Raw genomic sequence first — 57,671 nt, 5'->3', positions numbered from 1 at the left:
CGGAACGCCGCCCTCGCCGAGGCCGGACTGCGGGCGGGCGACCTCCTGCGCGCGGTCGCCGGCACCGCTCGCGGCACGCTGCCGGGCCCGCGGCGCCTGTCCGTCGTCGAGACACTGCGGGCGGCGCCCGGCCTGCGCGGGCACGGTCTGCGCGGCGGACTGTGCTCCTGGGACGGCCGGCTCGTCGACGACGCACGGCTCGTCACCGCGATAGCGCGTACCGCCGCCGGTCATGGCGCCCGCGTGCTGACCCGTACGCGCGCGCTGTCCGTCTCCGGCACCGGAGCCCTCGTACGCGACGAACTGACCGGGCAGGAAACCCGGATCCGGGCGCGGATGGTCATCAACGCCACCGGCGTCTGGGCCGGCCGGCTCGTCGAGGACATCCGGCTCCGCCCGTCCCGCGGCACCCATCTGGTGCTCCGCGCCGAGAGCCTGGCCGGTCTGCACACCGGCCTGCACATCCCCATCCCGGGAGAGACGAGCCGTTTCGTGCTGGTCGTCCCGCAGGACGACGACAGGGTGTACGTGGGGCTGACCGACGAACCGGTCGACGGCCCCGTGCCGGACGTGCCCGAGGTGCCGGAGTCCGACATCGGCTTCCTGCTCGACATCCTGGGGACCGTACTGGACACGCCGCTTCGCCGCCGTGACGTGGTGGGCGCGTTCGCGGGGCTGCGGCCTCTGCTGGACACGTCCCACGGGGTGGAGCCGGCCGGCCCACGGACCTCCGATCTCTCACGCCGGCATGCCGTGGTGACCTCCCGGGAAGGGGTGGTGACCGTCGTCGGCGGCAAGCTCACCACCTACCGCAGGATGGCCCAGGACGCCGTCGACGCCGCACTGGCCGCCTGTGGCCTGAACGCGCCGCCGGGCCGCGGAACCGCCCGTCTTCCCCTGGCCGGCGCCGCTTCACGGGCCAGCTTGGCGACTCTTTCCGCCCCCCGCCGGCTGATCGAACGTTACGGAACGGAGGCGACCGCGATCCACGCGCTGGGCGAGCGGGAGCCACACCTGCGGGCCCCGGTGGCCGAAGGACTGGACGTCACACGGGCCGAACTCGCCTGGGCGGTGCGGCACGAGGGCGCTCTCGACGTGTCCGACCTCCTGGACCGCCGCACACGCATCGGCCTCGTACCGGCCGACCGCGCCGCCGCGCTGGACGCCGCACATGAGGCGCTGGCCGCGGCGCCTTCCGCCACGGGGAGCTGAGCGGGCACCTGCCTTCCGGTGGAGCGCGAGCCGCTCGCACGCCCGCGGCGACGTCAGCGGTCCTCGCCGTCCCCGAAGAGCAGATCGAGGATGGTGCGGTGGTTGGCCCGTACGTGGGCCAGGGCGCGTGCGCGGGCCCGGTCGGGGTCTCCGGAGGCGATGGCCTCGTACAACGCGCGGTGTTCGTCCAGGAGTTCGGGCCACTTCTCGTTCTGCCGGGTGAGCAGACGCAGCCGTCCGGCGACCGGTTCCATCACGGAGATGAGCAGACCGTTGCCGGCCATGGCCAGTACCCGGTCATGGAAACGGGTGTTGATGTCGGTGATCCGCTCGGCGTCCCGCGCGCGGGTGGCGACCGCTGCCCGGTCGAGCAGTTCCTCCAGCTCCGCGAGGCTGTCGCGGCTCGCGCGTTCCGCCGCGAGCCCGGCGGCGTAGACCTCCAGGGCCTCGCGGAGTTCGAAGAGTTCGTCGACGTCGGCCTGGGTGAGCCGGCGCACCACCGTACGGCGCGGGGTCTCGAACAGGACGAAACCCTCCGCCACCAGCGCGCGGATGGCCTCCCGCACCGGGACGCGGGAGACCTCGAAGCGCTCGGCGAGTTCGCGTTCGACAAGCCGGTCGCCGGGGCGGAGCCGCCCGGCGATGATGTCCTGCCGCAGCGCGGTCAGTACGCGTTCGCGTACGGCCCCCAGGGGTTCGGCGGTGGTCATGGCCCCCATGATCCCCGACTCCACGGGTGTTTTACCGGGCCGTAACGGCCGGGACACGGCCGACGGTGTTCATGGCCGGACCATGACGGGGTGTTTGGTATACCAAACCGCGCCGTTCGTCCCGCCGTCGCCTCAGGGAGGCCCCGTGACCCTCACCGACCGTGCCGAAACCGCCGGCACCCCCGCGTTCGTCCCTGACCCCCGGCTCACCAACGAGGATCTGGCCCCGGCCGGCGAACGGAAGTGGAAGGTCTTCGACCTCTTCGCCCTGTGGATGTCGGATGTCCACAACCTCGGCAACTACACCTTCGCCGCCGGGCTCCTGGTGCTCGGTCTGAACGTCTGGCAGATCTTCACCTCGCTGCTCGTCGGCTTCGTCCTCATCTACGTCGGGATGAATCTGATGGGTCGCATAGGGCAGCGGCACGGCGTGCCGTTCCCGGTGGTCAGCCGCATCAGCTTCGGCATATGGGGAGCCAATGTCCCCGCCCTGATCCGCGCCGTGATCGCCATCATGTGGTACGGGATCCAGACCTATCTGGCCTCCGTCGCGGTCAACGTGATGCTGCTCGCGGCGGTACCGGATCTCGTCTCGTGGACCGAGCACTCCTTCCTCGGGCTCAACGCGCTGGGCTGGGTCTCGTTCCTCGCCCTCTGGGTCGCCCAGGCGCTGATCATCAGCCGCGGCATGGAGTCGGTGCGCAGGTTCCAGGACTTCTGCGGCCCGGCGATCTGGCTGGTGATGATCGTGCTCGCCGTCTGGATCCTCGCCGAGGCCGGCTGGACGATCCCGCTCACCTCCACGCCGAACCCCGTCTCCACCGGGGAGCAGTTCGGCCAGTGGTTCGGCGCGATCGGGCTGATCCTCGCGACCTACGGAACGCTCATGCTCAACTTCTGCGACTTCTCGCGTTTCGCCCCCGACTACCGCACCGTCAAGCGCGGCAACTTCTGGGGGCTGCCCATCAACTCGACGGCGTTCGTCATCGTCTCCGTCATCGTCACGGCCGGATCCATCGAGGTCTTCGGCGAGGCGATCACCGACCCCGCGCTGCTGGTCGCGAAGGCCGGCAACACCTGGGTCCTGGTGCTGGGCGCGCTCACCTTCGCCATCGCCACCATGGGCGTCAATATCGTCGCCAACTTCGTCTCACCCGCGTACGACCTGGCCAATGTCTGGCCACAGAAGATCACCTTCCGTACCGGCGGAATGATCAGCACCGTCGCCGCGCTGCTGGTCACACCGTGGAACCTCTACTCCAACCCCCATGTCGTGAACTACTTCCTCGGCGGACTCGGCGCCTTTCTCGGGCCGTTGTTCGGTGTGATCATGATCGACTACTACTGGGTCAAGCGCGGCCGTATCGATGTCGGCCAGCTCTTCGACGCGCGGCCGGAGTCCCGCTACTACTACCGCGGGGGCGTCAACCCGAAGGCGCTCTGGGCCTTCCTGCCCTCGGCCGCCGTCGCCGCCGTCTTCGCGCTCGTGCCGTACTTCGGTGACATCGCGCCGTACTCCTGGTTCATCGGTACGGCCGCGGGCGCCGCCCTCTACGCCCTGCTCTGCCGGGCCGAACGCGCCCGGTCCCTCGCCGCAGGGCCGACGGAGGGCTGACCGGCGTGCGGATCCTCGTCACCAACTGCAACACGACCCGGGCGATGACCGAGGAGATCGTGCGCGGAGCCCGGACAGCCGCCGGACCCGGCACCACGATCACCGGGCTCACCCCCGCCTGGGGACCGGAGTCCGCCGAGGGCTGGCTCGACAGCTATCTGTCGGCGGCGGCCGTCCTCGACACGCTGCGCGGGTACGAGGAGGAGCCGTACGACGCCGTCGTCATGGCCGGGTTCGGCGAGCACGGCCGCGAGGGCGCCCGCGAACTCCTCGACGTGCCCGTCGTCGACATCACGGAAGCCGCCGCCCATCTGGCCTGCCTGCTCGGACGGCGGTACGGCGTCATCACCACACTCGACCGGTCCCGCGGCCAGATCGAGGACAGCCTGCACACGGCCGGGGTCGCCGCGCACTGCGCCGCCGTCGTCGGCACCGGCCTCGGCGTCCTCGATCTCGGCGACGACCGGCGCACCACCGAGGCGTTCCTCGCCGCCGCCGAGCGCGCCAGGGACGCGGGCGCCGAGGTGCTGGTGCTCGGTTGCGCGGGGATGACCGGGCTCCGGCGCACGCTGGGGGACCGGCTGGGGATGCCCGTCGTCGACGGCGTCGGCGCGGCCGTCAGACTCGCCGAGTCACTGGTGGCGCTGGGCCTGCGGACAAGCCGTACGGGAGGGTACGCCCGGCCCCGGCCGAAGCGCCGCACCTGGTCCGCGCCGGGTCCCGGGGCCGGAGGCACGTCGGACCGTTGAGCTATCGAGCCGCTGAGCCGCTGAGCCGCTGAGCCGTTGGGCCGTTGGGCTGTTCGGCGGCGTGGGCGGGGCGGGTGCCGCCCCGGCCGGTGATGATGACGGGGGCGCCACCCCATCCGTCCCCGGGTGCCCGGGGAACAGCCGTCCCGTGTGCTCCAGGAGCCCCGGAAAGCCCCAGGAACCCGGGAAAGCCTCAGGAATAGGCCGCGCGGGACCCGGGTTGGCACGGTCATCACTGGATCCGAGTCCATGCGGGAGACAACACGATGGTGAATCTGCGGGAATCCGTGGGCCGTTACGGGATCTGGAGCGCGGAACTCCGCTCCGAGGACGCCGCCGTGCGCGCGGAGATTCCCGAGGCCGCCGCCGAACTGGAGCAGCTCGGCTTCGGCGCCGTCTGGCTGGGCGGCAGCAGCGGTGTCGAGCACGCGGTACCCCTCATCGAGGCCACCTCCCGGCTCACCGTCGCCACCGGCATCCTCAGCATCTGGCAGTACGAGGCCGCCGACGCGGCCGCCCGCTTCCACACGCTGGAATCCGGGCACCCGGGGCGGTTCCTGCTCGGGCTCGGCGCCAGCCACGCCAAGCTCGCCGCGCAGTACCGGCGCCCCTACTCGGCGATGGTCGGCTACCTCGACGCGCTGGACGCGGCAGGAGTGCCGGCCGGGCGGATCGTACTGGCCGCCCTCGGGCCGAAGATGCTCGAACTCTCCCGTGACCGCGCGGGCGGCGCGCACCCGTACCTCGTCACCCCCGAACACACCGCCCAGGCTCGTGAACTCCTCGGCCCCGGCCCGCTGCTCGCCCCCGAGCTGAAGGTCGTCCTGGACACCGATCCGGACACCGCCCGCGCCGCGGCCCGCGGCTATCTCGCGATGTATCTCGGCCTGCCCAACTACACCAACAGCTTCCTGCGGCTGGGGTTCACCGAGGACGATTTCACCGGCGGCGGCAGCGACCGGCTGATCGACGCCGTCTACGCCTGGGGCGACGCGGCCCGGATCCGGGACCGTATCGACGCCTTCCACGCGGCCGGCGCCGACCATGTCGCCCTCCAGATCGTCACGGGTGACAGCTCTCCCGGCGCGCCGGGAGCCCTGCCGCGCGCCGAGTGGCGTCGGCTCGCCGAGGTCCTGTCCTGACACGTGGCATCCGACGCGGCCGGACCGCCGGGGCCAACCCTCAGGTGGAGGGTGAGACAGGCGCCGTCCGGCCGCCGGAGGTCCGGGGCGCGCACGACCGCACCGTGGGCCGACGCGCGCACGCGGCCCGTCGTGGGGACAGGGGCACCGCCCCGGCGACGGGTGCCGGTCCCGTTGGCCGGTTGTCGCCATCCTCGGCGCCCGGGGTGTGAAGTCTGTCCCTTTGGATCAAGGTGAGGGAGACGGGCCGAACCGGCCCGCGTGGACAGTGACCGGGCCTGCCGATCGGAGGGAACCCCCGTGCCCCGTATGGACGCTGTGCGAAGACTCCTGATTCCGGTGGCCGCGGTTCTCGCGCTGGTGCTGCTGCCCACGAGCGCGGGAGCGAGCCCGGCACCCGTCTCGGCCGCCGCCGTCCAGGGCACGCGGCCGCTGGACCGTACCGTCTGGCTGTGCCGACCCGGTTTGGTGCACAACCCCTGCGGGCAGGACGCCAAGGGCATGCCCCAGTCGGCCGGCCCCGAGCTGGTCACCCACTACCCGAGCGGTGGGACCCGGCTCCTGGACGCCACCCGGTTCACGGCCGGCGCGAGCGGGAGGCGTGAGCCGTTCACCGTCACCGGGAAGCCGCCCGTGGACTGCTTCTACGCGTACCCGACGGTGGACCTGCTGCCCAATCCACCGCTCCAGACCGGCGGCCGGCCGCCGGTGCCACGGGACGTCCATCACGCCGTGACGCTCATGCAGAGCGCCCGCTTCGCCGGACTGTGCCGGATGTTCGTCCCGGTCTACCGCCAGGTGCCGCTGCCCGCTCTGCTCGCCGGGATCGTGGTGGGCTCGGGCGCCGACCTGACCACGGCCACCATGGACATCCGGGACGCCTGGGACGACTACTGGACCCATGACAACCGTGACCCGGAGACCGGCGAGCGGCGCGGCGTCGTCATCCTCGGCCACTCCCAGGGCACCGCCGTCGCCGCCGCGCTGATGCGGGAGCGCGTCGACGAACACCCGGGGGTGCGGCGGCAACTCGTCGTCGCCGCGCTGCTCGGCGGGAACATCGAGGTGCCCGAGGGCCGGGACGCGGGCGGTGGAGCCGACCCCGCGTCGACGTTCCAGCACATCCCCGCCTGCCGGCGACCCGGCGGCGCCCCGATGCCCACCGGCTGTGTGGTCTCGTACGCCACCTACTCCCTGCCCCGGGGCTCCCTGCCCGCCGTGATCGGCAGAACGGCGAGCCCCGGTCACCGCGTGGTCTGCGTCAACCCGGCGGCGCTGCTGCGCGGCGAGGCCGCCGGCGCCCGCGTACCGCTCGATCTGTATCTGCCCACGCGGCGGCTGATCGGCGGCAGCGCGCTGCTGCCGAACGGACCTCTGGCAGTGCCCCTGAACGGCTACCAGCTCCCGGACCTGCCCACGGGCTTCGCCCGCCACCCCGACGCGCTCACGGGGGAGTGCACCCATGCCACCGACGGAACGGCCAGCGCCGACTGGCTCCAGGTCGGCGGGGACCTCTCGCACTTCCCCGCCTCCGCGCCCGCGGGACTGACCGGTCTGCACGCCATGGACTTCAACGTGGCCCAGGGGGACCTCGTCGCCCTGGCGGCGGCGCAGACCCGCGCGTGGCTGGACCGCCGCCGCCCATGACCGTCCGGGCCTCACAACGTCCGGATCCCATATCGGTCCGGACCCATTACGGTCCGGACCGCTACTCGATGACCAGCTCGACCGGGATGTTGCCCCGAGTGGCGTTGGAGTACGGGCAGACCTGGTGGGCCTGGTCGACGAGTTCCTGGCCCAGTGGGCCTTCGAGGTGCTCGGGCAGCTCGACCCGCAGGACGACGGAGAGCCCGAAGCCCGAGGCCACATCGCCGCCGATGCCGACCTCGGCCGTCACGGACGCGTCCTTGGTGTCATGACCGCCCGCCCGGCCGACCGCGCCCAGAGCGCTGGCGAAACAGGCGGCGTAACCGGCGGCGAAGAGCTGCTCGGGGTTGGTGCCCTTGCCGCTGCCGCCCATTTCGCGCGGCGGCGCCAGCTGGACGTCCAGAAGGCCGTCGGAGCTGACGGCCCGGCCGTCGCGGCCGTTCGCGGTGGCGATGGCGGTGTAGTGCGTCGTGGTCATCGGATCTCCTCAAGAGTGGTGCGGCATGGCGGGGGACCGGTCGGCGACGGGGGCGCCGGCCGATCCCCGCAGAAATAGTGTAGCGCAATTCAATTGCACACAACCAAAGAGTACGATGGCTCTATGGATCGCTCAGCGGACACAGCCCTGGAAGGCGGGGCGGCACAATCCCTCCCGTCGGTACGCGGGGCGGCGGGCTCGGAGGAGCTGCTGCGCCTGGACCGGCAGGTGTGCTTCGCGCTGCACGCGGCCTCCCGCGCGTTCGACGCGCTCTACCGGCCGCTTCTGGGGGAGTTGGGCCTCACCTATCCGCAGTACCTGGCGATGCTCGCCCTCTGGGAGCACGACGTGCTGACCGTCAAGGAGCTGGGCCTCGCCCTCCGCCTCGACTCCGGGACCCTCTCGCCCCTGCTCAAGCGGCTGGAAGCGGCCGGGCTCGTGGTGCGCGAGCGCAGCCGCAGCGACGAGCGCTCGGTCAGCGTCCGTCCGACCGCCTCGGGGGCCGCGCTCAAGCGGCGCGCCCGCGTACTGCCCGAGACGATTCTCAGCTCGACCGGCTTCGACGAGGGTGAACTCACCGCGCTGCACCGGACGCTCGGCAGACTCACCGCCGCGCTGGACGGTGCCGCCGCGCGTCGTTCCTGACCCGTGTCCGCACGGCGTGCGCACGGGATGTGCGTACGGCGCCGGCGCCGAACGGCCGCTCCGCGAGATGTGCCGCACAGAGGTGTGCCACAGAGTGGGGGTGGGGGAGGGCGGTACCGAACCGAGAGGACGCGCGGACATGCTGGCAGTGGAGTACGCGGAGTACGGCGGCCCGTCGGTTCTCGGGGTGGCCACCATGCCGGAACCGCACGCCGGTCCAGGACAGGTCCGCATCGCGGTGTACGCCGCCGGGGTGAACCCTGTCGACTGGCGGACGCGGGCAGGGCAGCTCAAGGAACTGATGCCGCAGAAACTGCCCGCGATCCCCGGCAGGGAGGCGGCCGGTGTCGTCGACGAGGTCGGCGAGGGCGTCGACGCGGTCGCCGTGGGGGACGAGGTGTTCGGGCTCGGCGCCGCGACCTCCGCGCAGTTCGCCGTCCTGGACCACTTCGCCCCGAAGCCCGCCTCGCTGGACTGGTCCCAGGCGGGCGGGCTCGCGTTCGGCGCGGAGACCGCGGCGCGCGCCCTGGAGCTCCTCGGCCCGTCCCCCGGACAGACGCTGCTGATCGACGGCGCCGCGGGCGGGGTGGGCAGTGCCGCCGCGCAGTTCGCGCTGGCCGACGGGGTCGCCGTCATCGGCACGGCCGGTGAGTCCAACCACGCGTATCTGCGCTCCCTCGGCGCCGAGCCCACCACCTACGGCCCTGGCCTGCCCGAGCGCGTGGCCGCCCTGGCCCCGGACGGGGTCGACGCCGCGCTCGACACCGTCGGCAAGGGAGGGCTGCCGGACCTGGTCGCGATCACCGGTTCCCCCGACAGGGTGGTGAGCATCGCCGATCTCTCCGCCGCCGAGCACGGCGTACGGGTCACCACCACGGCGTCGGCGTTCGACGCCCTGGCCAAGGCCGCGCGCCTCGCCGACGAGGGAAAGTTCGGCGTCCGTATCGCCGCGGAGTTCACGCTCGCCGACGTGGCGAAGGCCCACGAGATCAGCCAGGGCGGCCACGCCATGGGCAAGGTCGTCCTGCGGCTGACCGGAGTCTGAGACGAGGGCGACGAGGGTGCGGTGCTCGGCCGGCCGCGCGGCACTGGCATGATCGGTGGCATGGCTGAACGCGTTATCGCCGCGTGTGACGGGGCGTCGAAAGGAAATCCCGGGCCCGCCGGCTGGGCCTGGGTCATCGCCGAGGGCGACGGGACCTCCGTACGGTGGGAGGCGGGCCCACTGGGCACGGCGACCAACAACGTCGCGGAACTCACCGCGCTGGAGCGCTTGCTGACGGCCGCCGACCCCGGCGTCCCGCTGGAGATCCGGATGGACTCCCAGTACGCCATGAAGGCGGTGACGACCTGGCTGCCCGGCTGGAAGCGCAAGGGCTGGAAGACGTCCGCGGGCAAGCCCGTGGCCAACCAGGAACTGGTCGTCCGTATCGACGCACTGCTCACGGGGCGCTCGGTGGAATTCCGGTACGTGCCCGCGCACCAGGTGAACGGCGACCGGTTCAACGACTTCGCCGACCGGGCGGCCAGCCAGGCGGCGATCGCCCAGGAAGCCGCGGGCAGCGCGTACGACTCCCCGGAGCCGCCGGCCGCGCCCGACACCGTACGCTCCGGCGGCGCCCGTGGTCGCGCCTCGGGAGCGGGAGCGGGCGGTGCGGCGAAGGCGGCCCCGTCGCGGCAGCGCAGCGCGGGGAACTCGAAGAGGACACTCAACGCCAAGTTCCCCGGCCGCTGCCGTTGTGGGCGCTCCTACGCCGCCGGCGAACCCATCGCCAAGAACCCGGACGGCTGGGGCCACCCGGCCTGCGCCACGGCGACGACGCCCGCCCAGGCGTAGCTGCGCCCGCCCCGGCGTGGCGTCGAGCTTCCAGGGCGCGCGGTCCCGGCGGATGGCGTCGGTGACCGCGCGGCGTCCCGGAGTGGCGGCCGGGAGAACCGGTCGGCCGTCAGCGGTCGTCCGCGCCGAACAGCCGCCGCGCCAGGGGGTCCCCGTCCAGGAACGCCGCCAGTTGCGCGCGGTCCGGCGCGGTGGCGGGGCCGCGGCGCCCCACCGCGTACGCCGCCGCCGCGTTGGCGCCGCGCGCGGCCGTCAGCGGGTCGTGGCCCTGGCCGAGCAGGGCCAGGAACGAGCCGACGTGCGCGTCCCCCGCCCCGTTGCTGTCGACGGCGTCGACCGGGAACCCCGGCACATGCCGCGGCGCCTCGCCGGGCGCCGCCAGCCAGCAGCCGTCCCTGTCGGCCCGTACGAGCACCCCGGCGCCCGGCGCCAGCCGTTCCCGCAGCGCCGCGGCCGCCGTGCGCGGATCCTCGTGGCCGGTCATCAGCCGGGCCTCGCGGGCATTCCCGCTGAGCCAGTCCGTACGGGCCAGGACTGGGGCGAGGACCGCCTCGGGGATGTCGGCCACCAGCGGTGCCGGGTCGAAACAGACCATGATGTCCGCCGGCAGCCCCGCCGCGAAGCGGGACAGCAGCGGGCCGTTGACCGGCATCACCAGCCCATAGCCGGAGAGCTGCACCACATCGCCGGGGAGGAGCCGCGCGGCGACCGCCTCGACATCCGCCCGCGTCAGTTCCGCGTCGACTCCGAAGCTGGTGACGAAGGTGCGTTCGCCGCCGCCGTCGACCAGGGCCACGGTGAAGCCGGTGTCGCCGTCGGTACGGGTGGGCAGCAGCGTTCCGATGTGTTCGGCGGCGAGCGCCTCGCGTACGAGATCGCCGTACGGCCCCGTGCCGTGCAGTCCGGCGAAGACCGCTGCCGTACCGAGACGGCGGGCCGCGACGAGGGTGTTGAAACCGCCGCCCGCGGTCAGTTCCGTGCGTGTGCCGATGACGTCGCCGCCGCGTTCGGGCAGCGCGGGGATCTCGATCACCAGATCGGCGATGACATTCCCGGCGAGGACGAGACGGCCGCTCATCGTCCGGCCTCCTGGAGCCCGGGGGCGACGGGCTCGTCCCCGGTGCCGGCCGCGGCGCCGGTACGGCGGCCGGACAGCGCGTACACCGCCGCGCCGACGGCCATCGAGATCGCCCAGCCCAGCCCGTTCACTCCGAACCAGGTGTCGGAGAGCGGGCCCGCGAACCAGACGTCGGTCTCGCTCGTCGACGCCTCGGTGAAGAGCAGACCGGCCACGATGGCGACGGCCCAGCCGAGGACGGCGGGACGGTGGAAGCCGCCCGCGTACCAGTACCGGCTGGTGCGGGTGGTGTCCATCAGCGCCTCGGAGTCGTACGTACGCCCGCGCAGCGAGTCCACCGCGATGACCCCGATCCAGGCCGAGATGGGTACGGCCAGCAGGGTCAGGAAGGTGGAGAAGGGGCCGTAGAAGTCGTCGGCGATCAGCATGAAGTAGATACCGCCGGCGAACATCAGCACCACATCGAGGGCGACGGCCACCGGGCGCGGCACCCGCAGCCCCAGGGTGATCATCGTCAGTCCGGCGGAGTAGGTGGAGAGATGGTTCGACATCAGCAGTCCGCCGAAGGCCGCGATCAGATAGGGGATCGCCATCCAGGAGGGCAGCATCGCGTTGATGGCGGCGACCGGGTCCGAGGCCGTGGCGAGCGTCGGATCGCCCGCGGAGAGCAGTGAGCCGAGCGAGATCAGCAGCACGAGCGGGATGCCCGCGCCGAACGCCGAGGCCACGATCAGCCGCCTGCCCGGAATCTCGCGGGGCAGATAACGGGCGTAGTCCGCACCCGCGTTGGCCCAGCCGATCCCGGTGCCCGCCGCGATGAAGCCGATGCCCGCGATCACACCGCTGGTCGGACCGGCCGGGGCGTCGAGGACCTCGGTCCAGTCGACGGTGGCGGCCAGGAAGCCCATCACGATCAGATTGAGGACGCCGAAGACGACCGTGGCCCACTTGTTGATCCACATGATGGTGGCGTGGCCGAGACCGCTGATCAGCAGCGTGCAGGCGATGAAGACCAGCAGACAGACGAGTGTGAGCACGGTGTTCCGGCCGACTCCGAACGCGATGCCCAGCAGCGCGAGCAGCGCGTACGCCGCGGTGGTCGTGGTGATCGTCTCCCAGCCGACCCGGCTCAGCCAGGTGATCAGGGTCGGACCCGCGTTGCCCCGCTGTCCGAAGACCGCGCGGGACAGGGTGAGCGCCGGTGCGCCGCCCTTCTTGCCCGCCAGGCTCAGGGCCCCCACCAGCGCGAAGGAGCCGAAGGCGCCGACGACGGCGACGAGCACCGCCTGCCAGATGTTCAGGCCGCGGAAGGCGACGAGGGTCGCGCCGAGCGGGAGCCCGAGGATGCTGATATTGGCGGCGAACCAGGTCCAGAACATCTGGCCGGCCTGGCCGTGCCGCTCGTGGTCGGGGACCGGTTCGATCCCTCGGGTCTCGATGGCACCGACGCGATCGTTCGTCTTCGAAGCGGCCATGACGGAACCTCCTAGCACGGTGCGAAGGGGTGGGTGGGGACAGCGGAGGAGCGGGTTCCCGGGGCAGCAGGGGCCCGGAGGCGGGCGCTGCCCAGAGTCTCGGGGCGGCTCAGCGGAGGGCGAGCAGCCGGGTGGTCAGGGGTTCGAGTGCGAGGGAGTTGACGGTACGGAGCGTCCGGACGGCCTCGGCCGGCAGCGCCGAGAGCCCGGCGACCGATCCGGCGATCGCGCCCGCGATGGCGCCGATGGTGTCGCTGTCGCCCCCGAGGCCGGCGGCGAGCAGGGCGGCGTGCCATGGATCACCGTCGGCCACGGCGAGTACCGCGAAGGCGGCGGGCACCGACTCCTGGCTGGCCACGCTGGTACCGATGAGCGCGCAGATCCGGTCCAGGGCCTCGGCCTCCGGGAGGCCCCGTACCAGCTCCCACGCCCACTCGATCCGGGAGGCGATATCGGCCCCGGCGATCCAGTGTCCGCGACGCGCGCCCGCACGGGCGGCGGCCACCGCGGTGGCGACGGCCTCCCCCAGTGTGCCCCCGCCGACACCGGTGCTGACCGCGGCGGCGACGGCCGACGCGCCCGCGATCCCGATGGTCGTGTCATGCGTGACCTGGCAGGACTCCACGACATGGTCGAGGAAGGATTCCAGCGGTTCGACGGAGAAGGCGATCCCGACCGGGGTGACGCGCATGGCGGCGCCGTTGGTCGTGCCGTACCTTCCCGCCTCCCGCGCCGGTACGCCACGGGCCACCGCGTCCAGAGCGGTCTTGGTGGACGGGCCGAGGAGATCGAAGGAGCCCTTGGCCTTCATCTCCTTCTCCCAGTCGAGCAGCTCCTGGGCGAGGCGCAGCGGGTCGATCCGGCCGCGGCCCTCGTCGATCAGCCGGCCGACGATGACGGCCTGGTCGGTGTCGTCGGTGACGGAGCCGGCCGGCATGCCCGCGCTGACCGGGTTGTCGGGGCGGGCGGCCTCGAAGCCGGTGAGGGTGCCGTAGACCCGTACGACGTCCTCCCGGGACATCACCTGCGTGGGCATACCGAGAGCGTCGCCGAGGGCGAGTCCGTAGTACGCGCCCAGGGCGCGGTCGAGTCGGTCGGTCACAGTCGGTCTCCTCGGCCGGAGCGGACACGCAGTTCGAATCTGGCGGGGTCCAGCAGGCTGGTGACCTGCTCGACGACCGAGCCGTCGGCGGCCCGGTAGACCTGGGCGAGCCGCAGGAAGGACTCGCCCGGTGAGCGGTGCAGGACGGCGGCCTCCGCCGCGTCGAGCCCCCGGACCGACACCAGGCCCTCGCCGGAATCGGTGACACGGCCGGCGGCGATCAGCGCCCGGTTGAGCGAGCCGCCGTCGAGTCCGCGCTCCGGCAGTCCGGAGAGGTCGCCGGTGGCGGGGACCCTGCTGTGTTCGAGCGACACGCCCTGTCCGTCGGCGAGCCGTCTGACCCGGTCCAGGGCGATGAACGCGCTCGACGCGAGCCCCAGTTCCTCGGCCAGCTCCCGGTCGGTCACCTCCTCGAAGCGGAGGGTCTCGGTCGTCAGCTCGGTGCCCTGCTCGGCGAGTGCCCGCGTCCAGCCGAGGCGGTTGTCCAGTGGCGTCCCGTCGAAGGTGACGAACGAGCCGATCCCCGCGTGGGTGGAGATCAGCCCCTCTTCACCGAGGACCTGGAGCGCCTGCCGCAAGGTGGTGCGGCTGACGCCGAACCGCTGGGTGAGTGCGTGCTCCCCGGGCAGTCTGCTGCCGTCGGTGTGGACGCCGGCGCGGATCTCGTCGGCGAGAACGCGGGCGATGCGATGGTGCTTGTGTACCTGTCCAGGCATGTCTAGAAGGTAAGCGGACAGGTCCCTTCCGGTCCAGGGCTCACGGAGATTTTCTTTCGCCCCGCACGGCGTCGGCCCGGACGCGGCGCCCGAAGGAAGGGTGAGCATTCGGCCACAGCCAAATCGCCCAGAAGTGATTTGGGTCACAGTCCAGCCCCGGGGGAGTGTGTCGGCCGGAAAGTGCCGTCCCTCGCGGGCGTGTGCGCGAAAGGGGGCTGTCCTGGCCCCCGGTGACGGATGTCATGGCCGGGCGTGATGTATGTCAGGAAATGGACGCTCTCGTTCCTCATTTCGATGTGACCTGCGTCATATGACCCGGGGTTGGGTCGGTGCTTACATCCGACCGCACGGTGTGGTGATCGGTCCAGCGAACACAGCCCGTGGGCTGTTCCCGCCGCTCTCCCCAACTCCTTTGCCCGGCAGCGCCGATGGTCAGTACAGCGCCGATGCTCAGAAGCCCAGGATTCCCGCCACTCAGGACCGAGAGGGAGCGCGCGTGACCGATCCAGCCGAGCGCGGTGACACGGCACCGCTCGCCGTACGCGAGGCCGCCTGGTATCTGCCGGAGCCGGTCGTGCCGGTCGGCGGACTGGCGGCCTGGGACGAGACCGAACTCCGCACCCGCGGCAGCCTGGGGATCGACACCGTACGGGCGGACGACCGGGTGAGCGCGGTGGACCTCTGCGAGCACGCCGCGCGCCGTGTGCTCGACCGCTCCGGGGTGGACGCCCGGGAGCTGGGAGCCCTGATCATGGTCGAGTCACGGGCACCGGAGACCCTGCTCAGCTCCGAGGTGACCCGGCTGCAGCATCTGCTCGGTGCCGGTGCGGCGACGGCCCTCACGGTGGGCGGGCTCGGCTGTGTCTCGATCAGCGCCGCGCTGATCACCGCCCGCGGACTGCTCGCCGGGGACGCCGCGCTGGACAACGTCCTGGTCGTGCACGGCAGCAAACCGGCCGCGGCGGTGCGTTACCGCCATCCCGTGACGATCAACGGCGACGGCGGGCAGGCACTGCTGCTCTCCCGCCGCGGGCCCGTCCGGATCCTCGACATCGCGCAGCGGACGAACGGCCAGTACTGGGACCTCTTCCAGGTGAAGTACCGGGACCGGCCCACCGCGCAGTGGCGCGAGGAGTGCGGCGACCCGGCCACCTACTCCTTCCGGCTCGCCATGGAGACACGCGGCGCGCTCGCGGCGATGCTGCGCGAGGTCCTGGAACGCAACGGTCTGCGCCCGGCGGACATCCGCGGATATCTCAGCCATAACCTGTCCGCCGGCAGCTTCACCTTCACCGAGGAATCCCTCGGCATCGACATCCTGCCCGTCTGCCGGGAGAACCTCCGGCGCTACGGACACCTCGGCTCGAACGATGTCTTCCTGAACCTCTACACGGCCCTGGAGCGCAAGGAACTCGCCACGGGGGACCGCGTCGTACTGATCAATGCCAGTCCGGTAGCCGCCTGGAGTCTGCTGCTGGTCGAGATAGGACCACAGGAGGGTGTGGCGTGAACGGCATCACCGAAGAGGTCACGGAATTCCTGACCGCGGCGCTCCGCCGGCCGATCGGCCCGGACGACGACTACTTCGCCCTGGGCCTCGCGGACTCGCTCTTCGCGCTGGAACTGGTGACCTTCGTCGAGGAGCGCTTCTCGTTCACCGTGGAGGTGGAGGACCTCGACCTGGACAGCTTCCGCACTGCCACCCGTATCACGGAGTTCGTGCTCCGCAAGACCGGGTCCGGCCGGCTGACGGAAACCCATGACCAGGGTGCCTGACGCCGCGCCGCCCGGAGCCGGGCCGCCGGCCGACACCCTGATGCACGACGCGCCGGCGGCCGGCGGCCGGCCGGGGGACGGACAACCCGCCGCCGCGGACGAGTCCTTGGTACACGTGGCGGCCGAACTCGCCGCCCGGGTACGGGGCCCGGCCGCCGTCTGGGACCGGACCGGCGGACTGCCCGGCTCCGTACGCGAGGACATGGCCGCGGCGGGACTGCTCGGCGCCGACCTGCCCCGGAGGTACGGGGGAGCGGGCCTCGGCCCCGCGGCGCTCGGCGAAGTGGCCGCACACCTGGGCGGGGTGTGCAGCGCCCTGCGCGGGCTGCTGACCGTCCAGGGCATGGTCGCGGCGGCGCTGGCGCGCTGGGGCACCCGGGAGCAGCGCGCCCACTGGCTCCCGAGGCTGGCGAGCGGTGAGCTGACCGCGGGCTTCGCGGCCACGGAACAGGCGGCCGGCAGCGCGCTCGGGGCCGTGGAGACCCGTATCGAGGACTCCGGCGACGGCGCGCACATCGAGGTGAGCGGCCGCAAGAAGTGGATCACCTTCGGTGAGGTGGCCGATGTCTTCCTGGTACTGGGGAAGAGCCGCGGCAAGCCCGCCACCGTGCTCGTCGAGGCCGGCCGTACGGGCGTGAGCCGGGAGCCGGTGACCGGCCAGCTCGGTATGCGCGCCGCGCGGATCGCGCATGTGACCTTCGACGCGGTACGGGTCCCCCGGAGCCATCTCGTCGCCCCGCCGGGGCTCGGGCTGTCCCATGTCGCGGCCACCGCGCTCGACCACGGCCGCTTCACGGTCGCCTGGGGATGCGTGGGCATGGCCGAGGCGTGTGTCGCCGACGCGGCCACGCACGCCGCCACCCGCTCCCAGGGCGGCGTGCCGCTCGCCGACCACCAACTCGTCCGGTCGCTGCTGGCCCGCTGCGCGGTGGAGACCGCGGGCGCGCGTGAACTGGCCCGCCGGGCGGCGGAGTTCCGCGCGCCGGGTGCGGGCAGGGGCGTCACGGAGACCATCGTCGCCAAGTACGCGGCCGCCGCTGCCGCCGCCTCGGTCAGCCGCGACACCGTACAGATCCTCGGCTCGGCCGGCTGCGAGCCCGACAGCAGACCGGGGCGCCACTTCCGGGACGCCAAGGTCATGGAGATCATCGAAGGAGCGCAGCACGTGTCCGAACTCCACATAGCCGATCGCCTTCTGCGTCAGTTCGGCACGCCGCCCGCCTCCGCCACACGACACCCCGGGGAGCCGGTATGACGGCGGACCAGGGCGCCCCGGCGCGCGCCCCGCTGACCGCTCCCGCTCCCGTCGTCAAGTGCCTGGTGTGGGACCTCGACGACACGCTGTGGGACGGGGTCGTACTGGAGAACGACGACCCGGAGCCGTTCCCCGAGGCGCTGGAGACCCTGAGCGCACTGGACAAGCGGGGCATCCTGCACGCCGCCGCCAGCCGCAGCGAACACACCGCCGTCACCCGCCATCTGACGGAACGCGGCCTGGACGACTGGTTCTGCGCGGTGCAGGTCGGCTGGGGTGCCAAGTCCGGCGCGCTGCGCCGTATCGCCGAGACCCTCAACATCGGTCTGGACACCCTCGCGTTCGTCGACAACGACCCGGCGGAACGTGCCGAGGTCGAGGCGGCGCTGCCCATGGTCCGCTGCTACCCGGCCGACGAGGTCGGCCGGCTCCCGGACCGCGCCGAATTCCAGCCGGCGCAGGTCACCGAGGAGGGGTCCCGCCGACGCGCGCTCTACCGCACCGAGTGGCGGCGCCGGGAGGCCGAAGAGGAGTTCGGCGAGGACCGGCAGGCCTTCCTCGCCTCGCTCGACCTGGTCATGCGGCTGCGGCCGGCCACCGAGGACGACCTGTCCCGGGCCAGCGAACTGACCGTCAGGACCCATCAGCTCAACAGCACCGGTCTGACCTACGACGCGGACGAACTGCGGGCGCTCAGCGCTTCGCCGGACCATCAGGTGCGGGTGGCGCGGCTCAGCGACCGGTTCGGCGACTACGGGATCATCGGCCTGGCCGTCACCGAACTCACGCCCGCGGACTCGGTCCTGCGGCTGATGCTGATGTCCTGCCGGGTCGCGTCACGGGGAGTGGGCGGCGTCCTCCTCAACCATCTGGTCAGGGAAGCGCTGGCGGAGGGCCGCCGGCCCGTCGCGCACTTCGTGCCCACCGACGTCAACCGGAACATGCTGGTCACGCTCCGGTTCGCGGGGTATCGGCCGGTCGCCACCGAGGAGGGCCACATGGTGCTCGCGGTCGATCAGGACCGTCCGGCTCCGGAGCACCACAGCCATACCCGTGTGATCACCGGCGTGGAGTGAGAAGGGGGAGACGGTGGTGTACAGCGACGCGCGCGACCGCGACGGAGCCGCTGGGCCCCGCGCCCAGGGGACGACCGCGACAGAGCAGGGCACGACCGCGACAGAGCAGGGGCCGACCGCGACCGGACAGGATCCGGTCGTCACTGAACAGGGTGCGACCGAGACCGGACGGAGGCCGATCATGACCGAACACGGGCCGATCCTGGCCGCCTTCCGGCAGCAAGCCGCCCGCTCCCCGGGGACGACCGCCCTCATCGTCGGGGAAGCGGTCCTCACCTACCGCGAACTCGACCACGCCTCGGCCGGGCTCGCCCAGCTCCTGCGGCAGCGCGGCGCGCGGCCCGGCCGGGTCATCTGCATCCGCGTCGAGCAGAGCGCCCTCGCCGTGATCGCGGTACTCGCCGCGCTCCGGATCGGCGCCGCCTGGGCCGCGCTCGAACCCGACCTGCCGGCCTCGCGCGTACGGGCGCTGTTCCGGGACACCGACTGCGCGGTGGTGCTGAACACCGGAGACGACCCGGCCATGACGGGCCTGGCGGACCCGCCGGAGCGGCTCGAAGCCGCCGGACTCCGGATACCCGACCTCATCGAGACGGGCGCGCGCGTCGCCGACGTGGACGAGGGGTACCCGCCGGTCTCCGAGGACGCCCCCGCCTACCTCGTCTACACCTCGGGATCGACCGGGCTCCCCAAGGGGGTCATGGTCAGCCGCGCCCAGCTCGCCGCGTCCATCGGCTCCCGCGCCGGGGTCTACGGCACCGAACCCTCCACCTTCCTGATGGCGATGCGGCTGTCGTTCGACGGCATGCTCGGCGGGATGTTCTGGTCGTTCCGCAACGGCCACACACTGCTGCTGCCCGATCTGCGGCAGCTGAGGCAGGTCCGGGAACTCGCCCGGCTGGCCGGCGCACACCGGACGACCCACCTCATCGTCGTCCCCTCCTACTACCGGGCGCTGCTGGACGAGAGCCGGCTGCTCCCCGATTCCCTGCGGCTGGTGGTGGTCGCGGGCGAGGTCTGTACGCCGGAGCTGGTGCGCACCCACCACGAGCGGCTGCCCGGCGTGCGGCTGGCGAACGAGTACGGCCCCACCGAGACGATCATCTCCTGCACCGTCGAGCCCGACCCGGACGCCTCCCGGCCACGGATCCCCATCGGCCGGCCCTGGCCGGGCGCCGAGGCATGGGTACTGGACGACCGGCTGCGCGAGGTACCGGCCGGGGTGGAGGGCGAGCTGTACATCGGCGGCGCGTTCGTGGCCCTCGGCTACGCCGGACAACCGGGCAGAACGGCCGAGCGGTTCGTCGCGGACCCGTTCGGGCGGCCGGGAGCGCGCCTGTACCGCACCGGTGATCTCGCCCTCGTCGACGAACGGGGCGCGCTGCACTACCACGGCAGAACCGATCTCCAGGTGAAGATCCGTGGCACGCGTATCGAACTGGGCGAGATCGAGAGCGTCCTGGAGCGCCATCCCGCCATCGGCCAGGCGGTGGTGGTCTGCGAACCGGCCGAGGACGACGAACCGCGTCTGACGGCCTTCGTCACGCCCGCCGGGCCCCAGGTCACGCCGCCCGGCGGGATGGTACTGCGTCGGCACTGCCTCGGACATCTGGTGGAACAGGCCGTGCCCACCGTGTTCGTGCCGGTCGCGCGGATGCCGCTGAACAGCAGCGGCAAGGCCGACCGTACGGCGCTCTTGCGCGACCTCGTCGCGGCGGGCGGCCCCGAGGGCGGCGCGGCGGGGGATCCGGCCGACGGCCGGCTCGCGGGCGCGACGCGCGAGAACTCCCCCTGGGAGGCGTGGACCGGCCACCGGCGGAGCGTCGGAGCCATCTGGGCGGCCGTGCTCAGACACTCCGACACCGGGGCCGACGACAACTTCTTCGCGGTCGGCGGCAGTTCCCTCAAGATCATCGATCTGCACGCCCGGCTGAATCAGCGGTGGCCCGGAGTGCTGCGCATGGGAGAGCTGTTCGACCTCATCACCATCTCCGCCCAGGCGGACGCGATCACGAGCCGCGTGGGCACGGGCACGGACACGGACGCTCGGCCGGAAGACCTCACAACCCCGACCGCTTATGAGCTGTGAAGGCAGGGTGCTGCATGAACGGGATGGCGACATGAGCGGGACGGGCACGGCGTACGGGAGCGACGCGACGCGCGAGGACCGCGCGACGCGGGGAGACGCGGTGACGGCGCACGACGGCACGACGCGGGCGCGACCGGCCGTCGCGGTCATCGGCATCGCCACGCGCTTTCCGCAGGCGGACAGCCTCGACGCGTTCCGGGCGAATCTGCGGAACGGCGTCGACTCGGTGCGCCCCATACCGCGGGAACGTGTCGAGTCCACCTGTCTTGACCCCTCCGCGGACTACCCGGAACTGGGGTATCTCGACCGGATCGATCTCTTCGACCATGAGTACTTCGGTCTGTCACGGCGCGAGGCGGAGGTCACCGACCCACAGCACCGGATCGCCCTCGAACTCACCCACGAGGCCCTGCAGAACGCCGGATACGCCCCCTCGGGCCTGCGCGACAGCCAGACCGCCGTGATCTTCAGCTCCCCGAGCAACGGCTACGCGCCGCTGGTCCGCGAGCACGGCACACTGAGCATGATCGGCAACGTCCCCTGCATACTGCCCGCCCGGATCTCCCATATCTTCGGGCTGACAGGGCCCTGTTACGGCGTCGACACCGGCTGCAACGGCTCGCTCGTCGCCGTACACCAGGCATGCCGCGAACTGCGCGACGGCGACGCGGAGTACGCGGTGGCCGGCGGGGTGAGCCTGCGTCATGTCGTCGCGCCCGCCGCGACCGTGGCGGCCTTCCCCGGCATCAGCTCGCCGACCGCCAGATCCCGGGCGTTCGACCACGCCGCGGACGGAGCGGGCGGCGGCGAGGGGGGTGCGGTCCTGCTGCTCACCACCCTGGAGCGGGCGTTGGCGGACGGCGCGTTCATCCACGCCGTGATCCGCGGCAGCGCCGTCGTACACAACGGCCGGCACTCCGCCACCATCAGCACGCCGAGCGCCCGGTCCCAGGCGGAGGTCATCCGCAAGGCGTGGCGCAGCGCGGACCTGGACATCGGGACGGCCGGGTACGTCGAGACACACGGCTCGGGCACCCGGCTCGGCGACGCCATCGAGGCGGAGGGGCTGGCGCTCGCCCGCCCCGGCGACCGCCGCGGCCTCGCGGTCGGTTCCGTGAAGACCAACCTCGGACACCTGGACCACGCCGCCGGAATCGCCGGACTGGTCAAGACGATCCTCAGCGTGCGGCACGGTGAGCTGTACCCCTCGCTGCACTTCGAACGGGCGGCGGACGAGGTCGATCTCGAGGGTGCCCGCCTCGACGTCGTGACATCGCTCCGGCCCTGGCGCGACGAGGTGCGCCGCGCCGGGGTCAGCTCGTTCAGCCTCGGTGGGGTCAACGCGCACTGCGTGGTGGAGCAGGCGCCCGCGACGGCCGTACGGCCGCGTGCGGCGGACACCTGCGCCGACGCGGCCGACGGAGCGGCCGGCGGACCGGACACCGACGCCGCGCGGTTGGTCGGCGTATCCGCCCGTACGCCCGCCGAACTGATCGCCCTGTGCGAACGGCTCTCGCTCGAACTGCGCCACAGCACACAGCCGTTGGCCGATGTCGCCAGAACGCTGAACGAAGGACGGGAGCACCATCCCCACCGGGTCGGCGCGGTCGCCCGCCGGACCACCGAACTGGCCGTCAGACTGGCCGCGGAGGCCACCTGGCAGCGGCTGGACACCCCGGCCACGGCCGCGTCACCGCGGGCGGGCAGGACCGAGGGCCGGTCCGCCGCCGCGCCCCGGGTGGTGTTCCTGTTCTCCGGGGACGCCGACCCCGGCCGGGCGCCGGAGACGGGCCCGCTCCCGGGCCCGCTGCCCGAGCGGCTGCCCGTACCGGCCGACCGCGCCACGATGGTGCGGGGCCAGCTCGCCGCGTACACCCGGCTGACCCGGGCCGGAGTGGCCCCCGACGGACTGATGAGTTCCGGGATCTCCCGGTATACCGTCCGGCATCTTCGGGACACCCTGACGCCCGCCGACACCGCGACGCTGGAGCGGGCGACGAGCGGCCAGGACCCGGCCGTGGCCGGGAAGGCGCTCCGGCTGGAACAGCTGAGGGCGGCGGCGGACGAACAACTCGCGGGCGGACCCGTCGTGTTCGTGGAGCTGGCGGCCCGTGGTGAGCTGGGCGAGCGGCTGGCGGAGTATCTGCACGGCCGCGCCGGTGCCTCCGTCCTCACCCTGGACTCCGGCACGGACGGGGTGTGCGACGTGCTCGGGCACCTCTACGAGCTGGGGTGGGACCCCGACTGGTCCGCGCTGACGGTGGCGGCCGGTGAGCGCGGGGGCGGCGCCGGACACCGGGTCCCGCTGCCCGGCCACCGGCTCAGGGGCGTCCGCTGCTGGGCGCGGCCCGTCGGCGACATCATCTCCTTCGAGGGCTTCGGAGCCGCCGCGCCGGCGACGAGGGCCGCCGAGGCGGTGCCGCCCCCGGCGCCCGCCGGTGAACCCGTCCACGTCCCGGCGCCCGCCGGCGCCCCCGGGCCTGTTCATGTCTCCGCGCCCGCGCACGTTCCCGCGCCCAGGGCCGTTCCGACATCCGCTCCGGCGTCCGCTCCGGCTCCTGTGCCCGCGGCCCCCGAGTCCCCCGTACCCGCGCCGGTGTCCGTGCCCGCCGACCCCGCACCCGCCGCGCCCGCGCGGTCGTCCGGGCCCGGTCCGAGTGCGCCGGCCGGACCGCAGACAGTGCTGAGCTGGCTCCGGGAATCCCTCACCGACCTGCTCCGCGCGGACGAAGTCCCCGCCGACGCCGACTACTTCGCCATCGGCGGGAACTCCGTCATCGGGCTCCAGCTCGTCCAGGGGATGGAGCGGCGCTACGGTGCCCACCTCAAGCTGGTCGACATCTACGACCATCCCGTCGTCGGCGACCTCGCCGACGCCCTCTCGGCCCGGCTGCCGCAGGCCCCGCCGGAAGACGGGACACGGCCGGAGCCGTCGGCCGCGGTGCCCGCCGCCCAGGACGACGGCCACGCGCTGCCACCGATCCTCCCCGGCGAGGAACTGGTGCTGTCGTACGGACAGGAACGCATGTGGTTCCACCACCAGCTGGACCCGACCACCACGCTCTACAACCTGCCCGGCGTCTCACGCCACCGCGGCCCGCTGGTTCCCGACGCCGTCCGGCTCGCCTGGGAGGATCTCGCCCAGCGGCACGAGACCCTGCGGTCCAACTTCGTCGAGGCCGACGGACGGCCACGGCTCGTGATCCGCCCGGAGCTGGGCGACTTCTTCCGGTACGAGGACGTCACCGGCGACCCGGACCCCGAGGCCGCGGCGCGCGCGATCATCAGGACCGAGACCGGCTGGGTGTTCGACATCGCCCGTGATTCGCTGGTCCGGGTGACGCTGGTACGCGTCGCGCACGAGGAGTATCTCTTCTGCTGGGCGATGCACCACGCGGTCAACGACGGCTGGGCACCCCAGATCCAGATGAAGGAGTTCCTGGCGTTCTACACGGCCCGGCTGGAGGGCCGCGTACACCGGTTCGACCCGCTGCCCGTGCAGTACCGGGACTACGCGCGCTGGCAGCGGGAACTGCTGGAGGGCTCCCGGCTCGACGGCGAACTCGACTACTGGCGCGGGCGGTTGAACAATCCCCCCGCCCTCGCACTGCCCACCGACCGGCCGCGTGCCACACGCATGGACTTCGCCGGGGCGTCCCACGGGTTCACCCTCCCCGGTGACCTGGTCAACGGACTGAGGGCCGTGGGCGGCAGGGAGACCGCCACGCTCTTCATGGTGCTGCTCACCGGCCTCAAAGTGCTGCTCGCGCGCTGGTCCGGTCAGCGGGACATCGTGATCGGCACGCCGACCATCGGCCGCAGCCGCCCCGAACTGTGGGGTCTGCTCGGCTTCTTCAACAACACCATCGCCCTGCGCTCCGACCTCTCCGGTGATCCGACCTTCCGGGAACTGCTGCGGCAGGTGCGGGGTGTGGTGCTGGGCGCGCTGGACCATCAGGAGATCCCGTTCGACAAGATCGTGCGCGAGGTCGCACCGGAGCGTGATCCCAGCCGGAACCCGATCTTCGACGTGATGTACGTCCACCAGACGCTGCCGGCGGGCCTGGCGTTCGGCGAGGACCTGTTCGGTGCGGCCGGGCACGAGGACACCGGTCCCTACTTCCCCGGACTGCCCAAGGGCACGGCCAAGTTCGACCTCACGGTGGTCGTCGCCGAGCGGGCGGGCGAGGAATCACTCGACGTGGTGATCGAGTACGCCACACAGCTCTTCGACGCGGGTACGGTCGAGGCGCTGTCGGCATCGCTGACCGAGCTGTTGCGCGCCGTCGCGGCGGACGAGGACACCCCGTACGGGGAGATTCCCGTCCAGCCGGCCCCTGCCCAGCGGACTGCCGGCGTCCCGATCGTCACCGATCCGTTCGTCACCGATCCGTTCGTCGCCGAACCGACCGTCACCGAGCCGACCGTCGCCCCGCCGACCGTCACCGATCCGGCTGTCACCGTGCCGGCCGTCGTCGAGGCCGCCGCCCCGGACCTGCCGGTCCCGTCCGGCGTTCCCGGCGACCCGGTCGGCGTCTGCGTGGAACTGCGTGGCGAGGTGGACGGAGCACGGCTGCGGACCGCGTTCCAGGAACTGGCCGAGCGGCACGCGGTGCTGCGCCCCCTGCGCGGTGACTTCTTCACCGCCGTCGACACCTCCGGCCGCGACGAACCGACGGCCGCCGCACGCGAACTCGCCCTGGCCGAGGGGCGGCGGTCCCTGGACCCGGTGGCGGGCCGCCCGCTGCGCGCGCTGCTGATCACCACGGGCCGCACCGAGCACATCCTTGTGGTGACCACTCACCCCACGGCCTACGACGGAGGACAGCCCGGTGTGTTCTTCCGGGACCTGTTCGCCCTCTACGGCGCACGGCTGCGCGGACACCCGGCGCGTCTGCCCGCACTGCCCGAACTCCCGTTCCGGTACGCGGACCACGCGCGCGGGCAGGACGACTCGCTTCCGCTCGCGGACGGTCCGCTCAACGGCCGGCGCGGTCACTGGAAGCGCACCCTCGCCGGGCTGCACGCCTCCGGCCTGCCCGCCGACCGGCCGCGCCCCCTCGCCGGTACGGGCGCCTGCGCCGCCCACACCTTCCGGGTTCCGGAGGAACTCGCCGTCGAACTGAGCCGGGCCGGGGCCCGGGAGGGGCTGCTCGCGGGCATCGCCACGCTCCTCGCCCTGCGCTCCGAGACCGAAGAGGCGGTCATCGGGCTCACCACGACGCCGGGCCGGGCCCCCGGGGGAACGGGAGACGGCCCGGAGCGGCCCGGCACGGACGAACTGATCGGCGCGTTCGCGCGCACCCTGCCCCTGCGTATCGCGCTGGCCGACGATCCCTCCTACGACCTGCTCACCGAGCGGATCCGCGGGGTGGTCGCGGACGCCGAGAGCCACCGGGATGTGCCGATCGCCGATATCGTCCGCGCGGCCGGCGTGCCCCAGGAACCGGGGCGCGCGCCGCTCTTCGATGTCGTCTTCGCCCACCACCGCCTGCCCGCGGCGCTCGGCTCCGCGGCCGGTGTCGAGGCCGGTGCCGTGCGGTGGCCGGGGGAGGAGGCGGGACGGCTCACCCTGCCCACCGGTACGGCGGTCCACGATCTGGCCTGGTCCGTCGTCGAGGGCCCCGAGCCGGGCGCGTTGCAGGTGTCGGTCGAGTACCGCACCGAGATGTTCGACGCCTCGACGGTCACCGCCTTCGCCGACGACCTGGTCGCCCTCGTGCGCGCCGCCATCCGTGAGCCCGACTCGCCCCTGTCGCGCCTGTGGTTCAGCGCCACCGCGTCACTCGCCGACTGACATCCCGGACAGAGCCGAAGGAGATCCGCAACCGTGCGCGAACGCAAGGACAGTGAGCCGGCCATCGCCACCGGCACGCCCGTGGGCGTCGTCGGTGCCGGAACGATGGGGATCGGCGTGGCGCAGTGCTTCGCGGAGGCCGGGTACCCCGTGGTGGTCGTCGATCCCGACCCGGCGGCCCTCGGCACCGGCCCGGCCCGCCTCCGGGCGGGGGTGCGGATGGCGCAGCTGCTGCGGCGTCGCTCCTCCGCATCAACCGGAGCCGGAGCCCGAGCCGGAGCCGGAGCCGGAGCCGGAGCCGGAGCCGGAGCCGGAACAGACGCAGACTCAGGTACGGATTCGGGCAGAGGTACCGGGGCCGGAGGCGGGACGCCCGCGCCCTCCTCTCCGTCCCCCGAGGCGCGTGTCGTCTGGTCGGAGAAGCTCTCCGACCTGGCACCCGCCTTCTTCGTGGTCGAGTGCGCGCGCGAGAAGGTGCCGATCAAGGAGGAGATCCTGCGGCAGCTGGACCAGGTGTGCGGCCCCGACACGGTCTTCGCGTCCTGTACCTCGTGCATCCCGATCACCCGGCTCGGATCCTTCACCGGCCGTCCCGACCGGGTGATCGGCACCCACTTCATGAACCCGGCCCCCCTCAAGGACGCCGTGGAGGTCATCCGCGCGCCCCGGACCAGTGAGGGGACCGTCCGGCGGACCGTGGACCTCCTCGCGGAGATCGGCAAGCAGGCCCTCGTGGTCCGTGACGCGCCCGGTTTCGTGACGAACCGCGTGCTGATGCTGACGCTCAACGAGGCCGCCACCGTGCTGGGCGAGGGAACGGCCGACGCCGAGACGGTGGACCGTATCTTCCAGGACTGCTTCGGCCACCCGATGGGGCCGCTGCGTACGGCGGACCTGATCGGGCTGGACACCGTACTCGACTCACTCGAAGTGCTGCGCGAGTTCACCGGCGACGAACGCTTCCGGCCATGCGCCCTGCTGGCCCGTCATGTCGCGGAAGGCAGTGTCGGCCGCAAGTCCGGCCGCGGTTTCTACCAGTACCCGGAGCAGAGGCAGCGTCCGGAACACCATCTCGTCTCGCGGGGAGGAGCCAGCCATGGCTGACCACCAGAGTGCGCGCACCGCAATGTCCGCCGCGGGCCGGGAGGTCTGGCGCGGCTCGCCGGACGGTCCGCGGGAGCCGGGCCTGTACGCCGCGGAGGTCGTGGAGATCCACGGCGCCCTGGACGTCTCGGCGTTCGAGAAGGCGCTGGCCCAGGTCGTCCAGGAGAGCGACGCGCTCCGCCTGCGGCTGCCGGGGAGCGAGCCCGGTACGCGGGAGGCCCCGATCCTGGAGTCCGCCGACAGCCTGCCGTTGCCGCTGGTGGACGTCGGCGCCGAGCCCGATCCGGTGGCCGCGGCGGAGGAGTGGGTACGGGCCCAGCTCGCCCGGTCGGACCGTCCGGCCGGGAACGCGGCGTCGGCACAGGCGCTGATCCGCCTCTCCGCGCACCGCTTCCACTGGTTCCACCGGCATCACCGCTCGGTGCTCGACGGCTTCGGCTGCTCGCTGATCACCCGCCGGGTCGCGGAGGTCTACACGGCGCGTGCCGAGGGCCGGCCGCTACAGGACTCCGCGCTGGTCTCACCGTCGGTACTGCTCACGGAGGAGGCCGCGTACCGCGCGTCGGACGACCACGGGCGGGATCTCGCGTTCTGGCGCGAGTATGTCGCGGGCCGGACCGAGCCGGTGACCCTCGCCGAGGAAGCGGCGCCGGACGCTGTGGGCGCCCTGGGCGCTTCCGCCGGGGCTCCGGGCGAATCCGGGCTCCCGTTCGTCCTCACCGCCGCCGACACCGACCGGGTGCGCGCGGCGGCCCGCTACAGCGGCACCCCGTCCCGGGCCGTGCTGTTGGCCGCCGTCGCGGCGTACACACACCGGATGAGCGGCGATACGGACCTCGTGCTCGGTCTGCCGGTCGACGGACGGCCGACCCGGCTCTCCCAGCGCGTGCCGGGCGCCGCCGAGGACATCGCGGCACTGCGGCTGACGGTGCGCCCCGGTACGGGCTTCGGCCAGCTCGTCCAGCGGGCGGCCCAGGAGAGCCGCCGGGTCCGCGCGCGTCAGCGGCTGCGGCACGCGGAGCTGTGCCGGGAGCTGGGACTGCCGGGCAGCCGCCCGCGGCTCTACGGGCCCGTCGCCGACATCCGGACCCCCGGCCCGGAGATCCGGTTCGGCGCGCTGCCCGCCGTCATCCGCAGGGTGGGCCGCGAGCCGGTCCAGGATCTGCGCGTGGTGATCGACGAGCTGCCCGGGGACACCCGTCTGCGGATCGCCTTCGAGGGCGCCAACGACCGGTACACCGCTGCCCAGCTGACGGCCCACGGACAGCGTTTCGGGCGTCTGCTGTCCGCCGCCGTGGCCGCCCCCGGCCTGCCGGTCGGCACGTTCGATCTCCTGGACGCCGGCCTGCGGGCGACCGTACGCGGCTGGACGGGGGCCGTGGAGCGGCGCCCTCAGCAGGGCACGCTCACGGACCTGCTGGAGACCGCGGCGGCCCGGCACCCCGACGCGATCGCCGTCCGGGACCGTACGACCCGGCTCACGTACCGCGAACTCCACGAGCGGGCCAATCGCCTGGCCCATCTGCTGATCCGCCGGGGGGCCGGACCCGAGCGGGTGGTGGGGCTGCTGCTGCCCCGGTCGACCGAGGCGATCGTCGCGATGCTGGCGGTGCTCAAGACCGGCGCCGCGTATCTGCCGCTCGACCCCGCCTACCCGGCGCAGCGGATCCGTTTCATGATCGAGGACGCGCGGCCCCGGTGTGTGGTGACCGACGCCGCGGGCGCCGGCCGGGACACCGAGGGCCTTCCGGGCGAGGTGCTCGTACTGGACGACGCGAGGACCGCCGGCGAACTGGAGCGCTGCTCCCCGAAGCCGCCCACCGACGCGGACCGTGCCGCGCCGCTGCTGCCCGCGCATCCCGCGTATGTGATCTACACGTCGGGATCCAGCGGTACGCCGAAGGGTGTCGTCGTCGCCCATCGCGGGGTCGTGCCGCTGATCGCCTGGGTGGCCGCCGAGTTCGGCGCGCAGGCGCTCGCGCACACGCTGGCCGCCACCTCGTTCAGCTTCGATGTGTCGGTGGCCGAGATCTTCCCCGCGCTGGCCACCGGCGGCAGTGTCGAGGTGGTCGGCAATCTGCTCTCGCTGCTCGACGGCGACCCGCCGCGCTGGTCGGGCGGGCTGCTGTGCGCGATTCCCTCCGTGTTCGCGAAGCTCATGGAGTTCGGCGGCGTGGAGCTGTCCACGAAGACGCTCGCGATGGCCGGGGAGGCGCTCCCGGCCTCCCTCGCCTCCCGCGTGGCGCGGACCATGCCGGGCAGCAGGCTCCTCAATGTCTACGGACCGACCGAGGCCACCGTGTACGCCACGGCCTGGTCCTCCGACGAATCCCCGTCCGGTGAACTCCCGTCAGGGGAACCGCTGTCCGGCGACTCGCTGTCCGGCGGTGCGCCGCCCATCGGCCGTCCGCTGACGCATGTGCGGGCGTACGTACTCGACGGGGCGCTCCAGCCGGTGGAGCCGGGTCGGCGTGGTGAGCTGTATCTGGCGGGTGCCGGGCTGGCCCGCGGCTATCTGGGCAGGCCGGGACTGAGCGCGGAACGCTTCGTGGCCGATCCGTTCGGTCCGCCCGGCGGTCGCATGTACCGGACCGGTGATCTCGCCCTCTGGGGCGAGGACGGGCAACTGCGTTTCCTGGGGCGGGCCGACGCGCAGGTCAAGGTCAGCGGATTCCGGATCGAGCCGGGCGAGCTGGAGACCGTACTCGCCACGCACCCCGGGGTGAGCGAGGCCATGGCCGCGGTACGGAAGGACGCGGCCGGTGACGCACGGCTCGTCGCCTACGCGGTGCCGGTGACCGGGGCGGGGCGTCCGGATCCGGAGGCGCTGCGGGGGTGGGCCGCCGAGCGGCTGCCCGCGTATCTGGTCCCGGGTGAGATACGGCTCGCCGAGTCGCTGCCGCGCACCCCGAGCGGCAAGCTCGACCGCGACGCGGAGCCCGCCGTGGCGCCGGAGCCCGCCGTCGTGCGGGAGCCCGCCGTGACATCGGAGCCCACCGCATCGGCACCGGCACCGGTCGCCGCGCCCGTCGAAGCCGTCGCCCCGGCCGGGCGCGCGGAGCCCGCCGAGGCCGTCGCGCCCACCGAGCCCGTCGCACCCGTCGCACCCGTCGTGCCCACCGAGCCCGTCGGGCCGGAGCCGGCGTCTCCCGAGGCACCCGTGGCGACGCCCGCCGCCGAAAGCCGGGTGGAGCAGGTCGCGTGGGTGTTCTCCGAGGTTCTGCGGCGGCCCGAAGTCCCCCTCGACGCCAGCTTCTTCGACCTCGGCGGCGACAGCATCATGTCGATCCAGCTGGTCAGCCGGCTGCGTCAGGCGGGTCTCGTCCTCACCCCGCAGGACATCTTCGAGTACAAGACCGTCACGGCGCTGGCCGGGGCCGCCCGTGAGACCACGCGGGCCAAGGCCGCGAACGCCGCCTCGGGCGTCGGCGACGTACCGCTCACCCCGATCATGCGGTGGCTCCAGGAACTGGACGGTCCCGTCGACGGGTTCCATCAGGCCGTGCTGCTCCAGGTCCCCGGCGGGGTGCGTGAGGACCGGCTGGTCGCCGCCGTACAGAAACTCCTGGACCACCACGACGCCCTGCGGCTGCGGCTCGACCGGTCGTCCGCGGAGTGGCGGCTCACGGTACGGCCGCCGGGCTCCGTGTCCGGCGCGTCGTGTGTGCGGCGGGTCGATGTCCGGGGCGTCGGTGATCTGGAGCGGGTCCTCGCGGACGAGGCGGGCCGGGCGAAGGGACAACTGGACGTCCAGGCGGGCGTGATGGTGCGCTTCGTCTGGTTCGACGCGGGGGACGACGCACCCGGCCGGCTGATGTTCATGGCGCACCACCTGGCCTGTGACGGGGTGTCGTGGCGGATCATGGTGCCCGATCTGGTCGGGGCGTACCAGGATCTCGAAGCGGGCCGGGTGCCCGCACTGCGCCCGGTGGAGACATCGTTGCGGCACTGGAGCCGCGCGCTGTCCGCGCAGGCGCGCGAGGAGCGCCGTACGTCCGAACTGCCCTTGTGGACAGACATACTGTCCGCGCAGGGGCCACGGCTGGCGAAGCGGCCGCTGGACCCGGCCGTGGACACCACGGGCCGCGCCCGTTCCCGCGCCGTGACCTACGGCGCCGACCGGGCCCGGCATCTGTTCAGCACCATCCCGGCGGCCTTCCACTGCGAGATCAACGATGTGCTGCTGACCGCCCTGGCGCTGGCGGTGCAGCGCTGTGTCGGCAGTGAGCGGGACGTGGTGATCGATGTGGAGGGCCACGGCCGTGAGCCGGTCGTCCCCGACGCCGATCTGTCGCGTACGGCCGGCTGGTTCACCAGCATGTACCCGATACGGCTCGCACCCGGCGCCGCCGACGCCCCGGGCCGGCGCGACTCCCGGCAGGAACTCGGCCGGGCGCTGCGCCGGGTGAAGGAGCAACTGCGGGCGATCCCGGACAAGGGCATCGGCTTCGGTCTGCTGCGCTTCCTGAACCCGGAGACCTCGGGCGCGCTGGCCGCGGCCCCGCCACGGGAGATCGGGTTCAACTACTTCGGACGGTTCCTGCTGCCCGCCGCGTCGGGGGAACAGGACTGGGGACCGGCGCCGGAGACGGGCATGACCGCGGGGGCCGACGCGGACATGCCGCTGGCCCACCCGCTGGAGATCACCGCGCTGACCCAGGACACGGCGCGGGGACCGGAACTCGGCGTCAGTTTCACCTGGCCCGAGGGCATTCTCGACGAGCGGCTGGTCGATGAGCTGGCGGACACCTGGTTCGAGATCCTGGACGCGCTGGCGGCGCACGCCGCGGAGCCCGGGGCGGGCGGTCGTACGCCGTCCGACTTCCCGCTGGCGAACCTCAGCCAGGACGAGGTCGAGCGGCTGGAGCGCGACTACCCCGGCCTGGAGGAGATCCTTCCGCTGTCACCCCTCCAGCAGGGGCTCCTGTACCACGTCCTGGTCAGCGGACTGGGCGCGGACGCGGAGACGGACGCCGACGCGGACACGTACGAGGGCGCGCGGGAGCGTGCGGATGAGCAGGACGTCCCGGCCGGTGAGCACAACGTCTACACCGTGCAGGTATGGCTGGAACTCGTCGGTGACCTGGACCCCGACCGGCTGCGCGCCGCGGGCCGGGCACTGCTGCGGCGTCACACCAACCTGAGCGCCGCCTTCGTCCACGAGGGCCTGGCCGAGCCGGTCCAGGTGTTCGGAGCGGCGGCCGAACTGCCCTGGCGGGAGGAGGATCTGAGCGCGATCGCCGAGGACGCGCGCGAGACGGAGATCGACCGGCTGCTGGGGCTCGAGCGCAACCGCCGCTTCACCCCGACCGCCCCGCCGATGATGCGGCTGATGCTGATCCGGTTGGCGGACGACCGTCACCGAGTCGTTCTGACGACCCATCACATCCTCATGGACGGCTGGTCGTTGCCCATCGTGCTGCGAGAGCTGTTCGCTCTCTACCGTGAGGCGGGCGCCGAGGGCTCCGGCACGGCCATGGTTCTTCCGGCCGGTCATTCCGCTGCCGTTGATCTGCCGGCCACCACCCCCTTCCGCGAGTACCTGTCGTGGCTCGGCCGCGTCGACGGCGCGGAGGCGGAGGGCGCGTGGCGGGAGGCGCTGTCGGGGCTGACCGCGTCGACCCGGGTCGCGCTGGAGGAGGGTACGGCGGAGCCGATGGCGCCGCGCAACGTCACCGTGGAGCTGAGCGCGGAGACGACGGTGGCTCTCGTCGACATGGCCCGCCGCCACGGCGTGACGACCAACACCGTCCTCCAGGCGGGCTGGGGCATCCTGATGGGCCAGGAGACCGGCAACACCGATGTGGTGTTCGGCTCCGTGGTCTCGGGACGGCCCGCCGAACTCGCCGGTGTGGAAACGATGGTGGGGCTCTTCATCAACACCGTGCCCACACGGGTCCGGCTGGAGCCGGCGGAGTCGCTGGGCGCGCTGCTGGTCAGGCTCCAGCGGGAGCAGGCCCGGCTGCTGCCGTACCACCACATCAGTCTCGGTGAGATCCGGCGGATCACGGACGTGGGCAACCCCTTCGACACGGTGATGGCGTTCGAGAACTACCCCCTCGACACAGAGGAGCTGGCGGAGCCCGCCCCCGGTCTGAAGCTGGCGCGGGCCTACGGCGACGACGCTCCGCACTTCCCGCTGAACCTGGTGGTGTCCGCCCGGGGCGAGCGGCTGCTGCTGCGGTTCGACTACCGTCCGCATCTGATGGAGCGCGACCGGGTGGCATCGCTCGCCGACCGGTTCGTCCGGCTGCTCACGACGGCGGCGACCGAGCCCACCCGGAGTGTCGGCGGCTTCATGGCACGCGGCGCGACGGCGGCCGGGACGGCCGGCGAGACCGCTGCGGGACATGCCGGGACGGCGGCCGAGGTGCTGCTCGCGGGCACACAGCGGGCCCCGGGGAGCGGAATCGGCGTACTGCTGCCGCTGCGTGAGTCGGGTGACAGGCCGCCGCTGTTCTGTGTCCACCCGGCGGCCGGAATAGCCTGGTCGTACGCCGGTCTCTCCGGGCCGCTGGGCACGGACCAGCCGGTGTACGGCCTGCAGGCGCGGGGGCTCGACGGCGAAGAGGTGCTGCCCGCGTCCGTTCAGGAGATGGCCGCGGATTACGTGGATCACATCCGGTCTGTCCAGCCCACCGGCCCGTACCAGCTGCTGGGCTGGTCGTTCGGCGGGCTGGTGGCCCACGAGATGGCGGTGCAGCTCCAGCTGAGCGGGGAGGAGGTCGGTCTCCTGGCGGTTCTGGACGCCTTTCCCGCGGACCGGGAGAAGGACAGCGCGAGTCTGCCGACCGGGCGGGTGACCGGCGGGGATGTGCTGGCGATGGTGCTGGAGTTCTTCGGCTACGACCCCGCCGGCTGGGCGGGCGAGTCGCTGACCTATCCCCGGTTCGTGGAGATCGCCCGTGAACAGACGGGGCTGCTGGCCTCGTTCGACGAGCAGCGGGTCGCGGCGGTCGCCCGGATCTTCGCCAACAACTCGGCGCTCTCGTATGCCCACAAGCCGGGCCGGTTCACCGGCGACCCACTGGTCTTCACCGCCCGGGAGACCTCCCCGGAGGTCGCCCGTGACCTGTGGCGGCCGCTGGTGGACGCCGGCGGCGTGGAGATACTGCCCATCGACTGCACCCATGGTGAGCTGGGGCGGCCCGGCCCGCTGGGCGATGTCGCCCAGGTGCTCTCCCAGCGGCTGAAGGCCCGTCCGGCCACACCGGGGAACGTCGTATGAGGCAGGGTACGGAGCCGGGGAACACGGCGGACCGCCCCGGCTCCGTCCCTCTTTCCACCGCGCAGTACGGGGTCTGGCTGGGGCAGCAGTTCGCCCCGCCGGCCCGGTACCACGTGGCGGCCGGTTTCGAGGTGTCCGGAGATCTCGGCCCCGGGCTGTTCGAGACGGCCTTCCGGCTCACGGTGGCGGAGGCGGAACCGCTGCACGCCCGGTTTCCCGCCGGGGACGGGGCGGAACCCCGGCAGCGGGTCGGGCCGTTGCCCTCGTGGGACGTCCCGCGGGTCGATCTGCGGCGCGAGCCGTTCCCGATGGCCGCCGCGGTGGAGTGGATGCGGGCCGACGCGGCGCGCCCGTTCGACCTCGCGGCCGGTCCGCTGTTCCGTACCGCGTTCATCCGGCTCTCGGACGAGCGGGTCTGCTGGTATCTGCTCTGTCATCACCTGGTCATGGACGGTCTGGGGGGCGCGCTCTTCGCCCGGCGCCTCAGTGAGATCTACGCGGCGCTGGAACACGGCGAGGACCCGGAGCCCGGCCCCCGGATCCCGCTGGAGGCGCTGCTGCGGGCGGAGTCCGACTACCGGGCCTCACCGGAGTTCGGCGCCGACCGTGCCTACTGGACGGGCAGGATGGCGGACTCGCGGCCCGTGCCGGGCCACCCCCTGCCGGGGCACCCCATGGACGCTGTGAGCGGCGTGGCATCGCGTGGCGTCGCCCGGCTTCCCGGGGCGGGCCTCGCCGAGCTGCGACTGCTGGCCCGCAGGCTCGGGGTGCGGTGGCCGGTGGTGGCCACCGCCGCGGCGGCCCTGCTGGCACACGCGCGCGACGGAGTGGGCGGCGGCGAGGAGGTGGTGCTCGGTCTGCCGGTCGCCGGCCGTACGGGCGCCGTGGCCCGCGCCCTGGGCGGTATGACCTCGAATGTGCTGCCGCTGCGGGTGCCGGTCTCCCTGGACCGGCCGGCGGCCGAGCTGGTGCGTGCCGTGGACGCGGAGATGACGTCCGCGCTCGCGCATCAGCACTACCGCGCCGAGGACCTGCACCGCGATCTGGGCCTGACCGGCACCGGGCGAGCGCTGTACGGGCTCGCCGTGAACGTGATGCCCTTCAGCTTCGGACGGCGGTTCGCGGGCCGGCCGATGACGATGCACCACCTCGCCGTGGGCCCGGTGGAGGACCTGTCCGTCACCGTCCACCCGGAGACACAGCGCTCCGGTCTGCGCGTCGACCTCTATGCCGCTCCGGCCCGGTACGGGGCGCGCGAGGCCGCCGCCGAGGCGCGGCGTTTCGTACGGCTGCTGAGCGGGCTGATCGCCGAACCCGGCCGTCCGGCGGGGGAGTTCGGTCTGCTGTCGGCCGGAGAGCGGCGGCGGACGGTGCCCCGCGCCACCACCCCGGTGCCGAGGCCCTCCGTCACACTGCCGCGGCTCGTCGAGCGCTGGGCGGCGCGGACCCCGGCGGCCCCCGCGGTCACCTGCGGGCCGGACGTGCTGTCGTACGGAGATCTCAACGCCCGTGCCAACCGGCTGGCAGGGGCACTGATCCGGCGCGGCGCCGGTCCCGGGAACACCGTCGCCGTTCTGCTGCCGCGCTCCGTCCACCTGGTCACGGCGATTCTCGCGGTGAGCAAGACGGGCGCGGCGTATCTGCCCATCGATCCGGCCTGGCCCGCCGACCGCGTCGGCATGATCATGGCGGACGCGCGGCCGGTGTGTGTGCTCACGCCCGACGACCCGGCCGGACCGCTGGAGGAGTTCTCGTCCGCCGACCCCGTGGACGCGGACCGTACGGCGCCGCTGACGCCCGGCCATGCCGCGTATGTCATCTACACCTCGGGCTCCACCGGCCGGCCGAAGGGCGTGGTGGTCGAGCACCACAGTGTGGTGTCGCTGCTGGAGAACGCCGCGGCCGGCTTCGGGTTCCACGCCGGTGACGTGTGGACGATGTTCCACTCCTGTGCCTTCGACTTCTCCGTCTGGGAGATGTGGGGCGCGCTGGCACACGGCGGGCGGCTCGTCGTCGTCCCCCACGAGGTGAGCCGGTCGCCCCGGGAGTTCCTGGGCCTGCTGGCCCGGGAGCGGGTGACGGTGCTGAACCAGACGCCGTCCGCCTTCTACGCGCTGGTGGCGGCCGACGACGAGGAACCGGAACGGGGCCGGGACCTGGCGCTGCGCCGGGTGATCCTCGGCGGTGAGGCGCTGCGGCCCGCGCGGCTGCGGTCCTGGTTCCGGCGGCGCGGCGACGCCTCGCCGGTCGTGATCAATATGTACGGCATCACCGAAGTCACGGTCCACGCCACCCGGCTCGATCTGAACGCCCGTCATGGTGCCGAACCGGCCAGTCCGGTCGGAACCGCGCTTCCCGGAACGCGTCTGTACGTGCTGGACGGACGGCTGCGTCCGGTGCCGCCCGGGACGGCGGGGGAACTGTATGTGGCGGGCCCCGGGGTCGCCCGGGGCTATCTCGACCGGCCCGGCCTCACCGCCTCGCGGTTCGTCGCCGATCCCTTCGGCCCGCCGGGATCGCGGCTCTACCGGTCGGGCGACCTCGTACGGTGGCGGCCGGACGGCGGTCTGGAGTACCTCGGCAGGGCCGACGACCAGGTCAAGGTCCGCGGCTTCCGTATCGAGCCCGCCGAGATCGAGTCCGCGCTGCTGGCCGTGCCCGGGGTGGCCCAGGCGGTGGTGGCCGCCGTACCGGACGACGGCGGACACGGCGGTGGCGGCGGTGGCGGCGGTGACGCGCGGCTGGTGGCGTACGTGGTGCCCGCGCGCGAGGCGACGGCGGACCACGCGGGGCCGTTCACCGCGCGTCTGCGTGAGCACCTGCGCGAGCGGCTGCCCGGCCACCTGGTCCCGGCGTTGTTCGTGCCGCTGGAGTCGTTGCCGCTCACCGCCAACGGCAAGCTGGACCGGGCGGCGCTGCCCGCCCCCGCCCCGGCGGCGCCCGTACGCGCCGCGGGCTCGCCCGGTACCCCTCAGGAGCGGCGGCTCGCCTCCCTCTACGCGGAACTCCTCGGTACGGGCCCGGTCGGGCCGGAGGACGGTTTCTTCGATCTCGGCGGTGACAGTCTCCGCGCAACGCGGCTGGTCAGCGCGGTGCGCGAGAGGTTCAGGGTCGAGCTGGACGTACGGGATGTGTTCGCGCATCCGACGGTGGCGGATCTCGCCGCGCACCTGTGGCGACAGGCCCCGGACACGGGCCCGGACCTGGAGCCGGACGCGGGCCTGGACGCGGGCTTGGCCTTGGACGCGGGCGGGACCGAAGGCTCGGATCCCTCTTCCGGCGCGGCGACGGACGGCGACCCCGAGCACCTGCCGCTCTCCTTCGCACAACGGCGGTTGTGGTTCCTGCACTCGCTCACAGGTCCGGACAGCGCCTACAACGTGCCGTTGGTGCTGCGCCTGAGCGGCGAGGCCGACGAGGAGGCGCTGCGAGCGGCGCTCAACGATCTGACGGTACGTCATGAAACGCTCCGCACCGTCGTCCGGGAGGCGGCCGGCAGACCGGTCCAGCGGGTGCTGTCACCGGCGGACGCCCGCCCACGGCTGACCGTGACACGGACCGGGGCGGCGGACGCGGAGGCGGCCGAGGCGCTCGCCGCGAGCGCCCGGTACGCCTTCCGGCTGGATGCCGAATGCCCTGTGCGGGCCGAGCTGTTCATCACCGCCTCCGGTGAACAGGTGCTGCTGCTCCTGCTGCACCACATCGCCTGCGATCACGCCTCGCTCGCTCCGCTGCTGGCCGATTTCCGTACGGCATACACGGCCCGGCTGCGGGGTCTGGAACCCGACTGGCCGCCCCTGCCGGCGCGGTACGCGGATTTCACCCTGTGGCAGCGCGGAACGCTCGGTACGGACGGCCGCCCCACGCCGCGCGCGGAGCGCGGGCTCGCGCACTGGACCCGGGTCCTGGACGGCCTGCCGGAACGGATCCAGCTGCCCGCCGACCGGACGGCGGGGGCGGCGGACGAAGAGGCGGCCGACGGCGGGGACACCGTCACGTTCCGCGTCCCCGCGGCGGTGCACACCCGACTCGCCGAGCTGGCGGCGGCGGAGCGCGCCAGTGTGTTCATGGTGGTGCACGCAGGACTGGCCGAGCTGCTGACCCGGCTCGGCGCGGGTACGGACATCCCGGTCGGCACGGCGGTCTCGGACCGCGCCGACGCGCGCTGGGACGAGATCGTCGGATTCTTCGTGAACACCCTGGTGCTGCGCACCGATGCCTCCGACCCCTCAGGGAAATTGACCTTCCGTCAGCTGCTGGGGCGGGTCCGGGAATCCGATCTGGCGGCCTTCGCCCATCAGGACATCCCCTTCGACCTGGTGGTGGAGGCGCTCGCACCGCACCGTTCCGCGAGTGGACAGACGCTGTTCCAGGTGATGCTGGTCGTCACGGCGGCGCCTCCGCGACGGCTCGAACTCCCCGGTCTTTCCGCCGAGATCGGCACGGTCGGCACCGGCGCCGCCAAGTTCGATCTCTCCGTGAGCCTGCACGAACACCGCGGCCCGGATGGCGCCTGCCTGGGAATGGACGGCGTACTGGACTTCCGGACGGGACTGTTCGACCGGGCCACCGCACAGGCGATCGGCGACCGGTTCGCGCGTCTGCTGGCGTCTGTGGCCGCCGCACCCGACCGGCCCGTCCACCTCGCCGACATCCTGGAGAGCGGGGAGCGCGACCGGCTGCTCACCACGTGGGGGGCCTCCCCGGTCTCCGTGCCGCTCACCCACGACACCGTGCCACGGAGATTCGCCGAGTGGGCGCGCCGTACTCCCGACGCCCCGGCGGTCCGCGTATCCGGTCAGGTGCTGACCTACGCGGAGCTGGACGCCCGGTCCGACCGGCTGGCCGGCCGGCTGGCCGCCCACGGTGTCGGTACCGAGACCAGGGTCGCGGTCCTGATGGAGCGCGGCGCGGACTTCGCGGTGGCGGCGCTGGCGATCCTCAAGTGCGGTGGCGCGTATGTGCCGTTGGACTCGCGGTCGCCGCGTGCCCGGCGGGAGCGGGTGGTCGCCGAGTCGGGCGCGCGGGTGATGGTCATCGGCGACGGCACGCCCCCCGACGTGCACTCCGGCGACGCGCCCCCCGAGACCGTGCCTGCCGGCGACGCGCCCGTTCGTGGTCCGCGCCTCATCGACATACGCGACCCGGGGCCGGCGACGGAGTCCGACAAGGGCTGGACACTTCCGGTGGGCAGCCCGGCGGGCCTGGCCCAGGTCATCTACACCTCCGGTTCGACCGGTGTGCCCAAGGGGGTGGCCGTCACCCATGGCGATGTGCTCGCTCTCGCGCTCGACAGGTGCTGGGAGGAGAGCCGGCCGCAGCGGATTCTGATGCACTCCCCGCTGTCCTTCGACGCGTCCACGCTGGAGCTGTGGGTTCCGCTGCTGAACGGCGGGGAAGTGATGGTGGCCCCGCCCGGTGAACTGGACCTGGCGACGCTGGAGCGCCTGATCACCGGTACGGGCGTCACCACCCTGTGGCTCACGGCCGGTCTCTTCCAGCTCGTCGCCGAGGAGAACCCGGGCTGTCTGCGTGAGCTGGACGCGGTATGGACCGGGGGAGACGTGGTGGCGCCGCGCGCCGTGAGCGCGGTGCGCCGGCACTGCCCGTCCACCCGTGTGGTGAACGGTTACGGGCCCGCCGAGGCGACGACGTTCACGACCTGGCACCTGGTCACCGGCCCCGGCCCGGACGGTTCCGGTGACCGGACCCTCCGCCCGGGTGTGCCGATCGGACGTCCGCTGGACGGCCTCCGCGTCCACGTGCTCGACCGCTTCCTGCGGCCCGTACCCGCGGGGGTGACGGGCGAGTTGTACGTGGCGGGCGCGGGTGTCGTGCGCGGATATCTGAACCGGCCCGGACTGACCGCCGAGCGGTTCGCGGCCGACCCGTTCGGACCGCCGGGGACGCGGATGTACCGTACCGGCGATCTGGTCCGGTGGCTGCCCGACGGCGTACTGGCGTTCGTGGGCCGTGCGGACGGTCAGGTGAAGCTCCGGGGCTTCCGCATCGAGACCGACGAGGTCGCCTCTGTACTGGCCGGGCGGGGCGGGGTGGGCCAGGCGGTGGTGGTGGTACGGGAGGACCGGCCGGGGGAGCGGCGCCTGGTGGCGTACGTGGTCCCGGAGGAGGGCCGGAAGGTCGACGAGGCGGTGGTGCGGGAGCACGCGGCCGGTGTGCTGCCCGAGTACATGCTGCCGCAGGCCGTCGTCGTGCTGGACCGGCTGCCGCTGACCCGTCATCACAAACTCGACCGGGCCGCGCTGCCCGCACCACCCCGGGCCGTGGTGGTCTCGGCGGCGCCGCGGACCCCACGCGAACGCGTGCTGTGCGGCATCGCCGCGGAACTGCTCGGCGAGGAGTCGGTGGGGGTCGGTGACGAGTTCTTCCGGCTCGGGGGCGACAGCATCACGGCCATTCAGCTGGTCAGCCGGGCCCGTGACGCGGGTCTTCGGTTCAGTGTGCGCGATGTCTTCCGTTACCCCCGTATGTCCCAACTGGCAGAGAAGGCGGAGGAGTTCGAGACGGACCCCGCCCCCGCGCCGTCCGGGGAGGGCGAGGCCGGCGGTGCGCTGCCGCTGACGCCGATCATGCGCTGGTGGCGGGAGCGGCCGGGTGGCGATCCCGCGTCCTTCAGCCAGTGCGTCACACTGCGGACCCCGCCGGGACTGACCCGCGAACAGCTGGCCGACTCCGTACAGGCTCTGCTGGACCACCACGCGGCGCTGCGCCTGCGCCTGCTCCCGGAAGGCCCGGAAGGCCCGGCCGACGCGGACAGCCCGGGACCGGCGGACCGGCCCCGTGCACCGGATGGTCCGGCCGGGGCAGGCGGATCAGGCGGATCAGGCGGATCAGGCGGAGCAGGCGGACCGGTCGGGTCGGTCGGGTCGGGAGATCCGGCCGGGTGGACGCTGGAGGTCCTGCCGCCCGGAGCGGTACGGGCGGAGGACCGGGTACACCGGGTCGATGCCGCCGATGACTGGGCCGGGCTGCCCGCACTGCTCTCCGACGCGGCCCGCGCTGCGCGGAGCCGTCTGGATCCCGCCGTGGGAGGGATGGTGGCGGCGGTGTTCCTCGACGGCGGGCCCGTCCGGCCGGGCCGGCTGGTCCTCGTCATCCATCATCTGGCCGTCGACGGGGTGTCCTGGCGCATTCTGCTGCCGGACCTGGTCGCCGCTCACCGGGACGTGGTCGCCGGCCGGCCTCCCGTACCGCCCGCCGCCGGGACTCCGTTCCGCGACTGGGCCGGCTACCTCGCCGGGCAGGGCGAAAGCGGCGCGCGGCAGGGCGAGCTGGCGTTGTGGAAGGAGGCGCTGTCCGGCGGTGACGCGCTGACGGACGCCCCGGTCGCGGAGGCGGGAGATACGGTACGGCGGTTCGGGGCGACGCTGTCGCCCGAGCGGACCCGCCCCCTGCTGACGGAGGTGGGGGCGGCCTTCCACTGCGGTGTGGAGCCCGTACTGCTCACCGGGCTGGCCCTCGCGATGGAGGAGTGGCGACGCCGCCGGGGCCTGGCGACCGGCGGGGACTCCCGTGGCGTGGTCATCGAGCTGGAATCGCACGGCCGCGCCGAGGTGGCGGGGGTGGACCTGTCGCGGACGGTCGGGTGGTTCACCAGCATGTTCCCGGTCCGGCTGGAGCACACCGGATGTGTCTGGGCGGACGTGTGGACGGCGGGCCCGGCGCTCGGCCGGGCCCTCAAGCGGGTCAAGGAGCGCTTGCGGGCCCTGCCCGATCTGGGCATCGGCTACGGCGTGCTGCGGTATCTCGACCCGGTGGCGGCGCCGGAGCTGTCCGCTCTCGGCGCGCCCCGCGCCGGGTTCAACTACCTGGGCCGGATCGCCGCCGAGGGCCGCGAGGACTGGGACATCACCGCCGAGTTCACCACACTGCCCGAGACGGACGCGACGCTTCCGGCGCCCGGCGCGCATCTCCTCGACCTCAACGCCGTGACCGTCGACGGTCCGGCCGGTCCCCGGCTGAGCGCCGAGTGGTCGTGGACGGAGGCGGCGTTCACGGAGGCGGAGATCCGCGAGCTGGCGGAGCTGTGGTTCACCGCGCTCGACGCCCTCGTCGTGCACGCCAGAACCCCGGGGGCGGGCGGACACAGCCCGTCCGATCTGCCCCTGGTTCCGCTTGAGCAGCCGGAGATCGAGCAGCTGGAATCGGCCTACCCCGGGCTCGCGGACGTGCTGCCGCTGACCCCCCTTCAGCAGGGGCTGCTCTTCCACTCGCTGTACGCGCCGGACAGCCCGGACGTCTATCAGGCGCAGCTCGTGCTGCGTGTGCGGGGCGACGTGGACGGAGAGGCGCTGCGTGCCGCGGGGGCCGCCCTGCTGGAGCGGCACCCCAATCTGCGGGCGGCGTTCGTCCATCACGATCTGCCCCGTCCGGTCCAGGTGGTGCCGGGCGCGCTCGTGCCGGAGTGGCGTGAACTCGACCTCGGCACGGTGTCGGAAGGGCGCCGGGAGCGTGTCTTCGACCGGATCACCCACGCCGATCTGCGGAGGCGCTTCGAGCTGGACCGTCCGCCGCTGCTGCGCTTCACCCTGTTCGCCTGGGGGCCCGGCGAACACCGGCTCGTGCTGACACACCATCATCTGGTGCTGGACGGCTGGTCGATGTCGTTGCTGGTCGGTGAGTTGTTCGCGCTGTACGCGCACGGGGGCGCGGCTGACGCGCTGCCCGCGGTGACGCCCTACCGCGAGCATCTGTCCGTGCTGGCGGCCCAGGACCGTGACGCGGCCCGGGACGCCTGGCGGACCGCCCTCGCGGGCGCCGAGCCGCCGTCCCTCCTCACCGGAACCGACGCCGGGACCGAGACCGTCGTCGGTGGTGGCGCGGTGCCCGTACGGTCCGTGGAGTTCACGCTGCCGGACGCGCTGACCGCGTCCCTGCGCGGCCTGGGCGCGTACGGTCTGACGCTCAATACGGTGGTCCAGGGGGCGTGGGCGCTGCTGCTGGCCCGGCAGGGCGGGGTACGGGACGTGGTGTTCGGCACCACCGTCTCGGGCCGCCGCCCGGAGATCCCCGGTGTGGAGTCGATGATCGGGCTGTTCATCAACACCGTTCCGGTGCGGCTGACGATCGATCCGGCCCAATCCGTCAGGGACTTGCTGGTGCGCTTCCAGGACGAGCAGGCCGCTCTGCTGGCGCACCAGCATCTGGGGCTGGGGGACATCCAGCGGCTGGCCGGGCGGCGTGAACTGTTCGACACGCATGTGGTCTTCGAGAACTATCCGCTGGACCGCGTGAGCCTGGCCCGTGCCGCGCCGGGGCTGCGGCTGGTGCACAGCGAGGGGCGGGACGCCACGCACTACCCGTTGACACTGGCGGCCTTCGCCGGCGACGGCCCGCTGACACTGCGGCTGGGCCACCGCCCGGACGCGGTGGACGGCCCCCGGGCCGAGCGGATCGCGGCGGAGCTGCCACACCTGCTGGAGGCGATCGCCGGCGCGCCCGACGATCCGGTGGGCGGCCTGCTCGGGCCCGAGCCCTGGGTGCCGGCCCCTGGCTCGCGTCTCCCGGCTCCCGGCAACTGAACTCCCCGACCCGGACCACCCGTCGTCCCCGACCACCCGACCACCCGACCACCCGACCACCGACCACCCGACCACCGACCACCCGATCCCCGACCACTCGATCCCCGACCACTCGATCCCCGACCACTCGATCCCCGACCACTCGATCCCCGACCACTCGATTCCCGAACTCCCGCCCTGTTCCCCGGCCTTTGCCCCGCTCCCGTGAGAGGAATGATCTGTTGTGAGCACGAACCCCTTCGACGACACGGACGGTGTCTTCCATGTCCTGGTCAACGACGAGGGCCAGCATTCCCTGTGGCCTTCCTTCAGTCCGGTCCCGGCGGGCTGGACGGCGGCGCTGAGCGAGGTGGACCGTCGGACCGCCATCGACTTCGTCGACGAGAACTGGACCGACATGCGTCCGCGCACCCTGCGGGAGACATCGGACACCCCGGCCTGAACCCGATGGCCATAACGGGACATCGGATGGTACTGCTGAGGGTGGAGCCGACATCGGCCCGTGACTGACGGATCGTCCGTCTGCCGGAAGCACCCCCGCTTCTGGAAATGTGCGAGGGGTGTGCCTGCCGGTGACACTGTGGAAACGCCATGGCCTGCTGTTCGGTGCCGGAATCCTGTGCATCGCGGTGAACGTCCAAGGCATCGGACCGCTGTGGTACACGGGCGTCGCGCTGCTCGCGGTGGGGCTGTTCCTGCGCTGGGCCCTGGTACGGGCCCAACGCCCGCCCGGGGACCGGCGGCCCGTGCCGGTCCGGTTGCCCGCCACCGGCCGGTGGACGGCGCTCAACGGGCCTGCCACGAAAGTCCCGAGCCATACGCACAGCCATGCCCAGACCTTTGCCATCGACCTGATCCACAACCCGCCGCCGGGCGACGCGGACACCGCGCCCGCGCCGCCCCCCAACTGGTGGTGGCCCCTCGTCCGCCGTCCGCGTTCCTACCCGTCCTTCGGCAGGCCCCTCCTCGCCCCGGCCGACGGAGTGGTCGTCGCGGAGGCGAGCCGCCAGCGCGACCACCTGAGCCGGACGTCGCTGCCCGGCATGGCCTTCCTCTACCTGGAGGCCTTTGTGCGGATCATGGGATGGCCGTGCCATCTGCTGGGGAACTACCTCGTGCTGGACATCGGCGACGGTGTGTACGCGGTCTACGCGCATCTGCGGCGCGGCTCCCTGCGGGTGGGCGTGGGCGACCGCGTCACGGCGGGACAGGAACTCGCGGAGTGCGGGAACTCCGGCAACTCGTCCGAGCCGCATCTGCACTTCCAGCTGATGGACGGCCCGGACGTGATGACCGCGCGAGGTGTCCCGTTCGAGTGGCACTACCACGACGACGAGGGAAACGAACACCACGGCGTGCCGGAGGACTTGACCCACTTCTCCTCGGACCGGCCGGTCGCGCTGAGCGACTGAGTCACCGGAGATCCCGGGCGTCGGCCGGGCGCGCGTACGTGCGCGAACGGGTCATCGAACGTGAACGGGTCATCGGACACGGATTCGACGCGGTTGCCTCAAGATCGCATAACGCAGGCAACGCCACGGTGAACATCGCGATCCATACCCGCATGAAGATTTCTTTCCTCATACACAACGCCTATGGGATAGGAGGGACGATTACCACGACGTACAACCTGGCCGGCGCGCTGGCCGAGCGGCACGAAGTGGAAATCGTCTCCGTGTTCCGGCACCGGGAGAGCCCGAACCTGACCCCGGATCCGCGCATACGGCTGCGCCCGCTCGTGGACATGCGACAGGAGAGCGGACATCCGCTGTATCTGAACCCGGCGAAGGTGTTCCCCGCGTACGAGTACCGCTACGGGCAGTACAGCGAGCTCACCGACCAGCGGATCGGGGAGTTCCTGCGGACGACGGACGCGGACGTCGTGGTGGGCACGCGGCCGGGCCTGAATGTGCACATCGCCCTCCAGGCTCCGGCCCGGACCGTCCGGGTGGGGCAGGAACATCTCACCCTGGACAACCATCCGCCGAGACTGCGCCGCGTACTGCGCCGCGTCTATCCGCGGCTGGACGCCCTGACCACGGTCACCCACGCCGACGCCGCCGCGTACCGCAAGAAGATGTGGCTGCCGGGCGTCCGTGTGGAAGCGCTGCCCAACAGCGTCCCCGACCCCTCGCTCCCGCCCTCGGACGGCACGGCCCCCGTGGTGGTGGCCGCGGGGCGGCTGGTCCGGGTGAAACGGTACGACCTGCTCATCGAGGCGTTCGCGGCCGTGGTGGCCGAGCGGCCCGACTGGCAGTTACGCGTCTACGGCAAGGGCGAGGAACATGACCGGCTCAGACGGCTCATCGAGGAACTGGGCCTGTACGACAACGTTTTCCTGATGGGCGCCGCGACGCCGATGGAGGCCGAGTGGACCAAGGGCTCGATCGCCGCCGCGACGTCGAACTTCGAGCCCTTCGGCATGACGATCGTCGAGGCGATGCGCTGCGGTCTGCCCGTCGTCAGCACCGACTGTCCGCACGGTCCGGCCGAGATCATCAAGGACGGCGCGGACGGCAGGCTGGTGCCCGTCGGCGACCGTGAAGCGCTCTCGGCCGCCCTGCTCGACCTCGTACGCGACGACGAGGCACGCCGTCGGATGGGGCGCACGGCGCTGAAGAACTCCGAGCGGTACGCCCCCGGGCCGATCGTGGCACAGGCCGAGGAACTGTTCGACGCGCTGGCGTCGGCGAGGGCGGCCGGCCGCGCTCCCGCCGCGCGCACCACCGGTATCGACCGCGCGCTGGTGACCGGCGGCTACGCGGCCCGCGACGCCGCCTTCTCGGCGGCCAGCACCATCCTCAAGTCCGTACGGAAGGCAAAGCGATGAGCCCGGACCGCGACGGCGGCCACCGTGACGGCGGAAGCCACGGCGACGGCGGAAGCCACGGCGACGGAAGCCCGCGCGAGGAAGGGCCCGGCGCCGAGAGGCCGCGCCCTCGTGCCGACTGCACGGTGGACGGGGAGAACCGGATCGTCGTACGGCTCACCTCCCCGGCCGGCCCGGAAGCCCCGGACTCCCGGCCCCGGCTGCTGCTGCGTCTGCGTCCGCCGAAGGGACAACCCGAACAGGTCAGGCGCGTGTTCGCGCTGGAACCGGCCCCCGGCCAGGACCGCTGGCAGGCGACCATCGACCCGGAGCCCGCCTTCGAGGAAGGCCGATGGGATGCCTACGTACTCCCCTCGTCCGACGAACCGCGCCGACGGCTCCTCCCCGGCGTCCGCGACCTGCGGGCCCTGGTGACGGGCCGCGCTCCCGACAGCACGCGCTCACCCGTGGCGGTCCGGATCCCGTACGCCACCCTGGACGGCTATTTCGCCGTACGCGCCTGGCTGCGCCCCACACACGCGGAAGCGGACCGTATCCGTGTCGGCGACGGCGCGGCCACGGTACGGGGCCGGCTCTTCGGCGCCGGACTGGACACCGGGGCGGCGGCACTGCTGCGGCGCCGGGGGAGGGGCGGCCCCACTCGGGAGGTGGAGCTGACCGCCGAGAGCGATCACGCCTTCTCCTTCACCGTCGGCTACCGCGACCTGCTGAGCACACAGGGCGGCGCGGGCCCGGCGGTGTGGGACGTGTTCGTACGCCCGTCCGCCGGTGCACCCCCGATCCGGATGGCGCGGCTCCTGGACGACGTCGCGGACCGCAAGAAGGTCTTCGTGTACCCGGACACGGCAGTCGACGGCCTGACAGCGCGCCCTTACTACACGGTCGACAACGACCTGTCGGTGGAGATCACACCGGGCTGACGGGGCGGCCCCCGGGGCAGCGGTTCGGAAGGCCGCTCAGCGGGAGTCGTTCCGGTCGTGGCCGCGCTCAGCCGTCCAGCGCGCTGCCGACGAAGTCCACTGCCAGATCGTGTGTGTCCTGGAAGGGAAGCGGGGCGTCCTCGAACCAGTCCTCGGTGGCCTCCGGGTGGGGTCCCACGACGGCGACCCTGCCCGCGCCGTACGAGGTGACGAGGGCGGCGGCCAGATTGTTCGGGTACCTGGCGAGCACGGTCGTACCCGGACCGGGACGGAGCGAGAAATACGGTCCGTCCTGGAAGAAGACCAGGCGCCGACCGCCCCGCCACTCGATCTCGACCAGGGTGTCGTCCTCGGTCCTGACCGTGGCGCCCGGCGAGACGATGTACTGGTCGACCTCGCCGGGCAGGAGACCGAACCCCTCGTCCCGGCCGGCGAGGTAGCCACCGAGACAGAAGCCCAGGTAGCCGCCACCGTTTCCGACGAAGTCACGGATCGCCCCGGTGTGCTGCCTCATCTCCTGGTAGGCGGGGGTCAGGGAGCCGCCGCCCGGCTGCGCGTACAACCGGGCCCGCGCCAGCGTGCCGGACGACAGAGGCAATTCCCCCCGCGGCCCGGTGGTACGGACGTCCAGGCTCCAGGGGCCTCGTGAGAGCAGACCGACCACCGTATCGGCACAGTCCATGTCCTCCCGCGTACGCCCCCGATAGACGAGGGCCAGCGGGGACGCGTGGTGCGCGGCAGGAGCATCACGCGGGAGCCGGACACCGCCGCGCACGTCGTCCATGAGCCCCTCGATTCCCGTCGGCCGGCCGGACCTCCTGTATGACACCCTCACCACAGACACCACCGCACGCCACCGGAACGTTCATCCCCGCGCCTCGCGAACAGGTGGCTGCCGGGCGGATCACCGGCGAGGTCCTCGCCCGAAGCGGGGGAAGAGCGTGAGCGCGTTGTCACGCTCCACGCCGCGCAACTCGTCCCGGCTGAAGCCATCGAAGCCCGTCAGGTTGTCGATGTTGCGTACGACCGTGGGTTCCGGGGCGGCGGGCCAGTCGGTGCCGAAGAGGATGTGGTCCGCGGCGGTCACCTCAAGGGTCGGCAGCAGCGAATTGCGGCTTCCGGCGAGGGCCGTGTCGTAGTAGAGCCCGCGCAGTACCTCGGCGACGTGGTCCGGGTCGATGTCCGCGTCGTCCGGTCCGCGTCCCATGACGGTGTGTTCACCGATCCGCCAGCCGAGTGCGGGGAGCGCTCCGCCGCAGTGCGCGAGGATCAGGCGCAGTCCCGGATGGCGCTGGAAGACGCCGGTGTAGAGGGCGTTGGTGATCGTACGCGCGGTGTCGAAGGGGAACTCGACGACCGAACTCGGGCGGCCGAAGCCGAGGACATCGATGTGCGGACAGTCGGCCGGGTGCACGAAGACCGGCACGCCCCGCCGTGCCAGCTCCGCCAGCACCGGTTCGAGGGACGGGTCGCCGAAGTAGCGGCCCAGTACGTTCGAGGTCAGCACCACTCCGTCGAGCCGTAGCTCGTCCAGGGCGTACGCGAGTTCCGACAGTGCCACGTCGGGCCCGTCCGCCGGCAGGGTGGCGAAGGCTCCGAAGCGGCCGGGGTGCCGGGCGATCAGCTCGGCGTGCCCCTCGTTGATGATCCGCGACAGACGGGTTCCGAACTCCGGGTCGTCGTCCGACCCCGCGAACGCCATCGGCATGGACAGGAGTTGGGCGGCGATCTCCTGCCGGTCCATATAGGCGAGTGCGGCCTCCGGCGACCAGCGCACCGACATGCGATAGCCACCGGTCAGCCGGTGGCCCCGGGCCATGAGGACCGCGACGGCTTCGTCCGAGATGCCGTGAGTGTGGACATCGATGCGTTGAGCGGACACGGCGAGCACCTCTGCTTCCTGGTACAGGGACATGCTGACCACGCTCTGTCCGGCATCGCACGCCGACGAGGTTCCGACGGCGCTCCGGCGTGACATGCCAGGGACGTCGGGTGCGGTCGTTACGGCATCCACATTAGGCATTAAAGTGTTGGCAGTCAATTAATGTCTCAAGGTGATTGCCCTCAGTGCACGTGCCTATGTATCCAGTGTTGACCGTTTCAACTTCGCGGTCGGGATCGCGCGGCGATTCCGCGAACGCTCATTAAATTGACAGCCGACTCTTTAAAGTCTACGGTCGACACCACAACGGGCCCGCCTCCCTGGAGGCCGCCCCTCTCCGGCAGGCACTCGCCACCCTGCACACCTCACGTCGCCCCCTGTCCACGCGGGACGGGCGGGCCATCCTTTGGAGGGCTTCCATGCGCATCGGCGATGTGACAGTTCATCCCCTCTCCGACGGCATCGTGCCGATGCCCCCGAGCCTGCTCTACCCCGATGTGCCCGCTTCCGTCTGGCAGGGCCTGCCCGGCATCCTCGACGAGCACGGGATGCTCCAGGTCCCCTTCGGTGGCTTCCTGGCCACCGACCAGCGCGGAAACCGTGTCGTGTTCGACCTGGGCGGCGGGCTCGCCCCGCGGCTGCTGCCGGACGGTGAGCCGCCGCCCGTCCGCGAACTCCTTCCGGTGCGGCTGGACGAGCTGGGCTGCGCCCCCGGCTCCGATACCGACGTGGTGCTCAGCCATCTGCACATCGACCACGTGGGCTGGGCCTCCACCTCGGGCGTGCCCACGTTTCCCCGGGCCGGACACCACATCCACACCGCGGACTGGAAGCACTACGTGGACGGCGACGCGGATGACGCCGTGCGCCGCAAAGTCGGTCCGCTCCGTGACACGGCCCTGCTCTGGGACGGGGATTCCGTGGCGCCCTTCGACTGGCTGCGGCTGGTCCACGCACCGGGCCACACGCCGGGCACGTCCGTCGCGCTGATCGAGTCGCGGGGGCAGAGCCTCGCCCTGGTCGGCGATCTCTTCCACCACCCGGCGGCTCTGGACCATCCGCACTGGCGCTGCGGCTTCGACTGGGACACCCAGCAGGCGGCGGCCGCCAGGACGGAGTGGCTGGAGCGGCTGCGTACCACCCGTACACCCCTGGTCGGTCCGCACTTCCCCGGCCTCGAACCGGTCACGCTCCGCTGACCGATCCCGCTGTCGAACCCCCGAACCCTCGAACCCGCGAACCCGCGAACGATCGAAAGGCTTGCCATGGACCGCGCGAAGGCAGCGGTGTGCCGGCAGAGCGGCGACCTCTTCCGGCTGGAAGAGCTGACCGTCGAAGATCCCCGACCGGACGAGGTGCTGGTGCGCTTCACCGCGGCCGGGCTGTGCCATACGGATCTGGAGGTGGCGGCCGGACGTATGCCGACGCCCTTCCCGGTCGTCGCGGGGCATGAGGGCGCCGGTGTGGTCGAGGCGGTCGGCCCGGCCGTCACCGGGTTCACACCGGGCGACCGTGTGGTGGCGAGCTTCAGCTTCTGCGGCAGCTGCCGCAACTGTCTGAGCGGACTGCCCGCCTACTGCCCGGACCACCTCCCGCTGAACTTCGGCGCCCGGCGCGCCGACGGTTCCGTCGGACTGCGCGACGCGTCGGGCGAGCCGGTGCACGATCACTTCTTCGGGCAGTCGTCCTTCGCCCGCCACGGACTGTGCCGGCCCAGCAGTCTCATCAAGGTCCCCGACTCGTCCCTGTCCGACGACGTGCTCGCGCCGCTGGGCTGCGGCGTCATCACGGGCGCCGGAGCGGTGTGGAACGTACTGCGGGTCCCGCCGGGCAGCACGGTGGCCGTTTTCGGCGCGGGAGCCGTCGGACTGAGCGCGGTCATGGCCGCCGTGGTGGTCGGCGCCTCACGGATCATCGTGAGCGACACACACCACTCGCGGCTCGACCTCGCCGCCCACCTCGGGGCGACCGATGTGTTCGACGCCGCCGACGGTACCGACGCCGAAGGCGACGGGGCCACCGAAGGCAACGGGGCCGCGCGGGTACGGGAGCTGACCGGCGGCCGGGGCGTCGACTTCAGTGTGGAATCGACGGGCGTGCCCGAGGTGATGACGCAGGCCGTGGCCGCACTCGCCCCTCTGGGGAGCGCGGCGATTCTCGGTGTCGCCCCCGACGGCGCGGACGTGCGCACCAACGCCTTCGCACTCCTCGAAGGACGGACCGTGACCGGCTCCATCGTCGGTCACCAGGCTCCGGCGGTGCTCGTACCGCGGATTCTGGATCTCCACGGCAGGGGCCGCTTCCCGCTGGAAGCCATGATCCGTACCTATCCGCTGGACGACATCAACAAGGCCGTGGACGACGCGCGTTCCGGGGCGGTCGTCAAGGCCGTCCTGCTCCACTGAGCTCCGGCCCCGAGAAACTCTCCCTCACCGAACAAGGACACAAGTCATGTCAGGGATTCGTCTGTCCGAGGTCGTTCTGCGGACGACCGACTACGACCGCCTCTGTGATTTCTACTCCCTGCTGCTGGATCAGCCGCGGAGCGTGGAGATGACGCCGCCGCCCTCGGACGATCCGGATGAGCCGTCGCGTATCTGCTTCTTCGATTTCCTCTTCGAGCCGCCCTACACCCAGCGGATCGCGGTGTTCGAGTGTGAGGACATCGGTATCGGTCCGTCCTCGCGTGGACTGCATCATTTTCAGTTGCGGACACCGACGCTCGACGCGCTGGTCGCTCTGTACGGCACCCTCAGGGAGAACGGATACCTCCCTGTCGAGGTGTCCAATCACGGGCCCGGTACGAGCTTTTACTACCGGGATCCGGACGGCAACAAGGTGGAACTGTCGTCGTTGAACTTCTCCTCGCGGGACGAGATGCGGTCGTTCATGGCGACGGACGCGTTCAAGGGGAACCCGGGCGGTTTCCCGCTCGACCCGGAGCGTCTGGCGGCGGGCCTGAGGGCCGGCGAGGACCTGAGCGAATTGATCTGGGCGCGATGAACCTCGCCTCGGCGCCGGGCCCCACCGGTGACATCGGCGACGGCGGCGCGTACGACGTGGTGATCGTGGGCGGCGGCCCCGTGGGTGTCGCCGCCGCGGTTGAACTGGGCACCCGCCGCCTCTCCGTCCTCCTGGTGGAGCGTGGGGACGGGGTGGTCCGCTATCCGACGGCGGAGTCCGTCGATACCGCGTCCATGGAGCTGCTGCGCCGCTGGGGAGTTGCCGGCGAGGTGCTGCGCAGTGGCTTTCCCGCCGACGCGCGGCGCGACATCTCGTTCGTCTCGCGTATGACGACGTACGAACTGGCCCGGTTTCCCCGTCCGTCCAACGCGGACCGGCGTGACACCACGGATGGGCCGAGCCCGGAGGGGGGAGTGTGGTGGCCGAAGTTCTGGTTCGACCCCGTCCTGCGGGAGCGCGCCGCGGCCGAGCCCACGGTGTCCCTGCGTTACGGGTGGACCTGCCAGGGCTTCGAGGACGGTAAGGACGGGGTGAACGTGCGGCTCTCCTCCGCGGAGCACGGCGGCAGGACGGTACGGGCACGTCGTCTGGTGGCGTGTGACGGCGCGGGCTCCCCGATCCGCAGGGCGCTGGGCATCGGCGCGCTGCGCGACTCCGCCGATGTACGGGCACGCTGGCAGGGGGCGTTCGTCCGCCTGCCGGGGCTGCGTGAACGGATCCCGCACGCGCCCGCCGTGCAGTACTACCTGGTCAACCCCCGTCGTATGATCCTCGGTTCACTCGACGGCGGTGATCTGTGGCGCGTCACCTACCCGCTCGAGGACGGCGAGTCGCCCACCTCCGTCGAGGTCCATGCGGCTGTCGCCGAGGCGCTGGACCACGCTGCCGGGGAGGTCGAGGTACTCGACACCCGGGAGTGGAGTGGTGACGCGGTGGTGGCCGAGTCCTTCAGGTCCGGCCGGGTCCTGCTGGCGGGCGACGCCGCGCACCGGATGTGGCCCTCCGGCGGGCACGGAATGAACACCGGCCTCGGCGACGTGGCCAACCTCGGCTGGAAACTGGAGGCCGTCCTGCGAGGCTGGGCCCCCGACACTCTGCTCGACACCTACACCGCGGAACGCCGCCCGCACGCCGAGCGCCTGGTCCGCCGCGCCTGGCACAACTACCGCGCGGACAAAGCGATCCTGCCCGACCCGGCACTGGACGACCCGGCGAACGAAGAAGCCCGCGTCGCGGCGGGCGACCGGATCACCGCCACCCGCCGCACCGAGTGGCGCTCCCTCGGCGTCCAGCTCGGCGTGCACTACCCGGACTCACCCCTGATCGTCCCGGACGGGACGCCCGAACCCGCCGCCGATCCGGAGGAGTACGTACCCACGGCACGCCCCGGGCACCGCGCCCCGCACATCGCGCTGGCCGACGGGCGCTCCGTACTCGACCTCTTCCGCGGGCGATTCACCCTGCTGAACCTCGCGCCCGCCACCGACAGCGGACCCCTGGCCCAGGCATTCCGCAACCGCCGGATCCCCCTCGACGAGGAGTGGGCCGGTGCCCGCGGCGCCCGCGCGCTGTACGGCCGCGCCATCGCGCTGGTACGCCCCGACGGCATCGTCGCGTGGCGCGGTGACCACTGCCCCGCCGACCCCGACGCACTGGTGGACCGCGTGACGGGCAGCACGAGCGCCACCGGCGGAACGGGCAGTGCGGGAGGTGCGGCCGGTACGGGCGGTGCGGGCGCCACGGCAGAGAACTGACAGGCGGCGGCAGGGGATACGAAGCCCCTGCCCGAACGGAGAACACCATGCTGCTCGCACAGACCGGCGAAGGTATCGCACGGATCGGGCCCGACGGGCCGCGGCTCCTCGACCACTCCGGCGGAACGCTGGAGGACTTCATCGTCGAAGGGCGCCTGGCCGAACTCGCCGGCCTGCGGACCCGCGAGGAGATCGGCTGGGAGCAGGCCACGTTCGCTCCGCCGGTCAGACGTCCGGGCAAGATCGTCGTCATCGGCCTCAACTACCGTGACCACGCGGCCGAGACGGGCAGCCCGCTGCCCGCCCTCCCACGCTTCCATCTGATCCCCGGCTCCGCCGTCACCGCCTCCGGCTCTCTCGTCCACTTGCCGGCGTCCGCACCCGGCCGCGTCGACTACGAGGGCGAACTCGGCATCGTGATCGGCCGTACCGGCCGCGACATTCCCGAGGCGGCGGCGTGGGACTTCGTCGCGGGCGGGACCGTCGCCAACGACCTCTCGGCACGCGACATCCAGGCAGGCGAGAACCCGGCGCTGCCGATGGCCAGCCCGGCGGTCGGCAAGGGATTCGACGGCTTCAAGCCCCTCGGTCCCGCCCTGCTCACCACCGACGAACTACGCCTGCACGACGCGCTGGACATCACCACCGAGGTCAACGGTGTCGTCCGCCAGCGCTCCTCGACCGCCGAACTCGTCTTCCCGGTCCCCCGGCTCATCGCCTACGTCAGTTCGTTCCTGACCCTGGAAGCCGGCGACATCATCCTCACCGGCACCCCAGGAGGAACCGGCGTCGCGGAAGGACGGTTCCTCGCCGCGGGTGACGTCGTATCGGTGACGCTCGACACGATCGGCACGCTCACCAACACGCTCGCCGCTCCGCACACCCGGCGCACGTCACACCGCCGGTGAACCGGCGGATGAACTGACCGGCGACGTAAGGCCCAACTCAGAGAAAGTGGTGACAACCATGACACAGTCAGCTGAAGTTCCCATCCCGGAGGCCTTCGCGTACTTCCGTACGATCGACACCCCCGCGGGGCGGTCGCTCAAGTGGAAGCTGGAGAAGTACGCCAAGAGCCACCTCGACATCTCCGCGGAAATGGTGACGGCGTTCGGCCGCGCCATGAACACCGGGGACCGGCTCGGTGACACCTACATCGACGCCGCCTTCGCCTCGCCCAAGGGCAAGTCCCGCGCCAGAAAGGATGTCGAGCAGGCCCTCCTCGGCGGCGTCGGGAGCGTCAAGGACCCCTCCCCGGAACTGGTGGCGCTGTTCGAACAGATCAACACCGACCCGGAGTGGGTGGACTGGGCGAAGGTCGAACACGGCGCGGAGGTCTTCCGGCGGTACGGCAAGGAGCTGTATCCGTACTTCGGTATGTCCACGTTCAACGCCTACGCGCTGGAAAGCGTCGCCAAGCCGCTCGCGCTGACCGGCGCCTACACGGGCGGGTCGGCGTTCGGCCGGTTCCTGGAAACCTCCCGTCTCTGGACGGACACCACCGAGCCCGGGGCCCTGCGCCCCGGCGGTGTCGGACGCCGCTCCGCGGTGTTCGTGCGCACTCTGCACTCGATGATCCGCCACACCCTGCTGCCGCATCCCGAGTGGGACCGGGCCAGGCTGGGCATGCCCATCAGCCAGTTCGCGCAGACGGGGACGCTGCTGCTCAGTTCGTTCGCCCCCGGGATGCAGCTCAAACTTCTCGGATACCGGCCCACCGACGGTGACATCGAGGCGATGATGCACCACTGGCGCTATGTCGGACATCTCATGGGCGTCGAGCCGCCCTGGTACCCGGAGACCGTGACGGACGCGTTCAAGGCCCAGTTGCTGATGGGGCTCGCGGAGGAACCGAAGATCGACCGGGATTCCCAGGAACTGTGCCGGTCGTTCATGGACACCTACCTCCCCCCGGAGGACGCTCGGGGGCTGCGTCAGGTCTACGGCAGACTCCGCTACAAGGCGCAGCTCGGTCACGCGCGTTTCTATCTGGGCGAGGAAAGCTACAGCGGTACGGGCCTGCCCGATCCCGGACTGTGGCGCCTGGCTCCGCTGGCCAGGGTGATCCCGAACGTGACACGCGAGACTCTGCGCCGGAACATCCCCGGCGTGGCCGGGTGGATCGACCAGACGCACCGGCGCGCGCGTCACGAGTTCCTCGACAAGAACCTTGAGGGCGGCGAAGCGAAGTTCAAGCCCGTTGACACACTCACCCGCTAACGGGATGGCCGCCTGAACCGGGCCGGTTCGCTCCGATCGAGGCATCCGGCGCCTCGATCGGAGCGGACCAGGGTGACGTATGTACCGGGTACCCACGACATGGGGGGTGGTGCCTGTTCGCACTGGGCGCGGGTGGCCGTTTGCCGGAGCGATGGTTTGGCCGTCTTCCCGTCCGGTTAAGGCTGGGAGCGCAAGGGCACCCGTCGTTGAGCCGCTCGGGGGAATGAGGGATGGACCGCCTCACCGCTCGATGGTCGTACGCGCGATGGGCCCCGCACACCATCATGGTCATCGCGGTCGTCGTCGATGTCACCACCCCGGCCGACTACACGGGCGTCCCGCTGATCTCAGCCGCGTGCGTACTGGCCGGCGCGATGATGAGCTTCCGTGGCGCCGCGTGGGCCGGGGTGTTCGCGCTCGGCATCACCGTGCTGCTGGAGTGGCGCACCGAGGTACTGCTGAGCCCCATGGGCTGGTCGGCGATCACCAACGTCGTGCTCGCCACACTCATCGGCCTCGACATGAACCGCATGTTCTATCGCCACAACAAGCGTCTGGCCAGCGTTCGCTCCATGGCCGAGACCATGCAGCGCGCGGTACTGCCGAACCCGCCCACACACATCGGCCCGCTACAGGTGGCCGCCCACTACGAGGCCGCCGATGCCGAAGCGAGGATCGGGGGCGACGCCTTCGCGATCCAGGACACCCCCTATGGCGTACGCATCCTGATCGGGGACGTACGCGGCAAGGGAACCGGGGCCGTGTCCACCACCTCCACGCTCATCGGCGCCTTCCGCGAAGCGGCCCACTATGTGCCCGACATCGGCG

The 57,671-nt window shown here is 72.3% G+C and carries 36 protein-coding genes (2 of these 36 running past the window's edge); 28 read left to right on the top strand and 8 right to left on the bottom strand.

Features of this window, described 5'->3' with window-relative positions; all coding sequences use genetic code 11:
- Positions 1-1,212 carry the 3' portion of a glycerol-3-phosphate dehydrogenase/oxidase gene (locus tag ACIOGX_RS26995; protein WP_401916992.1) on the top strand. Its footprint begins 369 nt before the window's first position, so 1,212 of the gene's 1,581 nt are visible here — the last part of the coding sequence; its start codon lies off the left edge, out of view; it ends in the stop codon at positions 1,210-1,212.
- 53 nt (positions 1,213-1,265) lie between these two features.
- On the opposite strand, the gene ACIOGX_RS26990 is transcribed toward ACIOGX_RS26995, so the two are convergent.
- A complete protein-coding gene (locus ACIOGX_RS26990; RefSeq protein ID WP_356513512.1) occupies positions 1,266-1,922 on the bottom strand; it encodes a GntR family transcriptional regulator in 657 nt (218 codons plus the stop codon).
- 145 nt (positions 1,923-2,067) lie between these two features.
- Between ACIOGX_RS26990 and ACIOGX_RS26985 the strand changes: the two genes are divergently transcribed.
- The 4 genes from ACIOGX_RS26985 to ACIOGX_RS26970 all read left to right on the top strand — a co-directional run bounded on the left by ACIOGX_RS26985 (position 2,068) and on the right by ACIOGX_RS26970 (position 7,075).
- Positions 2,068-3,537: an NCS1 family nucleobase:cation symporter-1 gene (locus ACIOGX_RS26985; protein ID WP_401916989.1), complete on the top strand. Its 1,470-nt coding sequence runs from the start codon at positions 2,068-2,070 to the stop codon at positions 3,535-3,537.
- Between the two features lie 5 nt (positions 3,538-3,542).
- On the top strand, positions 3,543-4,286 hold the full coding sequence (locus ACIOGX_RS26980) for an aspartate/glutamate racemase family protein (protein ID WP_383964461.1): 744 nt from the start codon (positions 3,543-3,545) through the stop codon (positions 4,284-4,286).
- 266 nt (positions 4,287-4,552) lie between these two features.
- Positions 4,553-5,428, top strand: coding sequence for an LLM class F420-dependent oxidoreductase (locus tag ACIOGX_RS26975; protein ID WP_384766999.1), 876 nt, complete (start codon positions 4,553-4,555; stop codon positions 5,426-5,428).
- 309 nt (positions 5,429-5,737) lie between these two features.
- Entirely contained in the window at positions 5,738-7,075 is a 1,338-nt protein-coding gene (locus tag ACIOGX_RS26970; protein WP_401916985.1) for a DUF3089 domain-containing protein, read from the top strand.
- A gap of 61 nt (positions 7,076-7,136) precedes the next feature.
- Here the strand turns inward: ACIOGX_RS26970 and ACIOGX_RS26965 are convergent, their stop codons facing one another.
- Entirely contained in the window at positions 7,137-7,553 is a 417-nt protein-coding gene (locus ACIOGX_RS26965; protein ID WP_129766489.1) for an organic hydroperoxide resistance protein, read from the bottom strand.
- Positions 7,554-7,676: 123 nt separating this feature from the next.
- Between ACIOGX_RS26965 and ACIOGX_RS26960 the strand changes: the two genes are divergently transcribed.
- The 3 genes from ACIOGX_RS26960 to ACIOGX_RS26950 all read left to right on the top strand — a co-directional run bounded on the left by ACIOGX_RS26960 (position 7,677) and on the right by ACIOGX_RS26950 (position 10,035).
- Positions 7,677-8,198, top strand: coding sequence for a MarR family transcriptional regulator (locus ACIOGX_RS26960; RefSeq protein ID WP_356513522.1), 522 nt, complete (start codon positions 7,677-7,679; stop codon positions 8,196-8,198).
- A 139-nt stretch (positions 8,199-8,337) separates the two neighbouring features.
- Entirely contained in the window at positions 8,338-9,243 is a 906-nt protein-coding gene (locus tag ACIOGX_RS26955) for an NADP-dependent oxidoreductase (protein WP_383964448.1), read from the top strand.
- Positions 9,244-9,291: 48 nt separating this feature from the next.
- The gene (locus ACIOGX_RS26950; RefSeq protein ID WP_356513526.1) at positions 9,292-10,035 is read left to right on the top strand and encodes a ribonuclease H; all 744 of its coding nucleotides are present in this window, start codon (positions 9,292-9,294) and stop codon (positions 10,033-10,035) included.
- A gap of 109 nt (positions 10,036-10,144) precedes the next feature.
- On the opposite strand, the gene ACIOGX_RS26945 is transcribed toward ACIOGX_RS26950, so the two are convergent.
- The 4 genes from ACIOGX_RS26945 to ACIOGX_RS26930 all read right to left on the bottom strand — a co-directional run bounded on the left by ACIOGX_RS26945 (position 10,145) and on the right by ACIOGX_RS26930 (position 14,406).
- The gene (locus tag ACIOGX_RS26945) at positions 10,145-11,113 is read right to left on the bottom strand and encodes a PfkB family carbohydrate kinase (protein WP_401916980.1); all 969 of its coding nucleotides are present in this window, start codon (positions 11,111-11,113) and stop codon (positions 10,145-10,147) included.
- Entirely contained in the window at positions 11,110-12,588 is a 1,479-nt protein-coding gene (locus tag ACIOGX_RS26940) for a purine-cytosine permease family protein (protein WP_401916977.1), read from the bottom strand. The genes ACIOGX_RS26945 and ACIOGX_RS26940 overlap by 4 nt, the downstream gene beginning before the upstream one ends.
- Positions 12,589-12,697: 109 nt before the next feature.
- The gene (locus tag ACIOGX_RS26935; protein WP_383964438.1) at positions 12,698-13,690 is read right to left on the bottom strand and encodes an ADP-ribosylglycohydrolase family protein; all 993 of its coding nucleotides are present in this window, start codon (positions 13,688-13,690) and stop codon (positions 12,698-12,700) included.
- Positions 13,687-14,406, bottom strand: a complete 720-nt coding sequence (locus tag ACIOGX_RS26930) for a GntR family transcriptional regulator (protein WP_401916974.1) — start codon at positions 14,404-14,406, stop codon at positions 13,687-13,689. The genes ACIOGX_RS26935 and ACIOGX_RS26930 overlap by 4 nt, the downstream gene beginning before the upstream one ends.
- Before the next feature lie 496 nt (positions 14,407-14,902).
- Here ACIOGX_RS26930 and ACIOGX_RS26925 point away from each other — a divergent pair, with 496 nt between their 5' ends.
- The 13 genes from ACIOGX_RS26925 (at position 14,903) to ACIOGX_RS26865 (ending at position 48,023) form a co-directional block, all read left to right on the top strand.
- On the top strand, positions 14,903-15,916 hold the full coding sequence (locus ACIOGX_RS26925; protein ID WP_356513536.1) for a ketoacyl-ACP synthase III family protein: 1,014 nt from the start codon (positions 14,903-14,905) through the stop codon (positions 15,914-15,916).
- Complete coding sequence (locus tag ACIOGX_RS26920; RefSeq protein WP_129766497.1) at positions 15,913-16,182, top strand: acyl carrier protein; 270 nt, start codon at positions 15,913-15,915, stop codon at positions 16,180-16,182. The genes ACIOGX_RS26925 and ACIOGX_RS26920 overlap by 4 nt, the downstream gene beginning before the upstream one ends.
- Positions 16,166-17,437 (top strand): acyl-CoA dehydrogenase family protein, encoded by a 1,272-nt coding sequence (locus ACIOGX_RS26915; RefSeq protein ID WP_356513538.1) that lies wholly within the window; start codon positions 16,166-16,168, stop codon positions 17,435-17,437. The genes ACIOGX_RS26920 and ACIOGX_RS26915 overlap by 17 nt, the downstream gene beginning before the upstream one ends.
- Positions 17,434-18,513 (top strand): HAD-IIIC family phosphatase, encoded by a 1,080-nt coding sequence (locus ACIOGX_RS26910; RefSeq protein WP_383964425.1) that lies wholly within the window; start codon positions 17,434-17,436, stop codon positions 18,511-18,513. The genes ACIOGX_RS26915 and ACIOGX_RS26910 overlap by 4 nt, the downstream gene beginning before the upstream one ends.
- Before the next feature lie 181 nt (positions 18,514-18,694).
- Positions 18,695-20,602: an amino acid adenylation domain-containing protein gene (locus ACIOGX_RS26905; protein WP_401916970.1), complete on the top strand. Its 1,908-nt coding sequence runs from the start codon at positions 18,695-18,697 to the stop codon at positions 20,600-20,602.
- A gap of 31 nt (positions 20,603-20,633) precedes the next feature.
- The gene (locus tag ACIOGX_RS26900; RefSeq protein WP_401916967.1) at positions 20,634-26,399 is read left to right on the top strand and encodes a condensation domain-containing protein; all 5,766 of its coding nucleotides are present in this window, start codon (positions 20,634-20,636) and stop codon (positions 26,397-26,399) included.
- A 105-nt stretch (positions 26,400-26,504) separates the two neighbouring features.
- Entirely contained in the window at positions 26,505-27,503 is a 999-nt protein-coding gene (locus ACIOGX_RS26895) for a 3-hydroxyacyl-CoA dehydrogenase family protein (protein WP_401917547.1), read from the top strand.
- Positions 27,496-34,731, top strand: coding sequence for an amino acid adenylation domain-containing protein (locus tag ACIOGX_RS26890; protein WP_401916964.1), 7,236 nt, complete (start codon positions 27,496-27,498; stop codon positions 34,729-34,731). Before ACIOGX_RS26895 ends, ACIOGX_RS26890 begins: the two co-directional genes overlap by 8 nt.
- Entirely contained in the window at positions 34,728-44,273 is a 9,546-nt protein-coding gene (locus ACIOGX_RS26885; RefSeq protein WP_401916962.1) for an amino acid adenylation domain-containing protein, read from the top strand. Before ACIOGX_RS26890 ends, ACIOGX_RS26885 begins: the two co-directional genes overlap by 4 nt.
- A gap of 223 nt (positions 44,274-44,496) precedes the next feature.
- Positions 44,497-44,715 (top strand): MbtH family protein, encoded by a 219-nt coding sequence (locus ACIOGX_RS26880; protein ID WP_383964409.1) that lies wholly within the window; start codon positions 44,497-44,499, stop codon positions 44,713-44,715.
- A gap of 130 nt (positions 44,716-44,845) precedes the next feature.
- Positions 44,846-45,685, top strand: coding sequence for a M23 family metallopeptidase (locus ACIOGX_RS26875; protein WP_401768300.1), 840 nt, complete (start codon positions 44,846-44,848; stop codon positions 45,683-45,685).
- A 152-nt stretch (positions 45,686-45,837) separates the two neighbouring features.
- Complete coding sequence (locus ACIOGX_RS26870; protein ID WP_356513554.1) at positions 45,838-47,103, top strand: glycosyltransferase family 4 protein; 1,266 nt, start codon at positions 45,838-45,840, stop codon at positions 47,101-47,103.
- Positions 47,100-48,023 (top strand): hypothetical protein, encoded by a 924-nt coding sequence (locus ACIOGX_RS26865; protein ID WP_401916959.1) that lies wholly within the window; start codon positions 47,100-47,102, stop codon positions 48,021-48,023. The genes ACIOGX_RS26870 and ACIOGX_RS26865 overlap by 4 nt, the downstream gene beginning before the upstream one ends.
- Positions 48,024-48,090: 67 nt before the next feature.
- On the opposite strand, the gene ACIOGX_RS26860 is transcribed toward ACIOGX_RS26865, so the two are convergent.
- Entirely contained in the window at positions 48,091-48,807 is a 717-nt protein-coding gene (locus ACIOGX_RS26860) for a BPL-N domain-containing protein (protein ID WP_401916957.1), read from the bottom strand.
- A gap of 120 nt (positions 48,808-48,927) precedes the next feature.
- Positions 48,928-49,938, bottom strand: coding sequence for an amidohydrolase family protein (locus tag ACIOGX_RS26855; protein WP_401916954.1), 1,011 nt, complete (start codon positions 49,936-49,938; stop codon positions 48,928-48,930).
- A 386-nt stretch (positions 49,939-50,324) separates the two neighbouring features.
- On the opposite strand from ACIOGX_RS26855, the gene ACIOGX_RS26850 reads away from it, so the two are divergent.
- The 7 genes from ACIOGX_RS26850 to ACIOGX_RS26820 form a co-directional block, all read left to right on the top strand.
- Positions 50,325-51,104 (top strand): MBL fold metallo-hydrolase, encoded by a 780-nt coding sequence (locus tag ACIOGX_RS26850; protein ID WP_401916951.1) that lies wholly within the window; start codon positions 50,325-50,327, stop codon positions 51,102-51,104.
- Positions 51,105-51,170: 66 nt separating this feature from the next.
- Entirely contained in the window at positions 51,171-52,310 is a 1,140-nt protein-coding gene (locus ACIOGX_RS26845; RefSeq protein ID WP_401916948.1) for an NAD(P)-dependent alcohol dehydrogenase, read from the top strand.
- Positions 52,311-52,356: 46 nt separating this feature from the next.
- The gene (locus ACIOGX_RS26840; protein WP_401916945.1) at positions 52,357-52,908 is read left to right on the top strand and encodes a VOC family protein; all 552 of its coding nucleotides are present in this window, start codon (positions 52,357-52,359) and stop codon (positions 52,906-52,908) included.
- Positions 52,905-54,623, top strand: coding sequence for an FAD-dependent monooxygenase (locus ACIOGX_RS26835; RefSeq protein WP_401916942.1), 1,719 nt, complete (start codon positions 52,905-52,907; stop codon positions 54,621-54,623). Before ACIOGX_RS26840 ends, ACIOGX_RS26835 begins: the two co-directional genes overlap by 4 nt.
- Before the next feature lie 47 nt (positions 54,624-54,670).
- On the top strand, positions 54,671-55,531 hold the full coding sequence (locus tag ACIOGX_RS26830; protein WP_401916939.1) for a fumarylacetoacetate hydrolase family protein: 861 nt from the start codon (positions 54,671-54,673) through the stop codon (positions 55,529-55,531).
- A 58-nt stretch (positions 55,532-55,589) separates the two neighbouring features.
- Positions 55,590-56,843, top strand: a complete 1,254-nt coding sequence (locus ACIOGX_RS26825) for an oxygenase MpaB family protein (RefSeq protein WP_401916936.1) — start codon at positions 55,590-55,592, stop codon at positions 56,841-56,843.
- Positions 56,844-57,073: 230 nt separating this feature from the next.
- Positions 57,074-57,671, top strand: the 5' portion of a protein-coding gene (locus ACIOGX_RS26820; RefSeq protein ID WP_401916933.1) for a PP2C family protein-serine/threonine phosphatase. The gene runs 479 nt beyond the window's last position; only the first 598 of its 1,077 coding nucleotides appear in the window; the start codon lies at positions 57,074-57,076; its stop codon lies off the right edge, out of view.

This window comes from Streptomyces sp. NPDC088147, assembly GCF_044741565.1.
Classification (GTDB): domain Bacteria; phylum Actinomycetota; class Actinomycetes; order Streptomycetales; family Streptomycetaceae; genus Streptomyces.
The sequence above is the reverse complement of the archived record's forward strand: the minus strand, read 5'-3'. Positions and strand labels throughout refer to the sequence as shown.

Excerpts from the sequence above, each read along its gene's own strand:
- ACIOGX_RS26865 (WP_401916959.1), top strand. The coding sequence starts at position 47,100 with ATGAGCCCGGACCGCGACGGCGGCCACCGTGACGGCGGAAGCCACGGC.
- ACIOGX_RS26890 (WP_401916964.1), top strand. The coding sequence starts at position 27,496 with ATGGCTGACCACCAGAGTGCGCGCACCGCAATGTCCGCCGCGGGCCGG.
- ACIOGX_RS26860 (WP_401916957.1), bottom strand. The coding sequence starts at position 48,807 with ATGGACGACGTGCGCGGCGGTGTCCGGCTCCCGCGTGATGCTCCTGCC.
- ACIOGX_RS26830 (WP_401916939.1), top strand. The coding sequence starts at position 54,671 with ATGCTGCTCGCACAGACCGGCGAAGGTATCGCACGGATCGGGCCCGAC.
- ACIOGX_RS26945 (WP_401916980.1), bottom strand. The coding sequence starts at position 11,113 with ATGAGCGGCCGTCTCGTCCTCGCCGGGAATGTCATCGCCGATCTGGTG.
- ACIOGX_RS26970 (WP_401916985.1), top strand. The coding sequence starts at position 5,738 with ATGGACGCTGTGCGAAGACTCCTGATTCCGGTGGCCGCGGTTCTCGCG.
- ACIOGX_RS26975 (WP_384766999.1), top strand. The coding sequence starts at position 4,553 with ATGGTGAATCTGCGGGAATCCGTGGGCCGTTACGGGATCTGGAGCGCG.
- ACIOGX_RS26895 (WP_401917547.1), top strand. The coding sequence starts at position 26,505 with ATGGGGATCGGCGTGGCGCAGTGCTTCGCGGAGGCCGGGTACCCCGTG.
- ACIOGX_RS26950 (WP_356513526.1), top strand. The coding sequence starts at position 9,292 with ATGATCGGTGGCATGGCTGAACGCGTTATCGCCGCGTGTGACGGGGCG.
- ACIOGX_RS26910 (WP_383964425.1), top strand. The coding sequence starts at position 17,434 with ATGACGGCGGACCAGGGCGCCCCGGCGCGCGCCCCGCTGACCGCTCCC.
- ACIOGX_RS26915 (WP_356513538.1), top strand. The coding sequence starts at position 16,166 with ATGACCAGGGTGCCTGACGCCGCGCCGCCCGGAGCCGGGCCGCCGGCC.
- ACIOGX_RS26955 (WP_383964448.1), top strand. The coding sequence starts at position 8,338 with ATGCTGGCAGTGGAGTACGCGGAGTACGGCGGCCCGTCGGTTCTCGGG.
- ACIOGX_RS26900 (WP_401916967.1), top strand. The coding sequence starts at position 20,634 with ATGAGCGGGACGGGCACGGCGTACGGGAGCGACGCGACGCGCGAGGAC.
- ACIOGX_RS26835 (WP_401916942.1), top strand. The coding sequence starts at position 52,905 with ATGAACCTCGCCTCGGCGCCGGGCCCCACCGGTGACATCGGCGACGGC.
- ACIOGX_RS26825 (WP_401916936.1), top strand. The coding sequence starts at position 55,590 with ATGACACAGTCAGCTGAAGTTCCCATCCCGGAGGCCTTCGCGTACTTC.
- ACIOGX_RS26855 (WP_401916954.1), bottom strand. The coding sequence starts at position 49,938 with ATGTCCCTGTACCAGGAAGCAGAGGTGCTCGCCGTGTCCGCTCAACGC.
- ACIOGX_RS26840 (WP_401916945.1), top strand. The coding sequence starts at position 52,357 with ATGTCAGGGATTCGTCTGTCCGAGGTCGTTCTGCGGACGACCGACTAC.
- ACIOGX_RS26870 (WP_356513554.1), top strand. The coding sequence starts at position 45,838 with ATGAAGATTTCTTTCCTCATACACAACGCCTATGGGATAGGAGGGACG.
- ACIOGX_RS26990 (WP_356513512.1), bottom strand. The coding sequence starts at position 1,922 with ATGACCACCGCCGAACCCCTGGGGGCCGTACGCGAACGCGTACTGACC.
- ACIOGX_RS26850 (WP_401916951.1), top strand. The coding sequence starts at position 50,325 with ATGCGCATCGGCGATGTGACAGTTCATCCCCTCTCCGACGGCATCGTG.
- ACIOGX_RS26940 (WP_401916977.1), bottom strand. The coding sequence starts at position 12,588 with ATGGCCGCTTCGAAGACGAACGATCGCGTCGGTGCCATCGAGACCCGA.
- ACIOGX_RS26905 (WP_401916970.1), top strand. The coding sequence starts at position 18,695 with ATGACCGAACACGGGCCGATCCTGGCCGCCTTCCGGCAGCAAGCCGCC.
- ACIOGX_RS26960 (WP_356513522.1), top strand. The coding sequence starts at position 7,677 with ATGGATCGCTCAGCGGACACAGCCCTGGAAGGCGGGGCGGCACAATCC.
- ACIOGX_RS26885 (WP_401916962.1), top strand. The coding sequence starts at position 34,728 with ATGAGGCAGGGTACGGAGCCGGGGAACACGGCGGACCGCCCCGGCTCC.
- ACIOGX_RS26845 (WP_401916948.1), top strand. The coding sequence starts at position 51,171 with ATGGACCGCGCGAAGGCAGCGGTGTGCCGGCAGAGCGGCGACCTCTTC.
- ACIOGX_RS26930 (WP_401916974.1), bottom strand. The coding sequence starts at position 14,406 with ATGCCTGGACAGGTACACAAGCACCATCGCATCGCCCGCGTTCTCGCC.
- ACIOGX_RS26965 (WP_129766489.1), bottom strand. The coding sequence starts at position 7,553 with ATGACCACGACGCACTACACCGCCATCGCCACCGCGAACGGCCGCGAC.